This is a genomic window from candidate division KSB1 bacterium, from assembly GCA_034506255.1.
GTDB classification, from domain to species: Bacteria; Zhuqueibacterota; Zhuqueibacteria; order Zhuqueibacterales; family Zhuqueibacteraceae; genus Coneutiohabitans; species Coneutiohabitans thermophilus.
In genome coordinates this window covers 230,686-287,679 of the sequence record JAPDPX010000001.1, presented here as the reverse complement: position 1 = coordinate 287,679, position 56,994 = coordinate 230,686, and the positions used below count along the sequence as shown (strand labels likewise).

58 protein-coding genes (2 of these 58 cut by a window edge) are annotated in these 56,994 nt (G+C 58.4%); 26 read left to right on the top strand and 32 right to left on the bottom strand.

Annotation, left to right across the window (positions count from 1 at the left end; translation table 11 throughout):
- From ONB52_01155 to ONB52_01080, 16 genes are all read left to right on the top strand, one after another.
- Positions 1-817, top strand: the 3' portion of a protein-coding gene (locus ONB52_01155; GenBank protein ID MDZ7414748.1) for a hypothetical protein. The gene continues 107 nt to the left of window position 1, outside the view; the window shows 817 of its 924 coding nt (coding positions 108-924); its start codon lies off the left edge, out of view; it ends in the stop codon at positions 815-817.
- Complete coding sequence (gene mobB / locus ONB52_01150; GenBank protein ID MDZ7414747.1) at positions 814-1,443, top strand: molybdopterin-guanine dinucleotide biosynthesis protein B; 630 nt, start codon at positions 814-816, stop codon at positions 1,441-1,443. The genes ONB52_01155 and mobB overlap by 4 nt, the downstream gene beginning before the upstream one ends.
- A complete protein-coding gene (gene had / locus ONB52_01145; protein ID MDZ7414746.1) occupies positions 1,361-2,443 on the top strand; it encodes a 6-hydroxycyclohex-1-ene-1-carbonyl-CoA dehydrogenase in 1,083 nt (360 codons plus the stop codon). Before mobB ends, had begins: the two co-directional genes overlap by 83 nt.
- 151 nt (positions 2,444-2,594) lie before the next feature.
- Positions 2,595-3,686 (top strand): 6-oxocyclohex-1-ene-1-carbonyl-CoA hydratase, encoded by a 1,092-nt coding sequence (gene oah / locus ONB52_01140; GenBank protein ID MDZ7414745.1) that lies wholly within the window; start codon positions 2,595-2,597, stop codon positions 3,684-3,686.
- 300 nt (positions 3,687-3,986) lie between these two features.
- Positions 3,987-4,760, top strand: coding sequence for an enoyl-CoA hydratase-related protein (locus tag ONB52_01135; GenBank protein MDZ7414744.1), 774 nt, complete (start codon positions 3,987-3,989; stop codon positions 4,758-4,760).
- Between the two features lie 105 nt (positions 4,761-4,865).
- On the top strand, positions 4,866-5,561 hold the full coding sequence (locus tag ONB52_01130) for a hypothetical protein (protein MDZ7414743.1): 696 nt from the start codon (positions 4,866-4,868) through the stop codon (positions 5,559-5,561).
- Positions 5,562-5,614: 53 nt separating this feature from the next.
- A complete protein-coding gene (locus ONB52_01125) occupies positions 5,615-6,166 on the top strand; it encodes a cupin domain-containing protein (GenBank protein ID MDZ7414742.1) in 552 nt (183 codons plus the stop codon).
- A gap of 101 nt (positions 6,167-6,267) precedes the next feature.
- Complete coding sequence (locus ONB52_01120) at positions 6,268-6,990, top strand: SDR family oxidoreductase (protein ID MDZ7414741.1); 723 nt, start codon at positions 6,268-6,270, stop codon at positions 6,988-6,990.
- 391 nt (positions 6,991-7,381) lie between these two features.
- On the top strand, positions 7,382-8,554 hold the full coding sequence (locus ONB52_01115; protein ID MDZ7414740.1) for a 2-hydroxyacyl-CoA dehydratase family protein: 1,173 nt from the start codon (positions 7,382-7,384) through the stop codon (positions 8,552-8,554).
- Between the two features lie 294 nt (positions 8,555-8,848).
- A complete protein-coding gene (locus ONB52_01110; protein ID MDZ7414739.1) occupies positions 8,849-9,505 on the top strand; it encodes a hypothetical protein in 657 nt (218 codons plus the stop codon).
- A gap of 102 nt (positions 9,506-9,607) precedes the next feature.
- Positions 9,608-10,900 carry a 2-hydroxyacyl-CoA dehydratase family protein gene (locus ONB52_01105; protein ID MDZ7414738.1) on the top strand — a complete coding sequence of 431 codons (1,293 nt, stop codon included), beginning with the start codon at positions 9,608-9,610 and terminating at the stop codon, positions 10,898-10,900.
- A 99-nt stretch (positions 10,901-10,999) separates the two neighbouring features.
- Positions 11,000-11,800: an acyl-CoA dehydratase activase gene (locus tag ONB52_01100; protein ID MDZ7414737.1), complete on the top strand. Its 801-nt coding sequence runs from the start codon at positions 11,000-11,002 to the stop codon at positions 11,798-11,800.
- 105 nt (positions 11,801-11,905) lie between these two features.
- The gene (locus ONB52_01095; GenBank protein MDZ7414736.1) at positions 11,906-13,129 is read left to right on the top strand and encodes a radical SAM protein; all 1,224 of its coding nucleotides are present in this window, start codon (positions 11,906-11,908) and stop codon (positions 13,127-13,129) included.
- Between the two features lie 170 nt (positions 13,130-13,299).
- Positions 13,300-14,139 carry an acyl-CoA dehydratase activase gene (locus tag ONB52_01090; protein ID MDZ7414735.1) on the top strand — a complete coding sequence of 280 codons (840 nt, stop codon included), beginning with the start codon at positions 13,300-13,302 and terminating at the stop codon, positions 14,137-14,139.
- A 35-nt stretch (positions 14,140-14,174) separates the two neighbouring features.
- Entirely contained in the window at positions 14,175-14,456 is a 282-nt protein-coding gene (locus tag ONB52_01085; GenBank protein MDZ7414734.1) for a hypothetical protein, read from the top strand.
- The gene (locus tag ONB52_01080) at positions 14,453-14,896 is read left to right on the top strand and encodes a hemerythrin domain-containing protein (protein ID MDZ7414733.1); all 444 of its coding nucleotides are present in this window, start codon (positions 14,453-14,455) and stop codon (positions 14,894-14,896) included. The genes ONB52_01085 and ONB52_01080 overlap by 4 nt, the downstream gene beginning before the upstream one ends.
- Before the next feature lie 12 nt (positions 14,897-14,908).
- Here ONB52_01080 and ONB52_01075 read toward each other — a convergent pair whose 3' ends face one another.
- The 6 genes from ONB52_01075 to ONB52_01050 all read right to left on the bottom strand — a co-directional run bounded on the left by ONB52_01075 (position 14,909) and on the right by ONB52_01050 (position 20,633).
- Positions 14,909-16,189, bottom strand: coding sequence for a hypothetical protein (locus tag ONB52_01075; protein ID MDZ7414732.1), 1,281 nt, complete (start codon positions 16,187-16,189; stop codon positions 14,909-14,911).
- Positions 16,182-16,889 (bottom strand): ABC transporter ATP-binding protein, encoded by a 708-nt coding sequence (locus ONB52_01070; protein MDZ7414731.1) that lies wholly within the window; start codon positions 16,887-16,889, stop codon positions 16,182-16,184. The genes ONB52_01075 and ONB52_01070 overlap by 8 nt, the downstream gene beginning before the upstream one ends.
- A gap of 11 nt (positions 16,890-16,900) precedes the next feature.
- Complete coding sequence (locus ONB52_01065) at positions 16,901-18,148, bottom strand: FtsX-like permease family protein (protein MDZ7414730.1); 1,248 nt, start codon at positions 18,146-18,148, stop codon at positions 16,901-16,903.
- Between the two features lie 162 nt (positions 18,149-18,310).
- On the bottom strand, positions 18,311-19,528 hold the full coding sequence (locus ONB52_01060) for an ABC transporter permease (protein MDZ7414729.1): 1,218 nt from the start codon (positions 19,526-19,528) through the stop codon (positions 18,311-18,313).
- Positions 19,529-19,585: 57 nt separating this feature from the next.
- Complete coding sequence (locus ONB52_01055; protein MDZ7414728.1) at positions 19,586-20,338, bottom strand: outer membrane lipoprotein-sorting protein; 753 nt, start codon at positions 20,336-20,338, stop codon at positions 19,586-19,588.
- Positions 20,339-20,486: 148 nt separating this feature from the next.
- Positions 20,487-20,633 carry a hypothetical protein gene (locus tag ONB52_01050; GenBank protein MDZ7414727.1) on the bottom strand — a complete coding sequence of 49 codons (147 nt, stop codon included), beginning with the start codon at positions 20,631-20,633 and terminating at the stop codon, positions 20,487-20,489.
- Between the two features lie 176 nt (positions 20,634-20,809).
- On the opposite strand from ONB52_01050, the gene ONB52_01045 reads away from it, so the two are divergent.
- The 10 genes from ONB52_01045 (at position 20,810) to ONB52_01000 (ending at position 28,051) form a co-directional block, all read left to right on the top strand.
- Positions 20,810-21,073: a hypothetical protein gene (locus ONB52_01045; protein MDZ7414726.1), complete on the top strand. Its 264-nt coding sequence runs from the start codon at positions 20,810-20,812 to the stop codon at positions 21,071-21,073.
- Positions 21,074-21,305: 232 nt separating this feature from the next.
- Positions 21,306-21,851, top strand: coding sequence for a hypothetical protein (locus ONB52_01040; protein MDZ7414725.1), 546 nt, complete (start codon positions 21,306-21,308; stop codon positions 21,849-21,851).
- Between the two features lie 12 nt (positions 21,852-21,863).
- Positions 21,864-22,343 (top strand): Rrf2 family transcriptional regulator, encoded by a 480-nt coding sequence (locus tag ONB52_01035; GenBank protein MDZ7414724.1) that lies wholly within the window; start codon positions 21,864-21,866, stop codon positions 22,341-22,343.
- Between the two features lie 93 nt (positions 22,344-22,436).
- Positions 22,437-23,138, top strand: a complete 702-nt coding sequence (locus ONB52_01030) for a hypothetical protein (protein ID MDZ7414723.1) — start codon at positions 22,437-22,439, stop codon at positions 23,136-23,138.
- A gap of 44 nt (positions 23,139-23,182) precedes the next feature.
- Positions 23,183-24,076, top strand: a complete 894-nt coding sequence (locus ONB52_01025; protein ID MDZ7414722.1) for a type IV pili methyl-accepting chemotaxis transducer N-terminal domain-containing protein — start codon at positions 23,183-23,185, stop codon at positions 24,074-24,076.
- Positions 24,077-24,130: 54 nt separating this feature from the next.
- The gene (locus tag ONB52_01020; GenBank protein ID MDZ7414721.1) at positions 24,131-25,855 is read left to right on the top strand and encodes a cbb3-type cytochrome c oxidase subunit I; all 1,725 of its coding nucleotides are present in this window, start codon (positions 24,131-24,133) and stop codon (positions 25,853-25,855) included.
- A 134-nt stretch (positions 25,856-25,989) separates the two neighbouring features.
- The gene (locus tag ONB52_01015) at positions 25,990-26,592 is read left to right on the top strand and encodes a cytochrome c oxidase subunit 3 (GenBank protein ID MDZ7414720.1); all 603 of its coding nucleotides are present in this window, start codon (positions 25,990-25,992) and stop codon (positions 26,590-26,592) included.
- A gap of 62 nt (positions 26,593-26,654) precedes the next feature.
- A complete protein-coding gene (locus tag ONB52_01010) occupies positions 26,655-26,936 on the top strand; it encodes a cytochrome C oxidase subunit IV family protein (GenBank protein ID MDZ7414719.1) in 282 nt (93 codons plus the stop codon).
- Between the two features lie 32 nt (positions 26,937-26,968).
- Positions 26,969-27,598 carry a heme-copper oxidase subunit III gene (locus ONB52_01005; protein MDZ7414718.1) on the top strand — a complete coding sequence of 210 codons (630 nt, stop codon included), beginning with the start codon at positions 26,969-26,971 and terminating at the stop codon, positions 27,596-27,598.
- Positions 27,599-27,811: 213 nt separating this feature from the next.
- Positions 27,812-28,051 (top strand): hypothetical protein, encoded by a 240-nt coding sequence (locus tag ONB52_01000; GenBank protein MDZ7414717.1) that lies wholly within the window; start codon positions 27,812-27,814, stop codon positions 28,049-28,051.
- 105 nt (positions 28,052-28,156) lie between these two features.
- Here the strand turns inward: ONB52_01000 and ONB52_00995 are convergent, their stop codons facing one another.
- The 26 genes from ONB52_00995 to ONB52_00870 form a co-directional block, all read right to left on the bottom strand.
- Positions 28,157-28,390: a hypothetical protein gene (locus ONB52_00995; protein MDZ7414716.1), complete on the bottom strand. Its 234-nt coding sequence runs from the start codon at positions 28,388-28,390 to the stop codon at positions 28,157-28,159.
- A gap of 233 nt (positions 28,391-28,623) precedes the next feature.
- On the bottom strand, positions 28,624-29,352 hold the full coding sequence (locus tag ONB52_00990) for a DUF72 domain-containing protein (GenBank protein MDZ7414715.1): 729 nt from the start codon (positions 29,350-29,352) through the stop codon (positions 28,624-28,626).
- A gap of 176 nt (positions 29,353-29,528) precedes the next feature.
- Entirely contained in the window at positions 29,529-30,179 is a 651-nt protein-coding gene (locus ONB52_00985) for a hypothetical protein (protein MDZ7414714.1), read from the bottom strand.
- A 198-nt stretch (positions 30,180-30,377) separates the two neighbouring features.
- On the bottom strand, positions 30,378-30,761 hold the full coding sequence (locus tag ONB52_00980; protein MDZ7414713.1) for a hypothetical protein: 384 nt from the start codon (positions 30,759-30,761) through the stop codon (positions 30,378-30,380).
- 672 nt (positions 30,762-31,433) lie between these two features.
- Positions 31,434-31,784: a hypothetical protein gene (locus ONB52_00975; GenBank protein ID MDZ7414712.1), complete on the bottom strand. Its 351-nt coding sequence runs from the start codon at positions 31,782-31,784 to the stop codon at positions 31,434-31,436.
- 107 nt (positions 31,785-31,891) lie between these two features.
- Complete coding sequence (locus ONB52_00970; protein ID MDZ7414711.1) at positions 31,892-35,128, bottom strand: efflux RND transporter permease subunit; 3,237 nt, start codon at positions 35,126-35,128, stop codon at positions 31,892-31,894.
- A 14-nt stretch (positions 35,129-35,142) separates the two neighbouring features.
- Positions 35,143-35,286 (bottom strand): hypothetical protein, encoded by a 144-nt coding sequence (locus tag ONB52_00965; protein ID MDZ7414710.1) that lies wholly within the window; start codon positions 35,284-35,286, stop codon positions 35,143-35,145.
- Entirely contained in the window at positions 35,283-36,332 is a 1,050-nt protein-coding gene (locus tag ONB52_00960; GenBank protein MDZ7414709.1) for an efflux RND transporter periplasmic adaptor subunit, read from the bottom strand. Before ONB52_00960 ends, ONB52_00965 begins: the two co-directional genes overlap by 4 nt.
- Before the next feature lie 296 nt (positions 36,333-36,628).
- Entirely contained in the window at positions 36,629-39,088 is a 2,460-nt protein-coding gene (locus ONB52_00955; GenBank protein MDZ7414708.1) for an AAA family ATPase, read from the bottom strand.
- An 82-nt stretch (positions 39,089-39,170) separates the two neighbouring features.
- Positions 39,171-39,503: a cupin domain-containing protein gene (locus ONB52_00950; GenBank protein ID MDZ7414707.1), complete on the bottom strand. Its 333-nt coding sequence runs from the start codon at positions 39,501-39,503 to the stop codon at positions 39,171-39,173.
- A 117-nt stretch (positions 39,504-39,620) separates the two neighbouring features.
- Entirely contained in the window at positions 39,621-40,772 is a 1,152-nt protein-coding gene (locus ONB52_00945) for a response regulator (GenBank protein ID MDZ7414706.1), read from the bottom strand.
- A 45-nt stretch (positions 40,773-40,817) separates the two neighbouring features.
- Positions 40,818-42,383, bottom strand: coding sequence for an ATP-binding protein (locus ONB52_00940; protein ID MDZ7414705.1), 1,566 nt, complete (start codon positions 42,381-42,383; stop codon positions 40,818-40,820).
- A 12-nt stretch (positions 42,384-42,395) separates the two neighbouring features.
- Complete coding sequence (locus ONB52_00935; GenBank protein MDZ7414704.1) at positions 42,396-42,767, bottom strand: hypothetical protein; 372 nt, start codon at positions 42,765-42,767, stop codon at positions 42,396-42,398.
- Positions 42,768-42,961: 194 nt separating this feature from the next.
- Positions 42,962-43,309 (bottom strand): 4Fe-4S dicluster domain-containing protein, encoded by a 348-nt coding sequence (locus tag ONB52_00930; GenBank protein ID MDZ7414703.1) that lies wholly within the window; start codon positions 43,307-43,309, stop codon positions 42,962-42,964.
- A gap of 28 nt (positions 43,310-43,337) precedes the next feature.
- Positions 43,338-44,504, bottom strand: a complete 1,167-nt coding sequence (gene hybB, locus ONB52_00925) for a Ni/Fe-hydrogenase cytochrome b subunit (protein MDZ7414702.1) — start codon at positions 44,502-44,504, stop codon at positions 43,338-43,340.
- A 177-nt stretch (positions 44,505-44,681) separates the two neighbouring features.
- Entirely contained in the window at positions 44,682-45,443 is a 762-nt protein-coding gene (locus ONB52_00920) for a 4Fe-4S dicluster domain-containing protein (GenBank protein ID MDZ7414701.1), read from the bottom strand.
- 489 nt (positions 45,444-45,932) lie between these two features.
- Positions 45,933-47,306 (bottom strand): tryptophanase, encoded by a 1,374-nt coding sequence (locus ONB52_00915; GenBank protein ID MDZ7414700.1) that lies wholly within the window; start codon positions 47,304-47,306, stop codon positions 45,933-45,935.
- Between the two features lie 5 nt (positions 47,307-47,311).
- A complete protein-coding gene (locus ONB52_00910; protein MDZ7414699.1) occupies positions 47,312-48,337 on the bottom strand; it encodes a radical SAM protein in 1,026 nt (341 codons plus the stop codon).
- Between the two features lie 132 nt (positions 48,338-48,469).
- Positions 48,470-50,734 carry an NADP-dependent malic enzyme gene (locus ONB52_00905; GenBank protein ID MDZ7414698.1) on the bottom strand — a complete coding sequence of 755 codons (2,265 nt, stop codon included), beginning with the start codon at positions 50,732-50,734 and terminating at the stop codon, positions 48,470-48,472.
- A 490-nt stretch (positions 50,735-51,224) separates the two neighbouring features.
- Positions 51,225-52,223: an alanine dehydrogenase gene (locus tag ONB52_00900; protein MDZ7414697.1), complete on the bottom strand. Its 999-nt coding sequence runs from the start codon at positions 52,221-52,223 to the stop codon at positions 51,225-51,227.
- A 119-nt stretch (positions 52,224-52,342) separates the two neighbouring features.
- Positions 52,343-52,537 carry a hypothetical protein gene (locus ONB52_00895; protein MDZ7414696.1) on the bottom strand — a complete coding sequence of 65 codons (195 nt, stop codon included), beginning with the start codon at positions 52,535-52,537 and terminating at the stop codon, positions 52,343-52,345.
- A gap of 63 nt (positions 52,538-52,600) precedes the next feature.
- Positions 52,601-54,049, bottom strand: a complete 1,449-nt coding sequence (locus tag ONB52_00890; protein ID MDZ7414695.1) for a 2-oxoacid:acceptor oxidoreductase family protein — start codon at positions 54,047-54,049, stop codon at positions 52,601-52,603.
- Between the two features lie 83 nt (positions 54,050-54,132).
- The gene (locus ONB52_00885; GenBank protein MDZ7414694.1) at positions 54,133-54,321 is read right to left on the bottom strand and encodes a hypothetical protein; all 189 of its coding nucleotides are present in this window, start codon (positions 54,319-54,321) and stop codon (positions 54,133-54,135) included.
- Between the two features lie 265 nt (positions 54,322-54,586).
- Positions 54,587-55,648, bottom strand: coding sequence for a 3-methyl-2-oxobutanoate dehydrogenase subunit VorB (locus tag ONB52_00880; GenBank protein MDZ7414693.1), 1,062 nt, complete (start codon positions 55,646-55,648; stop codon positions 54,587-54,589).
- 80 nt (positions 55,649-55,728) lie between these two features.
- A complete protein-coding gene (locus ONB52_00875; protein ID MDZ7414692.1) occupies positions 55,729-55,992 on the bottom strand; it encodes a 4Fe-4S binding protein in 264 nt (87 codons plus the stop codon).
- 441 nt (positions 55,993-56,433) lie between these two features.
- Positions 56,434-56,994 carry the end of a bifunctional acetate--CoA ligase family protein/GNAT family N-acetyltransferase gene (locus ONB52_00870; GenBank protein ID MDZ7414691.1) on the bottom strand. It continues 2,187 nt past the right edge of the window, so 561 of the gene's 2,748 nt are visible here — the last part of the coding sequence; its start codon lies beyond the right edge, outside the window; it ends in the stop codon at positions 56,434-56,436.

The following is a 56,994-nucleotide window of genomic DNA, read 5'->3' as shown; positions in this document are numbered from 1 at the left end:
ACGGCTTTACGAAACTTCGGAGCGCGACAACTGCGAAACCGCCTTTCAAACACTTCACGCAAAGTGGTTTCACCGTTTGGGCCTTGCCAATCCGTTGCGGCAAATTTTGGCATTGTGGCCGATTCTGACGGAGGCCACCAGCCGCTGTCTTCTCCTAAAAGCCCGTTCACAGAAGAATCTTGGCGCTGAGCTGTACCTTTCACCGGAATCATCCGGTTCAAATGCGCGCGAGCGCCGTACCATCGTCGTGCAACTTACCCCTGAGCTGTTGGCGCAATCCGAAGCTTTTCTCCAATTTCTTCGCCACGAGTTTTTGCACGTCGTCGATATGCTCGATCCCCATTTCGGCTACGAGCCGAATTTCCCAAAGTCGGACGCGGGGCCGGCGTACGATCATTTTTTGCAAGGGCGATACGGTGTGTTGTGGGACATCACGGTCGATGGCCGTCTGTTTCAACGCGGCTGGCTGCCGCCTTCGGTGCGCGAGAAACATTTCACCAATTTCAAACGCGCGTTTCAAGGCGCGGAAGATAAACTGGCGAAAACGTTCGCGCATTTCTTTGATCAAAACTCACACACGCATCGCGAATTGGTCGAGTTTGCGCAGCATCCGGAGAAATGGCTGGCAGGAGAGGCGGTCGAAACTTCTTCCAAAGGCCGTTGCGCCATTTGCCATTTCCCGACCTTTCAGTTGATCGCTCCCGGCGTGCTGGATGTGGAGGTGATTGCAAAAATTCGCGAGCACTATCCTGACTGGAATACCGCGCAGCTCATTTGCCGCCAATGCGCGGATTTGTATGAGGCGCGCGTGTTGTGAAAATAAACAACCACTCGAAAAGACCGGTCATTCTTGAAGTGATCGGCTATTCCGGCACCGGCAAAACCACGCTGATCGAGAAGCTGATTCCGGCGCTGCGCAAACGCGGCATTCGGCTGGCCGTCATCAAGCACACCAGCCATCATCACGAGCTGGACAAGCCCGGCAAGGACAGCCATCGCCTGCGCGTGGCCGGCGCCGAGGCGGTGGTGGTCTCGTCGCCCAAAATGGTGGCGATGTTTCGTGAAGTCGAGCGCGAGTGGCCGATCGGCCGCCTGCTGTGCCACTTGCCGCGCAATGTCGATTTGGTCATCGCCGAAGGTTTCCGGAGTTCGGAATATCCGTGCATCGAAGTCTTCCGTCGCTGCTTCAGTCCGGATTTAAAATGCCGCTCGCCTCAAAATTTGTTGGCGGTGATCGGCGATGATCCCGGGGCGCTGACGGTGCCACGGTTTGATCGCGACGCCGTGCGTGCCCTCGCGGAGTTTTTATTGGAAAGCCTGTTTGCCCACCCGCCATTGTGCCAGAAAAAAAGGACACGCTATGCTTTCAATAAAAAGCTGGCAAATGACCGGCGTCAACCAACTGATGGTGCAAAAGGAAACCCCGGCACCGCGCTTGGCTGAAGATGATGTGTTGGTCCGTGTTGCCGGCTGCGGCGTCTGTCACACCGATTTGGTTTTTTTTTACGAAGGCATTCACACTGTCAAACCACCTCCCCTCACGCTTGGTCACGAAATCAGCGGCCTAGTAGAAGAGGCCGGCGCCACTTGCCACAGCCTAATCGGTAAGGCGGTTGTCGTTCCCGCTGTCCTGCCGTGCGGCGAATGCGAGCTTTGCCGCAAGGGCCGCCGCACCATTTGCCGCCGGCAAAAGATGCCGGGCAATCACATTGACGGCGGCTTTGCCGGTCACGTTATCGTGCCGGCGCGATTCTTGTGTGAAGTGCCCCTGTCCGACGAATCCTCACCTTTCGGCCAATCCGGCGTAACGTTGCGCGAGCTGGCCGTGGTCGCTGATGCCGTCACCACACCTTATCAAGCGATCAAAAATGCCGAGCTCGTTAAAGGTGATCTGGCAATCTTCATCGGCGTCGGCGGCATTGGCGGCTTCGGCGTGCAAATTGCCAAAGCGCTCGGTGCAATAGTGGTCGCGATTGACATCGATGACCGCAAGCTCACTCTCCTCTCGCAATACGGCGCTGATCTCACGTTGAATCCGAAAGCGCTGGACAAAAAAGCCCTCCGCCAATCTCTCCAAAATTTTGTCAAAGAAAAATCGCTTTCGCCGGTTGAATGGAAAATCTTTGAAACCTCGGGCACGAAGGCAGGCCAAGAGTTGGCGTTCAGTCTACTCACGCATGGCGCGACGTTGAGCGTAGTGGGCTTCACGATGGATACGCTCGAAGTGCGCTTGAGCAATCTGATGGCCTTCGACGCGCGCGCCATCGGCAATTGGGGCTGCGATCCCAAATATTATCCCGAAGTGTTGGCTCTCGTTCAGCAGGGAAAAATTCAATTGGCGCCGTTCGTGCAAACGTTTCCGTTGAGCGAGATCAACTCTGTTTTCGAACGTGTGCATCGGCGCGAGTTGGAAAAACGTCCGGTGCTGGTGCCGGATTTTTAGTGATCAAGGCCTATTTCCACTTCGTCCGGTTAGCCTTGAGCACACGAAAGGGCTTTTCGCGTCTTTTCGTGTAATTCGTGGGTAGAGAGTTCGAGTGCGTCCGAGCAGAATCACTGATCAGGGGTAATATTCTACCATAAAAGGATAAACCATGTCAACCTTCAAAGACCACAACCTCGTTCCCGATTTCAAATTCACCCAAGTCAATTATGAATTGCGTCCGTGCCTCGATCAACAAGGCAAACCGGTCGAAGACTTGTACAATGCGTGGATTATTCTGAATAATCCCGAACAACTCAATTCCTACACCACACAAATGGTGAAAGAAGTGATTCTGGCGTTTCGCACGGCTTCGAATGCGCGCAACGTGGTGGCCGTGGTTTTCACCGGCGTGGGACATCAGGCGTTTTGCACCGGCGGCAACACCAAAGAGTATGCGGAATATTACGGCGGCCAGCCTGAGGAATATCGCCAGTACATGCGGCTCTTCAACGACATGGTCACCGCGATTTTGCACTGTGATAAACCGGTGATTTGCCGGGTCAACGGCATGCGCATTGCCGGCGGACAGGAGATCGGCATGGCCTGCGATTTTTCGATTGCGAGCGATATGGCCATGTTCGGCCAAGCCGGCCCCAAACACGGTTCCGCGCCGGACGGCGGCTCGACCGACTTTCTCCCGCTTTTTGTGGGAATTGAAAATGCGATGTTGAGTTGCACGCTGTGCGAGCATTGGAGCGCGCACAAAGCTTATCGCCTCGGCCTGCTCACCGAAATCGTGCCGGTGTTGAAGAAAGACGGAAAATTCATTCCCAACCCGCTGGTCATCACCGATCGTTGGATCGACGAGACCGGCAAAATTATTTTTGGCGAATTGCGCATCGGCGAGGAAAAGCAGAAAGCAAAAGAGTTGATCAGCCAATGCGAGTATGATCTCTCGCTGCTCGATCAAGCCGTCAATCGGCTTTGCACCTCGCTCATGATGGCTGTGCCGGGATGCTTGACGAAGACGATTGAGTCCGTGCGCAAACATAAACTCGCGCATTGGGATCGCAACCGCGAGAGCAACCGCGCCTGGCTGGGCATGAACATGCTCACCGAAGGCCGCGCCGGTTTCAAGGCGTTCAATGAAGGTGCCAAAGGCCAGCGTGAAGTTAATTTCATCAAGCTGCGGCAATTGCTGGCGCAGGGCCAGCGGTGGAATGATGATTTGATCGAAGCGATCATGCCGCCGCGGAAATAGTTTTGTAGTGGCGTTTCGTAGTAGCTCCTTCAGGGGCGCGGATAAAGGATAAAGTTTTAACCTGAATTTTGCACTGTGATCGTTGACACCGCCGCTTGCGATTGAAATCGCAGGTTAAAAGTTGCAAGGCGACTGAAGTCGCCTGACCACCCAATAGGCGGCTTGCGCTTTTGAGCCTGAGAATTCATTCTCAGGCGAAGGCGGACGAAAAATTCATGCAAAATCAGCTTTAACAGTTGGGTTCTTCTATCAGTTGGAAATTGTCCTTTTAATTGCCGTTTGGCCGAATTAGGAGAATGTATGGCTCAATACCAAAAAATCAAATCTGACTTCTCTCACGAAAATCAAATTCTCACACTCACCCTCAACGCCCCCAAAGGCAACGTCCTCGATCGCGAGATGATGACGGAGCTGATGACAGCCATCACAGAGAACGGCAGCGCGCCCTCGCTCAAAGCACTCATGTTTCAAGGCGCAGGCGGGCACTTCTCGTTTGGCGCAAGCGTGCCGGAACATCAAAAGGAATTCGCGCCGTACATGCTGGCGACGTTTCATGATTTGTTTCGCACGCTCATCGCCGTCAATAAGCCGTGCATTGCTTTGGTGCGCGGCCAATGCCTCGGCGGCGGGTTTGAATTGGCGATGTTTTGCCATTGGATTTTCGCTTCCGAAGATGCCCAATTCGGCCAGCCGGAAATCAACCTCGCCGTTTTTCCGCCGGTCGCTTCTCTCATCTTGCCACATCTCATTGGGCAATCAGCCGCCGATGATTTAGTACTCAGCGGCCGCTCCCTCACGGCGCAGGAAGCGAAACAGATGAGATTGGTTTATTCTGTTTCCGCCAACCCACAAGTGGAGCTGGATGATTTTCTCGCCAAACACATTTTGCCGAAAAGCGCCATCGCGCTGCAATTTGCCGCGCGCGCCTCGCGTCACGAAATGCATCTTGCCTTTCTAAAAAATATTGATACACTGGAAAAAATGTACGTGCAGGAACTGATGGAAACCGCCGATGCCAACGAGGGCATCAAGGCATTCATGGAAAAACGCAAGCCGGCTTGGAAAAACCAGTAGACCCGAATGAAGCAAAACTAAAGTTTTGCACTCCGAAGCTCAATCGGCTAAATTTTTACAATCATCAGTAGTTTTTAACCACCTCAAAACTGAGGAGAAAGGAACATGAAAAAAGAATCTTCTTTTTTCAAAATGGCGGGATTCCTTGCCGTGCTCTCCTGTCCGGTGGCGCTGGCAAGCATCATGCTCATTTTCACCGCCTTCAATTGGGATTTTGAAACGGCTTTCGATCCGGTGAAAGCCATCGCCTTTCAACCCGATCCCTCGGCGACGCTGCGCTGGGGATGGATACTCGACATCTTCGGGTATTATCTGCCGGTCGTGCCTTTGGCGCTCGCGCTTCACCACTGGTTCTCATCCACCGCCAAGCTCCACAGCCAATTGTTCACGCTCTGCGGCCTCGGCTACATTCTCATCGGCGCTACCGGCGCGGCCATGCTTGCCGGCGCCACTGTGCCGTTGTACGCGGCCTACGCGGCCGGCGAGGTTGCGCAAAAAGCCGTGGTGACGCAGGTGTTCGCCAATCTCAACAACGAGGTGATGAGCGGCGTCTGGAATATTTTCACCATGACGCTGGCCGCGGTTTGGTTTCTGGGCACGAGCTGGCTGTTGCGCTCCGAATATCGCTGGCTGGGCATGTTCACTTTGCTGCTCGGCATTGCCAGTGTGGCGGACGTGTTGGGTTACATGCTGCAAAGCGCGGCGCTCTCCGGCGCGGGCCTGAACTTTTATCTTTTCCTCGCGCCAGTGTGGGCGGCTTGGCTGGGGCTGGTGTTGTGGAAAAAAGCGGCAACGTTGTGAGTGCGAAGCGAAAGAACATCCGTGTCATGAACGTTATTTTGAAGGACAAACACATGCCGTCATCAACGGCCTATCCCAGCATCGGCTGGGGAAAAGAAATCTTTCAGCCTCTCGTTTTATCAGAAAATGCCTGCGCATTCATGTGGACGATGCAGCCCGGCGGCGCAGTGCCGGAGCACCTGCACAAGGATTGCGACGAGCATTTCGAGGTGCTCGAAGGCGAGGTCACGCTCAAGCTCGCCGGCAAAACCATCACCGCGCGCGCGGGTGAGACCATCACGGTACCGCGCATGACGCCGCACAGCCCCGCCAACAAAAGCGCGACGGATTTGCGCTGCCGCGTTTGGTTCACGCCCGCGGCAGAGCAGGCGAAATTTTTTCAAATCATGCTGTTCCTCAAAAGCGAAAAGATCGAGGGCATGCCCGCGGTCTTCAAAGCTATGCACATCAGCAACGGTCTGGGCTACAAGGAATTCAGCACCGTGCGCGGCGGCATGAAGGCCGCGGAAAAGCTCATCATGGGATGGTTTAAACTGACGGCCCCGCTCATGGGATGGAACAAACTCATGAGGCGATTTGCGCAACCGGAAGCAAAGACTTCATAATTCTGCTCGAGCACATTTGATTTGGCCGCGAAACACACGAAAATACACGAACGGCTTTTTAGCGTATTTTGTGTGTTTCGTGGGTCACACAAGTTACTGCGATGCTGAAGCTGGATTTTACCAATCAAGTTGCCGTCATCACCGGCGGCAGCGGCGGTATTGGCCTGACAACTGCCAAACTCTTTGTTGAAGCCGGCGGCCGCGTTGTTTGTGTTGATATGCGGCCTCCAGAAGAAGCGCTTGCCAATTGCCGCTTCATCAAGGCCGACGTGTCTGATTTCAGCGCCGTGCGAGAGTGCATCAACAACATTCTCGCCGGAGAAAAAGCCGTTGATTGCCTGATCAACAACGCCGGCATCTCGCGCGATGCGCCGGTGTGGAAAATGGACGAAGCCGCATGGGATGCGGTGATCAATGTGAACTTGAAAGGCGCGTTCAATTTTATCCATTATCTTGCGCCGCATTTTCGCGAAAGGCAGCACGGGAAAATCGTGAATGTTTCTTCAATCAACGGCCTGCGCGGCAAATTCGGTTTGGCCAATTACGCCGCGTCGAAAGCGGGTTTGATTGGATTGACCAAAACTGTGGCAAAAGAATTGGGACGATACAACGTGAACGTCAATGCCGTGGCGCCGGGATATATTCTCACGACGCTCACGCAAAACCTGCCGCAACAAATTTTGGATCAAGCTCAATCCGAAACCGTGCTGGGGCGATTGGGTCAACCGGAAGACGTGGCCAGCACGATTCTGTTTCTCTGTTCGGAGTGGGCACGACATATTACAGGGGAGGTCATTAAGGTTGATGGCGGACAATACATTTGAGACCAATGAATCGGAGCGCAACAGTTCACTGTTGCAACACTGAAGCCCACGGCCGTAGGCATTGCACTCCGGTTTCAGATGAATCGCCCATGTCGAGATCGATACTCGATAATGATGAGAATGAATGTTTGTAGTGGCGCCTTCAGGCGTTCTCCCCTCATTGAGCGTCCGACGCCTAAAGGCGTTAGTATGAACCTATTTTCTTAGTAATTGCCCATGCCGGGTTCGACACCCGATAATGATGAAAATAAACGTTTGTCGTGTCGCCTTCAGGCGTTCAACTTGTGTCGGGAGCCCGACGCCTAAAGGCGAAACAACGAACTTGTTTTCAGAGGAATTACAAAAAGGCTTCTTGCCATAATGACGTAATATCTGTTGAAAGTGAACAGAAATGATGGAAAGAGAACCGGTTTTTACCGAATGGCAGGGCAAGCCACTCGAAGAAATTTTGCTGCTCTGCCGCGATTTGGTTGAAGAGCCCGAATATCCCACGGTGCGGCGCTGGCGCGAAAGCGGTGGGAAAGTCGTAGGGCATTTTCAAGTCTACTTTCCCGAAGAAATCGCGCATGCGGCCGGGCTGCTACCGGTCAAAATTTGCGGCGCGCAGGTCGAGGGCATGGAAGCGGAATCGCATTTCGGCTCGTATTTATGCTCGATCATCAAAACTTCGCTCGAGCTGGCGTTGACAAAGAAGATCGCGCTCGACATGTTCGTCACGCATCCCATCTGCGACGCGGCGCGCAATCTCGCGGCGATTTGGGGTCGCAACTTTCCCTACAAGTGCCAAATACTCTACCTGCCGCAAAATCCCAATTCGCACTACTCGATTAACTATCTTCGCGATGAGTATGAAAGACTGAAAGGCGACATCGAAACCATTGCAGGCCGCAAAGTTACAGATGTCGATTTATGCCGTTCACTCGCGGTTTATAATGAAAGTCGTGCGTTGATGCGTGAGTTGTACGCCATCAAACGCGGAACGCCGTGGCTGCTCGCCGCGGACGAAGCGTTTGTGCTGATCGCGCTCGCCGGATTTCTGCCGCGCGAAGAGTACAACGAATTTCTCCGCGCGGTTCTGCCGATGCTCAAAACGCGTCCGCTGAAGAAGCAGGACAAGATGCGCGTCGTGTTTGAAGGCGGATTCTGCGAGCTGCCGCCGGTCGATCTCCTGCAAACCATCGCGCAGTCGTGTTACGTCGTCGATGATGATCTGCTAATTGGATTGCGTTACCTTCTCGAAGAAGTTCCGTTGGATGGCGATCCCCTGTTCAATTTGGCGGAAGCGTACATTGAAAAATCCTCCTACAGTCCGGTGCAGCACGATCTGCGCAAACCGAAAGAGAAAATGCTGCTCGACCGTGTCAAGCAATCCAACGCCGAGGCTGTTATTCTTGCCGCCGCCAAAATGTGCGAGCCGGGTTTGGAGGAACAGGTGACTTACAGCAAGGCACTCGACGCCGAGCATATACCTTATTTCATCACGGAGTTTGAGGAAAATCAAACAACGTTTGAGCATCTTGGCATCCAACTCGAAACGTTCGTGGAAAATATTCTCTTTGATTGACCTACTAAATGCGCGAAACACATGAACAGATAAAATGAACTTGCAAATAACAAGTAAAAACTTCGTCTGTTACAAATGATGACTGTGCATAAAAACAAAGATTTTTTCCAACAGATAGAAAAACCCAACGGATAAAGCTTTAACAGGTGGGTTCTTCTATCTGTTGGAGATTTTCTTTTGGGTTGCGGCAAAACGATTCAGCTTCAGTGTAATTATTTTGCTTTAATTCATTTTCGCGTCTTTCTCTTGTGTTCGTGGGCAGATTAAAAGCTTCTAAAACAAAAAAAGCGTTGCATGAACAAAGAAAACGTTTTGACTTTCACCTGGATCAAGCTCGGCGCCATCGCCGGAGTCATCGCCTGTGTCGTTTATGCCATCATGGCCGCCGTCGATATGCCGAGAATCTTGACGGTTGCCTTTGCCGCGGCTTTCGGCCCGCTGCTGAGCCTGGCCAGCGTTGGCCTTTATCATCTGCTGAAGCTTCATCAAAAAAGCGTCTCCACCCAAATTGCCGCGGGCGCGAATGTCATCGCCGGCAGCATCGTAAACATGATGCTCATCGTGCAATTGGCGATTTCAATATCTATGCGCGATTACGTGGACAAAGCCGCTGACGCCGCCACGAAATCGACGCTCGAATTGATTTGGAAGGCGGTTGACAAAGTGCAACTGGGCTTGGATGTTTCCTGGGATGTTTTTATTGGGATCGGCACACTGCTGTTTGCGGTGAACATGCTCAAGCATCCGCGCTTTGGCAAAATACTCGGCGGCATCGGCGCGCTGCTTGCGGTTTTGCTGCTCGGTTTCAATCTGTATACTTTTCCCATACCGCCGGCCAACGCCGATCTCATCGACTTCGGGCCGTTTGTGGGTTTGTGGTATTTGATCATCAGCATTCAAATGCTGCGTTCGTTGACATGGGCAAAGAATGCGCTGGAAAATCAAGCTTGATGCTCAAAGGCTAAATTTTGAACGGATAGAAAAACCCAACGGATAATTTAAAATCAGTTGGGTTCTTCAATCCGTTGGCGAGTTCTTAAGGGAGAATGGACAATGCCAAATGATGACAACGGAATCGTCGGACGCGGCAATCGCGATGGCGCCAAACTCTTTCGCGAATGGTTCACGGAATTAAACGAATGCAGTGAGCGTGGCGAAGGCGCGGCGTATGTGTTCGTGATGGGCAGCTTGAATGAAATTCTCAAAACCTTCGATCTGCCCGTGGTCTTCCCAGAGATCAACTCGCTGCAAACTGCGGTGCGCAAGGTTGCCCCGGAGTTTCTCAACGCGGCGGAAGAATACGGCTACTCGCCGGATATTTGCGGCTACGTCAAAGCCGACGTGGCGGTGCAACTCAAAGGCGGGCAGCATCCGATGGGCAAGATTCCCAAGCCGCGACTCGCCGTGTTGACCAATGCTTGCAACACGTACATCAAATGGGCGGAGATTTGGGAGCGCATGTATCACGTTCCGATCTTCACCATCGATATTCCCGCCACCCGCGCCGCGGGCACGCAATCGTGGCCGGGCGATCCGGATTTTGAGCGCGATCGCCGCTACGTCGTGGAGCAGCTCAAAGAGCTGATTACGCTTTGCGAGCAAATAACTGGGAAGGAATTTGACATCGACAAATTTCGCGAGGTGTTGGGGTATGCCAATGACATGAGCCGCGACTGGAAGCAAACGCTTGAATTCAACCAAGCCTCTCCTGCCGTGTTCAATGCGCTCACCGATGGCACGATTTATCTCGGCGTGGCCAACGGCTTTCGCGGCACTGCGGCGGGCAGCGCGTTTTTTAAAGATCTTGTCGAGGAGATGGCGTACAAATCGCAGCACGGCATCGGCACTTTGGATGAAGAAAAATTTCGCCTCGTGTTTGTCGGCGTGCCGTGCTATCCCATCTTTCGTCGCTTCAACGAATTCTTCTCCAACTGGGGCGGCGTGTTTGTGCATTCAACATATTTGTGGTTCGCCGCGGGCGGCACCAATCTCGGTTTCGAATACGATTTGCGCGACCCTATTGAGAGCCTCGCCGCGGGCTTGTTAATCAGCGTGCGCGATGCGATGGACAGCATGTTTCATCAAGATCAAGCCATCCTGTCGATGACCGAACCTTTTCACATCGACGGCGTGGTTTATCATCCCATCAAAAGCTGCCGCACCGTGTCCACCGGCCTCGCCGACGGCCGTCGGTATTTGATGTCGAAAAAGGACCTTCCCACGCTGTTCATCGAATCCGATATGATGGATCAACGCGTGGTCTCGGAAGCGCAGATGAAGAATCGCATCGACGCGTTTTTTGAGGGATTGATTTCGCGCCGGCAGATGGCGGAAGCGATGGAATGATCGATTACTGGATTGTTGGATTAATTGGGGCAAGACCTGGCTAACCCAATCATCCATTACTCCAACTATCCCTCAACCCAAACTGGAAGGAGAGTGGCCATGTCTTACGCAGCCGGAGTCGATGTCGGCTCCACTCAAACCAAAGCGGTGATCATCAACGCCAAAAAAGAAATCGTCGCGCGGGCGCTGACGGATACGGGTGCCAACGTTACCGCCGCGGCGCAAAAGGCGTTTCAACAGGCGATGGAAGCCGCACAGATCGGTGAAGAGGAAGTCGAATACGTCATCGGCACCGGTTATGGCCGCTACAAAGTCACGTTCGGCAATAAGCAGGTGACGGAGATCAGTTGTCACGGCCGCGGCGCGGCGCACATGTTTCCGGCGACCCGCACGGTGATTGACATGGGCGGGCAGGACAGCAAAGCGATTCGCGTCAACGACAAAGGCGAGATTGTCGATTTCTGCATGAACGACAAATGCGCGGCGGGCACGGGACGTTTTCTCGGCGCAGCCGCGGTCGCGCTCGATATTCCGTTGGGAGAATTAGGCGCGACGGCATTACGCGCGGAGAAACCGGTGCGCATCAGCACGACTTGCACGGTGTTTGCCGAATCCGAAGTTCTCTCTTGGCTGGGCAAAGGCAAAAAGGTGGAAGATATTTTGTGGGGCGTGCATCAATCCATCGCCGCGCGTTCCATCGGGCTATTGCGCCGCGTTGGCATTGAGGAGGAAATCACTTTCACCGGCGGCGTGGCAAAAAACATCGGGATGATCCGCGCGTTGGAAGAGGGCTTGGGCAGGAAAGTGAATGTGAGCGAAGATTCGCATTTCATGGGCGCATTGGGCGCGGCATTGTTTGCCCTGGACCACGTTGTTGAGGCAAAGAAGATAAAAAGATGAAAAAGTAAAAATGATTGAATGGTGAGGGAGCGCGGACTTTCTTGTCCGCGATACGCCTGTGGACTGTAAAATCCACACTCCCGTCATTTAGAAGGAGACATGATTATGATGAGTCCAACCATCAACCATCGTCAACTATACCGCTTGCCGTGGTCGCTTCCGGACAATGCCATTTCCTGGCTGGAGCCGACTTCGGCTTGCAATCTGGCGTGTGACGGCTGCTATCGCGAGAACGTCGCCAAGAGCCACAAGCCTTTGGAGATGGTGAGGCAGGAAGTGGAAACCTTTCGCGAACTGCGCAATTCTGACGGCATCTCCATTGCCGGCGGTGATCCGCTTATGCACCCGAACATCGTCGAGATCGTGCGGATGATTGCAGAGATGGGATTCAAGCCGGTCATTAACACCAACGGCGGCATGCTGACGCCGGAACTCTTGCGCGAGCTGAAACGCGCCGGCGCGTTAGGGTTCACTTTTCATATCGACAGCAAGCAAGGCCGACCAAAATGGAAGAATAAAAACGAAATCGAGTTGAACGAGTTGCGGCTGCACTACGCCGAGATGCTGGCGGAAGTCGGCGGCTTGTCGTGCGCCTTCAACTCGACGGTTTATGAGGACACGCTGCAATACACGCCGGAGCTTGTGGATTGGGCTGCCAAGCACATCGACATCGTGCAAGTCATGGTGTTCATTCTCTTTCGCGCCGCGGTTCCCCAGCTTCCGTTTGACTGGTATGCGGGCGGAAGAAAAATTAATTTGGATGTGCTCGCCTATTCGGAAACGAAAGAGCGCAAGATTGATCTGAAGTCAACGGACGTGGTTGCCGAGATTCGCAAAAGATTTCCCGAGTTCACGCCGTGCGCCTATCTGAATGGGACGGAGAAACCAAACTCGTTCAAATGGCTGCTCACCGGCCGCCTCGGTTCGAAGGAAAAAATTTACGGCTACGTCGGCCCCAAATTCATGGAAACGATTCAGACGATGTATCATCTAACGCAGGGCCGTTATTTGGCGTATACCAAACCGGCGCACACCAATCTCGGCCGGTCGATGTTGTTGCTCTCGCTGATCGATCGCGGCGTACGCGGCGCTGCCGGCAGTTATCTCAGCGCGGTGCTCGCCAATCCGCTGCGGTTGTTCAAAGGGCTGCACTATCAATCGATCATGATCATTCAGCCGGTCGATTTTCTCCCGAACGGCTTGCAAAACATGTGTGACGGCTGTCCCGACATGACCTTGTGGAACGGCGAGCTGGTGTGGTCGTGCCGCATGGAAGAGCTGAAACACTTCGGTTGTTGGGTCAGGTCGGTGCCGCGGGCAAGCGCTTAGAAAAGAAGCCAAGTTGGTTCTACTTAGTCACATTCGAGCTCATTGCCCGCGAAACACACGAAAAGACGCGAAAAGCCTTTTTAGTGTCTTTCGTGTGTTTCGCGGGCCCGAGGGTAATCTGCCTAAATAGAATCAGGCAAGAACGGGAAAAATGAAAAGGAGAATTCATCATGGCGTACACTTTGGGCCTTGACGTCGGCTCCACCTACACTAAAGCCGTTATTCTGCGCAATGATCATAAAATCATCGCGCGCTATATGGAAGCCACTGGCTCGCGGCTGAAAGAAGTGGCGGAAAAAGTTCGCGACAAAGTGGTGAATGAAGCGGGGCTCAAATTGGAAGACATTGCGTATGTCATCACCACGGGCTACGGGCGCCATCAAGTGCCGTTTCGTGATCTGCAAGTCACCGATCTCACGGCGACGGCGCGTGGCGCGAGTTTTCTTTTTCCCAACACGCGCACGGTGCTCGACATCGGCGGGCAGACGATGAAAGCGAGTCGCATCGACGAACGAGCGAAGGTGCAAACTTTTCGCCTTAACGACAAGTGTGCTTCCGGCACCGGTGCGTTTCTCGAAAAAACGGCGCGCTACATGGGCTACACCACGGCGGACATCGGCCCGCTCTTGGGATTGTCGAAAGAGAAAGTGCCGATCTCCGGCGTGTGCGCCGTGTTCGCCGAATCCGAAGTCATCAGCCATCTTTCCGAAGGCGTGCCGCCGGAAGACATCATGTACGGCGCCATCATCTCGCTCACTGACCGCTCACTGCAATTGATGAAGCGCAATAAGCTCGAGCCGGAGTACACGCTCGTCGGCGGCATTTTACGCTGGGAAGTGATGGCGAATGTTTTGCGCGAAAGATTGGGAGAAAAGGTGAACGTGCCCGCAGGCGACATGCCGCAATTCACCGCGGCGCTGGGTTGCGCGATTTTGGGACAACTGCGGTTGCGAAAACTTTTTGCGCAGCGGGCAGAGAGCTTGGCGCAAAGTGCAGTGGGAATAGCGTGATGACGTCAAGTGTAAAATGTAAGGCGTAATACGGCATGAGCAATAATTGTCAAGTTGATCATAGCAATGTTCCAGGCTGTATGTCACCGCCTGATCCGGTATTGATTGCCGAGGGCTGGGAGCGGCGATTTGTTGCCGACGCCAAACGCGCGCAGGATGCTCTTGAAATGTATGAAGAACTTGGGCACGAGGTTCGCATCGAACCCATCGCGCTTGAAGTGCTCAAAGATGAATGCCACGGCTGTCTGGTGATTCTCAAACAACTCAAAGCTGTCTACACCAGGAAAAAACTAAAACTCGCGGAGAACAATTTATGAAAATCACCGATGCGTTGCTGGGAGAACACGCCGTTTTTTATGTACAATTTGATTATCTGGAAAAAAACATTCCGCCGGCCAAAGATTTGGCGCTGGTCAAAAGCCAGGGCACCATGCTGGCGGTGGCGCTCGAGACGCATGCCCACCTGGAGGATGAACTACTCTTTGTTGCCCTCGAGGCGCACCTGGATCCCAAATCGGGGCCGCTCGCGGTGATGCGATTGGAACACGAGGCGATCGCACAGAGCCTGCAGCTCATGCAGGGAACGCAGGAGATTGCCGAAGCGCGAAATCTCCTGCTGCACACCATTCAGACCGCGCGTGCCCATTTTGCGAAAGAAGAACAGATCATCTTTCGCATGGCGCAAAACATGCTGGAGGCGGAAACCTTGGCGCTGCTGGGCGCCCAGTGGGCCGCGCGCCGGAGCGTGCTGATTTGAAACGCTGACGATTCAAAAATAGATTCGGATGGCGGTGAAGTAAAGATCAGGATAGGTGCCGAATTCGGAATGCAGACGCAAGGTGGGAAAGACGGCGTCGTAGCTCGTGATCTCCGGCCGCTTGCCGCTGCTGAAAAACGCGCCCGCCGCCAGGTAAACATTCTGCGCCAAATTGTATTCCCACTGTGCCGCAAGGAACAACGAGGCATCATTCAGATTGCACAGCGCCTGCGTGCTCAAAGTGAGCAAAGGTGAGATTTGGAAAACCAGGCCGGGCGCGAGATAGTGCCGGCCCAGCAAATAGACCGCCCCTTCTTGAAAAGCCGGAGCGGTGAGACTGCGAAGGTAATGTTCGGCGTTGCCGGCGCCGGCCGTGCTGTAGTGATATTCCACGAAACCATAAGTCCCGCCGCTGAAGCTGTAGTCCAGGCCCGCCGTGCCGCGGAAATAATCGGGCGCCGCCTCCCCGGCAGATTCCTGCAGCCGGTCAGTAAACACCTGGGCCGCTTCCAGCCACAAGCCGGCGCCGCCCAGACTACGGGCGAGATCGATTCCAACCAGCAAATTCCCACGAAAACCCAACAGCAGCAGCGCGACATCGGTCTTGGCGCGATAAAATTTTGCCCGTGTGAAAAATGCGCTTTGCGTGAATGCAAAATTCTCACCGAAAACATAACCGGCATCAAACTCGGCGAGCGCACTCAGTGGCACGCGCACGCGCACAGCGTCGATCCCGACACGTTCCTCGGTGTCCAGTTCCTGAAAGACGAATGGCGTGAGCACATCCGTGGGATTGAGCACGCGGCTGCTGCCCCACGCGATCGGTTGCCGGCCAATGAGGATATCCGCCGGTGCGGTTTTCAACTCCACCAGCATACGGTCGAGATTCTGAAAAATGGCAAAGCTGCCGACCTCGCTGTCCCTGCCGGGATGGAGCCGTGCTCTGAGATCAACCGCGCGATATTTCGCGGGATCGATGCCGGTCGGCGTCAAACGATTCTCGAACAGCACGGGGTCCTGCACACGCGGCGAGAGATCATATGCGGCGTGCAGGACAAGCCAGTCAGAGTGTTGCCAGGACAGTTGGAGACGCAGCCGGTTGTAAACGGCACCCCAATCCGTCGGCAGCGGCAGAGCAGCCGGGCTGTCATAATCCGGCAGATGAAAGACGACGAAGAAGCTTTTGTACTGGCCTGCGCAGGCCACCGCCTGCCGGCCATGCGTCGGCAGGGGCAGCACGATCAGCACGCTGCCGAGCAGCAGCAGTGCGCATGCCGGTGCCTGGCTAGCCATCGCGCCTCTCCTCACCCGCAATCAATCCGTCTTTGATGGTAATGACGCGACGGGCGCGTTTCATGATCATCTCATCATGAGTGGAAAACACGAAAGTCATGCCGGTGCGCTCGTTGAGGCGGTGCATCATGTCCAGCAGGCCGGCGCCGGTGCTGGAATCGAGATTGGCGGTAGGCTCATCGGCGAGAATCAGCGAGGGTTTTGCGACCATGGCGCGCGCAATGGCAACGCGCTGTTGCTGGCCGCCGGAAAGCTGCGGCGGCAACCGGTGCGCCAGGTCTGCCAGTCCCACTTCCTGCAGGATGCGCAGCACGCGCCCCCGCCGCTCGCGTTTGGGCACTTTTTGCAGCAGCATGACATATTCGACGTTCTCCTCCACCGTCAAAACCGGGATGAGATTGTAGGCTTGAAAGATGAAACCGATGTGGTCGCGGCGGAAATCCGACAACTCGCGACCGCTCATGCGTGCCAGCGCTTTACCGTTCAGCCAGACTTCGCCGGCCGTGGGCGTGTCCAGTCCGGAAAGCAAATGCAGCAAGGTGGTCTTGCCGGAGCCGGAGGGACCGACGATGGCGGTGAATTCACCGGCGTGGATGGTCAAATCGATGCCGCGCACCGCCGGCACCGGCACGCCGTTGTCAGAGTAGGTTTTGGCAAGTTTTTCCGCCTGGATTACCACCCGGGAACCCTCACCCATCATTCCATCTCCCGTTACAGACTTCTGCGCATGGCTTCCGCCGGTTTGAGCCGCGCAGCGTGCAGCGCGGGATAACCGGCAACCAGCGCGGTGAAGACGAAGACCCAAAAGGGGTAGAACAGGTACTGCCTGACCGTCATCACGGGATAGAGCAGCTTGCGAAAAGTCACGCCGGCATACTCCACGCCGGTGTAATCGATGCCGCTCTTGCTGACGATGCCGGTGACCAGCAGGCTGAGCACGCAGCCCAGGCCGATGCTCAAGATCGCCAGAGCGCCGGCTTCGCAGATGATTAACGCGGCCATGCCACCGGGCCGGGTGCCGAGGGCGCGCAAGACGCCGAATTCGAACAGGCGCTCATACAGCGCCATGAACAGGGTGTTGATGATGCCCAGCGCCACCACGCCGAACAAAATCAAGCCGGTCAGGTAAATGCCGAAAGCGGAAAGTTCGAAGACGGCTTGCAATTGCGGCAACAGCACCGGCCAGCCCACTGCTTCGTTGCCGTCCTGTGAATACCTTTGCCAGAAGGGATGGCCTTGGTCGCGTGCCAGGCGCGCGTCGGTAAATTTGAGGGCGATCTCGTGCACGCCGCCGGCAAGCCCCAGCAGTTGCTGCGCCTGCTCCAGCCGCAGGAAAACCATGCCGGCGTCCAGCTCCCGAATGTTGAAATGAAAGATGCCGGCAATGCGGAACATTTCCTGGGCGAGATCGCCGCTCTGTGCCTCACGGCCGGCGGCGGGGGCGCGCGCCGCGGTCAACACCACGCGGTCGTCCAGGCCGACTTCGAGCAGCTCCGCGAGCTTGCTGCCGATGATGATCTCGCGACTGTGGCGGCCGCGGAAATAATCACCGGCAACCAGCGCCTCATCAATCTGCGACAGGGGAGGTTCGCGCAGCGGGTCGATGCCTGCAAAGGTGACGGCGCTCACGTTGGCCGGCGAGGTGATCATGCCGAAGGCCAGCACGCGCGGCGCCGCATGGGCCACGACGGCCTCCTGCTGCAGCCGCTGCAGCACCTCCCCGGCGTGATTGACCGTGAGCGCGACTTCCCGGGAGGTGCGGAAACCGGCACGATGAATCTGCCCTTCTCCCAAAAACGAGGCGGTGGCGGACTCGATCAAGTTGCGCTCCATGCCCAAAACCAGCGCATCCACGAAGATCAGTGCGGCGAGCCCCATGCCGATGGCCGTGCCGCTGAGCAGGGACCGGCGCCGGTTGCGAAAGAGATTGCGCCAGGCGAGTTTGAAATGGAAAAACATGACACCATCCGTTGCCGATCAATTATCCCGCCCTTCCGCCGCACCGGCCGGAAACAACATACCACCGCAAACTGTCCGGGAGTGCCCGGCAAGCTTTCTCGCGCCTGCCACTTTGCGGGCATCCCCGCGGGCCTCCTGTTCCGCCCCTTCTGCAGGCAAAGATCAGTGCAGCCGCATGGCACGCGCCGGCGCGACACGCGCGGCTTTCAGCGACGGAAACAGACTCGCGAGATTTGCGACAAGCAATACCGTGACCGCCGGAAGCAAAATGCTGCGCCAGTTGACGGTCGCGTACATCGTGGTGAACTCGACGCCGGCAAAGGTGAAGGATTGCGGCAGGGCAATGCCGTGGCGCGACAGCCAGGCATTCAGGATCAGGCTGAGCGCCGCGCCCGCCATGATGCCCGCCACCGCAATGACATTGATTTCAGAAATCACCAGTGTGAAAATTTGCGCCGGTCGCGTTCCCACCGCCTTCAGCAGACCGTATTCACGCGTACGCTCCAGCACCGACATCAAAACCGTGTTCAGCACACCGATGGCGACGATCAGCAGGATAATCGACAGGCTGATCCAGTTGCCGCGCTGATCCATTTGCATCGCCTCATAGAACGGTCTGGCGAACTCCTGCCAGGGTGCCACCGCCAGAGCGGGATCAGCGAGCGTCGCGGCGATTTCCTGCGCCAGTGGCCTCACCCGTTCGAGTTCAGACACGATGACGACGATTTCGTGCGCACGTCCGGGCAGCATCAGCAGCTCCTGCGCCACCGCCAGCGGCAGATAGAACGCCATGCGGTCGTTCAGCTCATCACCGCTGTCAATGATGCCCACCAGAGAGTAAAGCGCATTGGCAAGCGAGCCGTCGGCGGCCTGTGAAACCACCACAATTTCATCGCCCACCTTGGCCTGCAGAATTTGAGCAAGCCCCCTGCCCACCATCGCCTGCGGCGCGGTGTCCGCTGTAAAATTCCGGCCGGCGATGATCTTGCGGTGGAAGTGGGTGGCCATGACTTCGCGGCGGGGATCGATGCCGATGATTTGTGCGCCCGCGCTTTTCTCTCCCACGGCCACCAAGCCCGCTGAATAAAGCCGGGGGGCCCACCCTTCCACGCCGTCCACTTTTGCGATCAGCCCGCCCACCCTTTGAAAGTCGGCAATGGTTTTGAACAGTGTCGGATTGTCGAGATAGCCCGCGGCATGAACTTGAATGTGGCCAAGGCGGGTGCGTGTGAACAAATCGATGACGGTCGCATAGGTGCCGTCCGTCAAACCGATGGAAAGTGCGGAGAGCACCATGCCGCCCAGCAGGGTGAGTGCAGTGAGCACGGTCCGGCGCTTCTGCCGGAAGACATTGCGCAAGGCGATCGTGAACACCATCATGGCTGCTTCACATCCATGGCATGCCGGACGCTGCGGGTGTTGCAGCGCCCCGGCCGCTCAACGGGATTGCAGATGGCGCAGGCTGAAAATCCCGGGATCGAGCGCGACATCAAAAGCAATTGCGCGATAGCGAATCACGGTCTTGTGGCCGGGTTTGTTTTGCGGAATCAGCTCGAGCGTCGTGGGAAGGCGGCGCCCTCCCACCAGCTTCACGTCTTTGAAATGAATGACGCGCATCAACCTGCCCTTCTCGTCGAAGTACGCCTCCCACACCGGCAGATAGTCCTGCTTTTGCACCGCGGTGACGATTTTGCCCCACACGATGGGCAGGCCTTCGCGGGGAATGGCCTCGAGATAAAGCAGGCCGGGCTGCGCCGTGTCCGGTGTGATCAGGCGAAAATGAAAATCTTTGAGCAGGGTGAATTCGCTCACCAAATCGTCGTTGGTGAAATCCGAACCCATCCAGGAGCTCATCATCATGGAGGGCGGAATCTTGATGACCTTGTTGGTGTTGGGGAGATAGTTCCACATCTCACTGCCCCGGCGAAGGGTCGCCACGCCTTTTTCCCGGGCCGGCGCCAGGATGCGGATGAAGGTCTTGTCCATCCCTTCGGTCCAGATCTGCAGGCGCAGGGTGCGCTGCCAGTGCGGGGTGACGATCTCCATTTCCATCTCGCCGGTGCTGGAGGTGCTGCGATAAAGCGCGTCCATTTTACGCACGATGGCAACGGCTTCATCCCGTTGCTGAGCAAGCAGACCCCCCGGCCACAACAACAGGGCCGTCACACATTTCAAAAGCATATTGATCATCTGCTGGCTTTCCAATTCGCCGTTTTCCCATGTGAAAATGCTGTCGCGCAGACTTCCCGCCGGCCGGCAGACAGGAAATCTGCGCAAAGGATGACTATCACAGGCGGGGCGGGGCCGGGGAGAAATCATCTGCCCCGCCGCGTTTGGTTCAGGCACGTTTGAATTTCAGATGAACCTCTTCGCCTTCGATGGAAATGCCGGCGATCTCCCAACCCTTTGCCTGGTATTCGGCGATAATCTTGCGAATTTCCCTTTTAAGCGCTTCCGCGGCATGAAACGAGCGAATGCAAATCACCTCCTCCGGCGATTCGCCCTTTTCAGACCGGGGCTTTGAATTTGCCTGTCTCATCACGGTCCTCCGCTCCTGCATTGCAGGCGCCCACCGTCCTTTCACCCCGCCGCCCATCGGGCGTTGAACATTTTCTTTTCCCTTGACAGCAGTTGCTTTGCGAGAAACCGGAGCGACGCAACATGATCACCCCGCACAGCTTCCGACTTTGTGAGCAGCCGGTTCCGGCCGGCTCGCAATTTATCACGTCGGTCAACAGCAGCCATGAGTTGCCACAGCTCACGGCAGAGGCAGATCCGCAGAATCGCGATCCCCGCGAAAATGCCAGCCCGCCGGCAGACGCCTGGCGAAAGGTGGTGCAACATCAAGTCCTTTTGCGACCGCGCCGAATCATGAACGTCCGGGGAAAGCCGGGTTCACGCCAGCCAACGAATGGCTTTGCTTGAGAAAGGAGCCTTGCAGGGTTGCACATCAAAACGGCAAAATCAAGACGCCGTAGCATACACGCTGGACTGTTCAATTGCAACCTCTTTCTGACTGAAACCTGCAATCCGCTTCCCGCCAGAACAACTCATCAGCCCGGCCAGCAAGCAGACATGGCGAGCAGAGCCGGAGCGGAGGATTCTGCCACTGCAGCAGCAGGGGAAGTTTGCCATGCCCGTAGGGGCAATCATCAGGATGGAAATGCTGCGAAGACATCCTGCCTGCGGGTATATTCGTGGCATTTGCAGACCAACCACCGCCTTTCTTCTCCCACTAAAAATACACTCTCACAAGAAAGCTTTTATCGCGGGCCTTATTTTCATGGGCGAAGCATTTCTCACAAAAGGGCTCTTTCCGTGGGGCCTCATCTTCGTGGGAGGGTTTTGGGGTCTGCTCCCAACCCCACCATCACCTGCCGTGCCGCCGGGGCGGAAGTGGTTGCTCCCTCGCGTAATGCCTCAGTTACGTGTGGAGACTCACGCAGAAAGCATCATCGCAGAGATCACCTTGCCTGCCGGCAGGCTGGAAGCCTGCGCTACGGCCAAGGTATTTTCGTGTCAATTTTTATCAAAATTAGGAATTTTTTATCTTGTTTTATCAAAAATGAGAAAACAAACCGGCTCCACCGCCAAAAGCTGTCGCCTTTTGTTTAAAAAAAACAGGCGGACGATTGGCTGCCTGAAGTGGGCACAAAATTTGATTCTCTCAACGACACCCCAAATAAGACAAAAATCATCCTAATTTACGGTCGTCATGCTCCATCTCACCATGACCGGCGAGTACGCGGTGCGCGCCATGCTGCATCTGGCGTCACAGCCGCTCGGCGCTGTAATCCCGATCCGGGAAATCTCGAGAGCATGGGACATTCCCGGAACGTTCCTGCGCAAGATCGTGCAACTCTTGACGAAAGCCGGCTTGCTGCTCTCCCAGCGGGGTATCAGCGGTGGCGTGTCTCTGGCAAAACCCGCGGAACAGATTTCACTGCTGGAGGTGATCGAGGCCGCCGAGGGCAGGATGGTGTTGAACACCTGCCTGCTTCAGCCCGGCGCCTGTCCGCGCGATCGGTGGTGTGCGGTGCATCTGGTCTGGCAGGAAGCGCAGCGCAGCGTTGAAAAGGTCCTGCGTGCGTATTCGCTCGCCGGGCTGGCGGAACTCAGCCTGGCAAAACGGCAGCAGCGCGGCTTCCCCATCCTGTCTGTGGGGCGAAGAACACCAGCCGAGATCGTAATGTAAGCCCGGTCTTGCGCAAGCTGTCAGCAGTCCATCACACAGTTTAGGGAAGTCTTTCAGGCAATCACCCATTCATCACCTGAGGAGGGCAATTTCATGTTCGACTGGTTCCCGCGCCACATTTCCACCTATGGCAATGATCTCGATGCGGTGTTTTGGCTGATATTCTATCTCACCGCTGCCGGCTTCCTCGCCAGCGAAGCGATCATTATTTACGCCATCATTCGCCACCGCCGGCGGCAGGGGCATACTGCCGCCGGATTCAGTGGGGAAAAAATGTCGGAGTTTGCCTGGATTCTGGTGCCGACCGGCATCGTGCTGCTGCTGGATTTGGGTATCGACTTTGCCGGCAGCGCGGCCTGGGGCAAGGTCAAGGGCGAGATGCCACCCTGCGAAGTCCAGGTGCAGGTAACCGGCAAGCAGTTCAACTGGAATTTCACGTATCCCGGCCCCGACGGCCGCTTTGGCACGGATGATGATCTGACCCTGGAAAACGAGTTGCACGTACCGGTCAACAAAAAAGTCGCGTTGACGCTGGGCGCCGCCGATGTGATTCACAGTTTCTTCGTGCCGGTGCTGCGGTTGAAACAGGATTGTTTGCCGGGCCGGCAAATTCCGGCATGGTTCGAGGCGGTGGCCACCGGCGAATATGAAATCGCCTGCGCCGAGCTGTGCGGCTATGCACATTACACCATGCGCGGTTTTCTGTTCGTGCATGACGAGGCCGGCTATGCCAACTGGCTGCAAACACACTGGCCGGCACCCGGCGCCGACTCCACGCAGGCGGCCGCTTTGTAAAAGCCGGACACTGCACGGCACAGGGCGCGAAACGGATACAGCCCATGGAAAAAGCCTTTCTGCGGGGAATGACGCGCCGCTATCTTTTCGCCCTTGGCGTACTGGCCATCGTGGCCCTGTTGTCGGATCATTTTCTGCAAAAGAGAATCGCAGCAGAGCGCGGACGCGCAGCGCTGATCAACCTCAGCGGCCGGCAGCGTTTGCTCTCGCAGCATCTCACCCTGCATGCGCTGCGACTGATCCACAGCCGGACGCCGGCGGAGAGAAGACACTGGCGGCGGGAGATGCAGCACATCATGGAGGAGATGGCGGATGGCATGCATGACTTGTTGCACGGTGACACCGGACGATCTCCGTCCGGCCGGCCCTCCGCGGCGATTCATGCGTTGTGCTTTTACCCGCCGCATAATTTGCATCAGCGCCTGCAGGTGTATCTGTCCGCCGGCCGCTGGCTGGCGCAGGCGGATGACCGGACGTTGACGCCACGCCATCCGCAGTGGCAGTATCTTGCCGCCGCTTCGCCGGCGCTGCTGCAGTCACTCGATGAGCTGGTGAATCAGCAGCAGCGGGAGGGCGAGGCCGCCATCGCGGAGCTGCATCTGCTGGAGCGCAGTGTCGTGCTCATCACCATGGTGGTGCTGGCGCTGATGGCGCTCTTCATTTTCCGGCCGATGGTGCAGCGGCTGCGCGAGTTTTTTGCAGAGCGCGCCCGCGCCGCCGCCGAGCGGGAAAAGTTGATTGCGGAATTGCAAACCGCCCTGGCCAACGTCAAAACCCTGCGCGGCCTGATCCCCATCTGCGCCAGCTGCAAAAAAATTCGCGACGATCATGGCTACTGGAACAAACTGGAAGATTATATTCAGCAGCATTCCGACGCTGATTTCACTCACGGCCTGTGCCCGGAATGCCAGAACAATTTCGAATTGAGTGAGGGATGAGCTTGCTGGACATCCCCCCACACTTTTCCTGAGACCATCTCCGAGGAGGAAAGCATGGCGGTTGATCCACACACCCACGCGGGCCCGCACCTGAGCTTTTGGCGGCGCTACATTTTTTCCACGGATCACAAAGTGATCGGCAAGCAGTACCTGTTTCTTTCCCTCTTCATGGCGCTGGTGGGCGGGTTGCTGGCCTACATGATGCGCTGGCAGCTTGCCTGGCCGGAGACGGCCATACCCGGCGCCGGCTGGATTCCCGAGCCGACCGCCTTCGATGGCGTCATTCCGCCGGAGTTTTACAATGCCCTGGTCACCATGCACGGCACCATCATGGTGTTCTTCGTCGCCATGCCCCTGCTGCTCGGTGGCTTGGGCAATTTTCTCATTCCCCTGATGGTGGGCGCCTCGGACATGGCCTTCCCCCGCCTCAACATGATGTCCTTCTGGACCTTCTTCACCGCCTCGATGGTCTTGCTCGCGTCCTTTTTTGTTCCCGGCGGGGCGGCTGCGGCAGGCTGGACCGGCTATCCCCCGCTCTCTGCCGACCCCACCTACACTGGCGTCGACTGGGGCATCACGCTCTGGTTGCTGGCACTGGCACTGGAATTCGCCTCCTTTCTGATGGGTGGCATCAATTTCCTCACCACCGCCATCAGCATGCGCGCCCCCGGCCTGAGCATGATGCGTCTGCCGCTGATGGTCTGGATGCAGATGTCCGCGGCCGTGGTGTTCATGCTCTCCGTCGGCCCGTTGATTGCCGGCGCGGTGTTGTTGCTGCTCGATCGCACCGCCGGCACCAGCTTTTTCGTGGCGACGCGCGGCGGCGATCCCCTGTTGTGGCAGCATCTCTTCTGGTTTTTCGGGCACCCCGAGGTCTACGTCATCCTGCTGCCCGGCCTCGGCGCCATTTTGGAGGTGTTGCCGGTGTTTTCCCGCAAGCCGGTGTTTGGCTACCGCCCGATCGTTTATGCCGCCATCGCGGCCAGCGTGCTCAGCTTCATCGTCTGGGCGCATCACATGTTCGTCAGCGGCATGAACTTCAAGCTGGTCATGCCCTTCAGCATCACCACCATCCTGATCTCGGTGCCGTTCACCCTCATCGTGCTGGCCATGATCGCCACCATCTGGCGCGGCGCCCTGCGCTTCACCACGCCGATGCTGTTCGCGCTCGGCACCCTGGGCGTTTTCATCGTCGGCGGCCTGACCGGCATTTTCCTGGGCTCGGCGCCGGCGGACATTTTCCTGCATGACACCGCCTTCGTGGTGGCACATTTCCACTACACCCTTTTTTCCGCCGTGATCTTCGGCGGTTTTGCCGGCATCTATTACTGGTTTCCCAAAATGTTTGGCCGGCTGATGAACGAGTTGCTCGGCAAGATTCACTTCGCTTTCACCTTTATCGGCTTCAATCTCGTCTTCGGCCCGATGTTTCTGCTGGGCATCGGCGGCCAGATGCGGCGCATCTACAATCCGATGCAATATGATTTCCTCAAGCCGCAGCAGCCGCTCAACGAATTCATCACCATCGCCGCCATCATTCTGTTGCTCGGCCAGCTTCCCTTCATCATCAATTTTTTCTGGAGCATGTTCCGGGGCAATCTCGCCGGCCGCAATCCCTGGCAGGCCAACACTCTGGAATGGGCTGCCCCCTCTCCCCCGCCCCACGGCAATTTCGAAACCCCGCCGCGCGTCTATCACAGCCCGTATGGCTACAGTCAGCCCGGCACCAGTGAAGATTGGCTGCCGCAGTATCAACCGCTCGAGAAAAGCACCGCGTAAGCGCAGGCAACCGCGCCGCACGCCCGGTGATCAAGCCGGCGTGCCCGGCGACGCAAGTCACCGCATCAAAAAGTCAATGAGTCAGTGTGTCCTGCAACCCCAAACCCGCAACCCCAAATAAGGAGAAAGAAGCGATGAGCACTGTGGTCACCGCTGAAATCCGTGCCGAGTCACCGCCGGCGGGCGTGATGGCGATCGGCAAAATGGGAATTTGGTGGTTCCTCGCCTCCGAAATCATGGTCTTCGGCGGGCTGATCGGCAGCTACGTTCTCTATCGCCTGGCCAGTGCCGGCGCCTGGTCCGAGATGGCCCATCATGTCAGCACGGGTATCGGCGCGACCAACACCCTGGTGCTGCTCACCAGCAGCCTGACCATGGTGCTGGCGCATGCCGCCATTGAAGATGAAAAACGCGGCCGCGCGACACTTTATCTCGGCTTGACGGTGCTGGGCGGTCTGTTGTTTTTGGGATTCAAAGCCATCGAGTACACCACCGAGATCAGCAACGGCTTCACCCCGCTGGCCGGCACATTTTGGTCATTCTATTTCACGATGACCGGCCTGCACGGCCTGCACGTGCTGGCAGGAATCATCTGGATCTTTGCGCTTTTTTTGATGGCGGCGCGCGGCACCCTGTGGCCGCACACCCAGCAACGCGTCGAATATGCCGGCCTCTACTGGCACTTCGTCGATATCGTGTGGATCTTCCTGTTCCCGCTGTTGTATCTCTCTTACTGAAACGGCAGCCCTTTGCCACATGCTGTGAGTGAAAACTCATTCCCTCATACGAGGAGAGGCGCATGGCTAACACGCCACATAACCGTCCCAATTATATTGCTGTCTGGGCCTGGCTGGTATTGCTGCTAGGGCTCAGTCTGGCGGCGGTATTTCTGCCTTTTTCACAGGCGGTCACCGTCACCCTCATCTTTGTCATTGCCGCCGTCAAGGCGTTTCTGGTGGCGGTCAACTTCATGCATCTGAAATTCGAGCAGCGGCTGGTGCGCCTGATTGCGATCGTACCGCTGGCTTTGTTCATCATCATGACGCTCACCTTGCTCCCGGATATTGCTTATCATCATTGAATCCCCATGCTGCAGAGCGCGAGAGGACTCTAATGAATTCCCTCCCGGTTGAATCTTCGCTGGCGGGCGGCCAGGCCACTCTCGCCGCCCGCTCCCATCATTCTCCCGAAACGTCCCTGAACAAGGCGATGCTCGGCCTGCTGATCTTTCTCGGCACCGAAGCGATGTTTTTTGCCGGATTGATCAGCACTTTTTTGATCCTGCGTGCCGCCGGCGGGATATGGCCACCGGTCGACCAGCCGCGCCTGCCGGTGGATGTCACTGCGATCAATTCCCTCTTTCTACTCGCCAGCGCCCTGACGATGCACCGGGCGGTGGCCGCGGCCCGCGAAGACCGGCAAAAAGCTCTGGTCTCGTGGTTGGGAGCAACCGGCGGCCTGGGGCTGATCTTCCTCGCCCTGCAGGGCAGGGAGTGGATTCAGTTGATTCGGCACGGCTTGACGCTGACGTCGAGCAACTACGGCGCGACTTTTTACACGCTCATCGGTTGTCATGGTCTGCACGTTTTCGCCGCCGTTGTCGTGCTGACGGTGGTCTTTGCGCGTGCCCGGCAGCGCCGCTATCGCCCGGATCATCTCCAGGGGCTGGAGCTTTGTCGGGTGTATTGGTTCTTTGTGGTGGCGCTCTGGCCGGTGTTGTATGGGTTGGTTTATTTGGGGTGAACGCAGCGCGGGCGCGCCGCATTTCCCGGCAGGCAGGGTGCGAAACAAATGAATTTCAGGGTTGGGGGTGCCACGCCACCAAGCGCATGATTGGCGCGACAACGGCAGCGGGGCGTGGCATTGTTAACAGGAAGTGGAACAGCCAGAACGGAAGTTTGCGGTGGCGGTGAAATTCCCGGGAACTATGCGAAACAGGCAAAGGCAGGCAAGACCATGAGGAAACGATTTTGGCCTGTTGGGCGAATGCTGGCGGGGATGATTTTGTTGCCGGTTGCCGCCGGTGCCTGCCCGCGCTGTTACGCGGCTGCCAGCAGTGATGTCCGGCACGCCTATTTCTTGAGCCTTCTCCTGCTGTCCTTTCTGCCGCTCATTTGCATCACTCTGTTGCTGGTGTGGATTCTGCGCCAGCGGCGGCGGATGCTGCCGCGCCTGCCGCGGGAAGTCCGCCAGTGAGGCCGGGCAGCGGGGACGATGGAATGCCTCCCTTACGTGTGGGAACGTGGAGCAGAAATCTTGTCTGCGACAGAGAGGCCTGCACGGCTCCGCACGACTGAGGGATTACGGGACGGCGCCTCCCCCTGGCGGCCTGGTGACATGACGCGGGCCGCCACGCAACAACCGGGCCGGCAGCAGGATAATTGCCCGCAGCAACTCCAGCACGCCATCCACCACCACTCCCACCAGCCGAAAAGGCAGAAGCAACAACCAGACGACAGGATAGAGAAGCAACGCCAGCAGTGCCAGCGGCCAGCACAAGACCAGCAACAGACACCAAAGCAGAAATTTGAGCATCATTAACCTCGCCTCCTGTATTCGTGACTGCCTGCGCCGTCCGGGAAAATTGGGGGAAATCCAGGTTGCATCATGGCGGTGCGGGATCTCTTCGGCGCCGTCAGTCTGCCCGCCTGATCGCAGTCATGCCCGTTGCCGCCAGTGACCGGACACAATCGCGTGCAACCACATCCTGAAATGAGATCACACCATTTTCTCCCTCCGCGGGCGCCGGACAACCATGAGAGGGCAAATCACCGCAACATCGTCTGCAGGGCCAACGCATTTTGCGCCGCATAGCCATGCACAGAATTGTTGAAAAAAATGTAGACCGTGCCGGCGCCGCTTTCCACCAATCTTCCCGCCAGCGCCGCAATCTCGCGCAGTTCCCCGGTTGAGTAATCGTAGTTGTACCAGCGCTGGCGGCCATGCAAACGGATATAAGCCACTTCGGCGGTCACCCAGTCCACCGGTCTGCTCTTCGGAGAATCGACGGCGCAAAAAATCGCGCCCGTCTCTTTGAGCACGTCTTTGACTTCACCGGTCAGCCAGCGATGGTCGCGAAATTCCACGGCGACTTTTCCCGCATCGCCGAAAGTCAGAAGTGCGGTTTTGAGGCGCTCCGGGTCATACGTCATGCCGGGGGCAAGCTGCAACAGCAGCAAACCCAGTTTGTCCTCGAGCAATGAGGCCGATCGCCAAAAATTTTTGATTTCCGCCTCGACTTCTTTCAGGCGTTTGCGATGCGTAACCACGCGCGGCACTTTCAGCACATAGCGGAATGCTGCCGGCGCCTGTTCCCGCCACTTGTGATAGGTCTGATCCTTGAAGGTTCGATAAAATGTCGCATTCACCTCCACGGCGGCAAATTTCCCGGCATAATATTCGAACCAGCGTCGCTTCGGCCAGTCTTCGGGATAGAAGACTCCCTGCCACTCCGGGTAGGTCCAGCCGGAAGTGCCAACCAGAAATTGGGCTTTCATGACATGTTCGCGCTTGATTGCTTACCCCTCAGGTGCCCGTTCCGAATCGTGAACCACGGCATGCACCCGGCCACGAATGAATTTTCTGAACACTGGCTGACACAAATTCAAGCTTTTTTATCTGCGGCAATCAATGCAAATCTGTATGCCGAAGTTGCGCGTTTCGAAAAGTTTTTTCAGGGAGACACATCCGGCCCGGTGGTTTTCCTCACGCGATAGCGAAGGATTGTGACATACTTCCCGGGGTCACCTTTGGAAAACATGGTCGGGCCTTTGAGATATTCTTCCTCATGCGCGCCGGCAACCTCATAGCCTTGCGCTTTGATGAACTCCATCAATCGCGCAACGGTGGGCTGCCCCCTGCCATAAGGCCCCCGAGGCAGAATCTCGGCGACTTCGCCGTATTCCCAGGTTGTCAGCGAAACTTTTAATTCCGGCGGCGCTTCATAATCCGGCAGTTCCGTGGTGCTTTCAGGAACGGGCGTGGCATATAAACCCAGCCACTCGGTCTGCGGTACCTCCCCGCGCAGCGGCCAGCGCGCACGCGGTGCCGGCATGCCAGGCCCTTTGATTGTACCCTGCGTCTTGAAGTATACTTGAAACAAAGTGGCGAGTGCCCTGCCTGCGATCACATTGGGATCGCCCCTGGCCTCAACCACGATCATCTTCTGATCGGGCAGGGTCGAAATTTGCGGGACTTTGAGATGCTGGTAGTTGGACAAATCCGGGCCTTGTGTCATGTAATAAATCGTCACCGTGATGAGCGCACCAATCGCCAGCACCAGGGCCACGGCAACCCCAAGCAATATTTTCACGACTTTTTTCATGGCTGCTCCTAATTCTGAGGCAAGCAGGTCCGTCCAAAATCACTGACCCGCAAGGAATTGTCCCTGCAAGGCTCGGCCGTTGTCCGAAACACCCTGGACTTTTCACGCGCCTCGCTGTTTCGGACACCCCCGCTCAGCCGGGGGTGGGAATATTTGAGATGCGCGTTCCGCCCAATTGCCCCGTGCTTTTCGCTTCCTTCACCGCAACTTGTAAAACACCCAGGGCGCAATTGTCACCCAAATCAAAACCAGCGGCCACACGCGGCCGGCAAAAATATTGTAATCCTGCAGCAGTCTGTGCCAAGGATGGCCGGCGACAAAATGGCCAAACAGAAACTCAAATGCAATCGTCAGGCTCAACCAGAGAAAGCCCGCCGTCCAGGCCTGTTTGGTCGAGGCCAGCGGCCAGATCCGGCTCAAGGCCCAAACGATCACGCCGAACAAGACAATGCCGGTGAGGGTGGAGAGCTGATGTGCGTGCAAATCGCCGAGGCGGTTTTTGTAAACGGCCTCGCGAATGGCGCCGTTGCCGATGGCGGCGATCATCAAAAGAAACCAGGCGAGAGTGTAGCGGAGCAGCATTGTGTTTCTCCTCGTAAAAGCGGGCGGGAAAGGACGGACAATGTTCGGCGGAGGCGGGTGTCACGGCGGGTCTTTCGCATTCGTCGTTCAACTGTGTGCCGCCTGTTTGTTGTCTGCCTTCATGGTTCCTGCGGGGCGCGCCCCAACACATCAGCAATATGCAAAGGGCCCACCATGATGGGCGCACTATGGCACTTTCCTGGCAAAACCATCACAATCGCGAGGATTTTTTAACCGCTTTTTGCACTGCCAGGAGCGTAACGCACGTCAAGCGAATGGCATCGCCGGCTTCACGCGTCGGGTCGCCCTGCCGGCAGTGTTATGCTTAAAAACTGCGCGAGCGCGGTTTGCGAGTGGCTTGCGAGGTATCGCCACCGCTTCTATATGACGGCCGGCAGATTGACACCGGCTGCCGCATTGACAGGCTCATCGAAGTTGTATCCAAAACTGCTGCCAATACACGCGGCCAAACTACTGACCTGCTTGCAATGACGCGACTGCCGGCCCGGGTTCTTATTGAACTGGAACGCCAAACCAGTGAAAGAAGGCAAACTGCGAATGGTGAATAAATCGCAACGCATGCTTGAACGCCACAGCATGAGCAACAAAAAGAGATTCTGCGCGCTCCTTGCGGCTTCGCGGTTGACCAATTTGGTTGCGGCTATGATCGCGCTATGTCATCACCCTGTAAATGACAAGCATGACTCCCGCGAGCCCAATCGTGCCAAAAATGATCTTGTTGTGCCTGGCCAGCCAGTTGGGCAGGAAAATATCAAAGTTGTCATCCCGGTTTGCGGTATATTTCGCGGCCATGAGAGTCAAGGGACAATGCCCGCTATTGCGCAGTAATACAACACCCTCCAAAATGATCAAGCCGATGGCAATCCAAACCCAAATGTCGAGCTCATTAAAAATTCCGGCATACAAAATGTAGCCAATGACCACCACGAAAAATGCCCAAATCACCGTATGGGCGGTCTTGATGAAGGTGAGCTTGCGGACAGCCTCTGGTTTTGCGCGCACGGGTTTTCCTCGCGAAGGTTGCGGCGATTTGCAATGCCGCGATTGTTCACCGGTTGCCCAAACCCCGGCCGCCCGTCACCCCGCACACTGCCGGGCACCGGCGAATATCATCTGCTCTTTTCCCTTGCCACGGAATCATCATCACGGGTGACGATTCTGCGCGCCAACGCAGCGAGGCCCTGCGACCAGCTTTCGAGCAGTGCATAGAAAGTCGGCACGATCACCAATGTCAGAAAAGTCGCGATGGTCAGGCCAAAGATAATCGCCACGCCGAGCGGGCCCCAGAACGCCGCGCTTTCCGCGCCGATGACGAAATGCAGCTCGTGCCAGTCGAAATCGATGCCGGTCGCCAGCGGCAGCACACCCAGCACGGTGGCGGCGGCGGTGAGCAGCACCGGACGCAAACGCACGCGGCCGGCTTCCAGCAGGGCCTGCTCCAGAGGCAGACCCTGGTGCAGCTTTTGTTTGGCGAAATCGAGCAGCACGATGCCGTTGCGCACCACAATGCCGGCGAGCGCAATCACGCCCACGCCGGTCATGATCACGCTGAAGGGCAGGCGTGTCACCATCAGGCCGATCAGCACACCGATCAGCGACAGCAGCACCGACAGCATGATCACGAACGGCACACGGATCGAGTTGAACTCCGCAACCAGGATCAGGAAGACCAGCAGCAGGGTGATGACGAAGGCATCCTTGAGAAAGGCCTCGGCTTTCTTTTGTTCCTCATCTTTGCCGGTGAATTTGAGCTCGTAGCCCGCCGGCAGATCGAAATCGGCGAGACGGGCTTTGACGTCGTTGAGCACTTCGGAGGCCAGACGGCCCTCGACTTCACCGGTGATGGTGATCACCCGCTTCATGTCCTTGCGGCGGATGTCGGTGATGGCGGAAGTGCGGCGAATCTCGGCGACAGCGTTGAGCGGGAAGGAATAGCGCCGGCCTTCCATGTTCATGAAGGTGATGTGAACGTTTTCCAAATCCTCGGGGTTGCGGCGCTGCGCGGCAAGCGCGCGCACGCGAATCTTGTATTCGTCCTCACCGACGCGAAACTTCGAGGCTTCCACACCGTTGATGGCGGCGCGCACCGTGGCCGCGACCTGGCGCGTGCTCGACCAGAGGCGTCCGGCCTTCTCGCGATCGACGAGCACCAGCACCTCCGGCTTGCCGAGGTCGTAGTCATCCTTCAAATCAACCAAATTGGGCACGGATTTGATTTTTTCCCTGATGCGGCGGCTGAGGCCGGCGAGTTGGGCATAATCCTCGCCGGAAATCTCGACACTCACCGGTGCACCCACCGGCGGCCCCATCTCCTGCCGGGTAACACGAATTTCCGCGCCGGCGATGCCCGTGGTGCTGCGCCGAATTTCCTCGAGCGTGACAAAACTGCTTTGCCGGCGTTGCAGTTTTTCGTGGAAATTGATGGCGATCTGCGCTTTGTTGGGCGTGCCCTGGCCGCCGAAATCAAACGGGTCTTCCGAAGTGCCGGTGGTCGCCACGACAAACTCGATGTCCTTCCTGCCGGGAATCTGCGCCAGCCGTTCTTCGAGAGATTGCGCAATGCCATTGGTCACGTCCAGCGAGGTGCCGGCGGGACATTCCACCACGACCCGCACGAGCGAGGGTTCGACGTTCGGAAAAAACTCGACGCCGGTGTTGAACACGATGAACAACAGCACCACGGCCAACAGAAAAGCCACGGACACGGCGATGGTCAGCCCCCTGCGTTGCAGCGTCCAATGCAGCGTTTTGACATACTGCCGCTGCAGGAAGGGGAAAAACTGCTCGTCGACCTTGTGGTAAAGCAGCGTGAACGGGTTGTATTTTTTGTACCAGCGCGGATGTTCGAGATTCGCCCGCGCCCGGCGGATTTCCTTCTGGTAGTCGATCCACTGCGCGCCCTGCACCGGGCTGATGATGAAAGCCACCAGCAGCGAGGCGCCGAGCGTGACGATGAGCGTGACCGGCAAGTACCACATGAAGTCGCCCACCACCCCGGACCAAAACAGCAGCGGAATGAAGCCTGACACGGTGGTCACCGTCGAGGTGATCACCGGCAGCGCCACTTCCGCGGTGGCCGCCTGCGCGGCCGTCACCGGCTTCTGGCGGTATTCCTGCTGATGGCGATAAATGTTCTCGATCACCACGATGGCATCATCCACCAAAATGCCCAGCACCAGCACCAGCGTGAACAACACCACGAAATTGAGCGTGATGTGAAACGCCGCCAGCACGGTGAAGCCGATCAACATCGAAAATGGAATGGCGGTGGCGATCAGCAAAGAGTTCTTGAAGCCGAAAAACATGAAGAGGGTGAGCACGACGAGAAACATGCCGGTAAAAATGCTGTTTTCCAGCTCGCGCACCAGCCGTCTCACGTTGCGGGACTGATCATTGGAAATCTCCAGCGTCACGCCCGCCGGCAGCCGGGCCTGCCCGGCCGCGACGATTTGTTTCACCTGATCGGCAATGCGAATGAGATTTTCCCCGGCACGTTTGCGCACACCCAACGTCACCACTTCGCTGCCGTTGAGGCGGGAATAGGTGAGCCGGTCTTCAAAAGAATAATCCACCGTGGCAACATCACGCAAATAGATGGGCCGGCCCTGGCGCACCTTGACGACGATGTCTTCCAGCGGCCGCACCTCTTTGAATTCGCCGGGTATGCGCACGGTGAAATTCCGCTCTTTGGTGTCGATCGCGCCGCCCGGCAGGGAGAAGTTTTCCGCACGCACGGCATTGGCAACATCGTCGAAACTGATTTCATAGGCGGCGAGGCGGTAGAGATCGCAGTTTACCTGCACCTCCGGTTCCAGGCCGCCGTTGAGGTCGGCACGCAGCACCCCGGGGATGGCTTCGATCTTGTCCTGCAAATCCTCGGCAATCTCTTTGAGGCGGACCAGGCCGACGTTGCCGCCGACATTGACGTACAGGATCGGAAACTCGCTAATGTTGATTTCCGAAATGATGGGATCGAGGATGTCATCAGGCAGCTCGGGCCGGGTGGAATTGACTTCATCGCGCACACGGCGCAGGGCGTCGTCGATGTCGATGCCGGTGTTGAATTCGACACGAATCGTGGCGAGCCCCTCTTTCGAGGCCGACGTGATCTGCCTGACGTCTTTGAGCGATTTGAGATTGCGTTCCAGCGGCTGCGTCACCAACCCTTCGACATCCGTCGGGGAGGCGCCGAGGTACGGCACGGATACGATGACCAGCGGGATGGTGATGTCCGGTGCCGCCTCGCGCGGCAGCGAGGTGTAGGCATTCCAGCCGAGCAGGATGATGATCGCCATCAACACATAAACGGCGACACGGTTTTTCACGGCAAGATTCGACAACCACATGGACGCCTCGCGCACTACCGGAAGACAAAGTTGGCAACCGCACGCAGCAGTGCCATGGCCACACCCGCCGCCCGGCAGCCCACCGCCACCGGCCGCAAAAAATCGCAGCGTCCCGGCGGCGGCGGGTCATGCTTGCAGGGCGGCGGTCTTGCAATCATTCACTGATCATCACCGGGCAACCATTCACCAGGCGTTGAAATCCCGAAACAATCACCCGCTCACCGGGTGCCAAACCGGAAACGATCTCCACCAGATTGCCCTGCCGCCCGCCCAGCGTCACCATGCGTTCCTGCGCGGTGCCGGCGTTCTCGACATAAACGATGAGCCGGTCACGATCCACCTGCAGAACGGCATGCTCGCTCACCAGCAGGGCATCGTCCTTCGCGGCAAGCACGACCCGCACCTTGGCCACCATCTCGGGTTTGAGCCGGCCCTGACGGTTGTCGAGATAAATTTCGACCGGCAGCGCGCGATTGGTGGGTGACACGGTTTGGCCGACGAAAGCGATCACTCCGCTGAGCGTGTCACCGGGCACGGCATCGAGTGTCACCACAACCGGCGAACCGGGGGCGACGCTGCCCGCGTGCCTTTCGGGAAGCTCGGCCAGAATTTTGACCCGCCGGGTGTTGACGATGTGGGCGATCGGGGTGGCCGGCGGCGCGAACTCGCCCTCATCGACCAGGCGGTCATCCAGCACGCCGTTGATGGGACTTTTGATTTGCGTGCGCTGCCAGCGTGCCTTCATCAACTCAGCCTGGGCTTTGGCCGCGTCGCGCGTATATTGCGCGGTCTTGTATTGTATTTCGCTGATCGACTGGTCGCTGAAGATTTTTTCCTGTTTCTCAAAATTCAACTCGGCCAGCTTGTATTGCGCCTCGGCCGCGGCATAACTGGCGCGCAGCACCTCGTCACCGAGCACGGCAATGATTTCACCCTTTTTGACGTCTTGCCCCTTGTGCACCCGCCATTCCTGCACCACCCCGCCCTCTTCGGGGCTGAGATAGACGTCCTCAAATGCCTTGACAACACCGGCGACTTGCAGCGTGACGTCGAAGTGCACCGGCTCGAGCTTCTGCACGCGCACGGGCACCGGCTCCATTTCGCTGCGATGATTGCTGGCAGGGCTCTGCTTCATGCCGTTGTGACGGCAGGCGGCAAGCTGAAAGCACACGAGCAGAATCAGGAAATGGATCACTCTGACCATGGGTCGCATTCCACAACGTTTGGGGCTGTATTGTCCGAATTCCGGGGCAGGCGCGGCAAAGCATGCGCGTCCGACGATTGCAATGAGAGGAAAGGCAGGGCGTGCTGCCGATCGCGCCGGAGTTCAAGCTTCGGAGGGCCCGCGGCGGAATTTTCGCCACCGCAATTTCGACCATGACTCACCGACCGCCGCACCGTCAAACCGACTTTTGCAGGGCGGTGTCGTGCCGGCCCGCCGGCACCGACTGCCGCATGCCGGGCAATCGCCGGCGGTTTGCCGAGGCATGCTCCCGCCCGTCATTTTCTCCGCCGGCTGCGTGGTCGGGCGCGCGTTTTTTGCCTGCCGGATTTGCGGCGGCCCTTCTTCTCCCTGCCCAGTTTGCGCAGGCGCTCGGCAAATTCCTGCAAACGTTTTTCCACGCGCTGATAGACCGTACCGACGGGGAATTTGCCGTTCGCTCCGCGCTCGCCGGCCGGCACGCCGGTGAGAATCTCGATGCCTTCCGTCACGGTGGACACCGCCCAAAGCGAGAACTTGTTGTCGGCCACGGCCTGCACCACCTCTTCCCGCAGCATCAGATTGCGCACATTGCTTTGCGGGATGATCACGCCCTGCCGGCCGGTCAGGCCCTTCGCTTGGCATACCTCAAAGAAACCTTCGATTTTCTGATTGACGCCGCCGATGGCCTGCATCTCACCGGCCTGGTTCACCGAGCCGGTAACGGCAATGCCCTGCTTGATCGGGATGCCGGACAACGCGGACAGCAGGGCAAAAAGCTCGGCCGAGGAGGCACTGTCGCCTTCGATGCCCTCGTAGCTCTGTTCGAACACCAGGCGTGCCGAGAGTGTCAGCGGCGAAGTTGCGGCGAATTGCCGGGTGAGATAGCCGCTCAGAATCAAAACACCTTTGCTGTGAATCGGGCCGCCGAGATGGACTTCCCGCTCGAGGTCGATGACACCATCGCGGCCCGGCCCGACGCTGGCGGTGATGCGGCTGGGCCGGCCAAACTGATAGTCCCCCACACTGATCACCGACAGCCCATTGACCTGGCCGACGCGCTCGCCCTCCGTATCGATGAGCAGGGTGCCGTTGGTGATCATCTCCTGCAGACGGTCTTGCAGCAGGTTGGAGCGATAGACTTTGGCGTCCAGCGCCTGCTGCACGTGCGCCGCGCTGATGCGGGCGGCCTCCGCCTGCTGCGCCCAGAAATTGGCCTCGCGGATGATGTCCGCCAGCACGCCGAAATGCGTCGAGAGTTTCTCCTGGTCTTCGGCCAACCGGGCACTGTGCTCCAGCAGTTTGGCCACGGCCGTGGCATCGAGATGCCGGAGTTTTTCCTTGTTGCAGAAGGTGGGCAGGAACGCAAGAAAGTCGCGGAGGTTTTGTGCGTTGCTGTCCATGCGCGTGTCGAAGTCCGCCTTGACTTTGAACAGCTCGGGAAACTCTTCATCGAGCGCATGCAGGAGATAGTACAGCAGCGGCCGGCCGACCAGCACGACTTTGATGTTGATGGGAATCGGCTGCGGCCGCAGGCTCTTGGTGGCAACAAATCCCAGCCGCTCGCTGATTTCCTCGATTTCGACCACGCCGCTGCGCAACGCCCGCTTGGTGCCGTCCCAGCTCAGCAAATTTTGCAGCAGATCCTCCGCCGGCATCACCAGGTAACCGCCGTTGGCGCGGTGAAACGAACCGGCCTTGATCATGGTGAAATCGGTATACAGCGCGCCGAACTGCACTTCCTTTTCGACGCGGCCGAACAAATTGTTGTAGCTGGGATTGAGCTCGAGCACCACCGGCGCGCCCTTTTGCTCGCGATTGTCCACCAGCACGTTGACTTGATATTTGCGGAAAGGCAGCTCGCGCAACCAGGGCGAGCCGGCCGCCGCGGCCTCCGCCGCCGGATTGGTGGCCACGCCGGTCTTGAAAGTCTCGAGATGTTCGAGCATGTCCTTCTGCATGTCCTGCAGATGTTCGACCACCGCGGGCAGATCGCGGTATTTTTCATGCAACTCTTCCATCAGCCCGCCGATCACATAGAGCGCCACTTGCTGATCGAGCGCCTGCAACTTTTCCTGCACCGCCCGTTCGAGTTCGCGCAGGTGTTTCATCGCGGCCTTGAGCTCCTCCTTGAGCACCTCATGGCGCTGTTGAAACTCTTCGCGCATCTGTGCCGGCAGCGCCTGAAAATCGGCGTCGCTGAGTGGCTGGCCCTTGTGGGTGGGAATGGTGGCGAGGCCCAAAGGGGTGGCTTGCAGCATGAATCCCGCCTGGCTGGCTTGCAGACTCAGCTTCTCCATCGCCTGCGCCCGCTGCTGCTCCAGCGATTTGACAATCTCATCGCGGCGGTTGCTGTATTCCTCGCTCTCGAAGGCGCGGGGTATTTCGCGGCGCAGATGCTCGACCAGCGCCTTCACATCCTGCTGCAATTCATGCCCGCGACCGGCCGGCAGCCGGCAGCTTTTGGGCTGGTAGGAATCTTCGAAGTTGTTGAGGTAGCACCAGTCCGGCGGCGTTTCTTTGCGGCGCGCCAGTTCCATCAGGAAGGATTGCACCGCCGTCATTTTGCCGATGCCCGGCGGACCGGCAACATAGATGTTGAAGCCGTTCTCACGAATCTCCAGACCGAACTGCAGCGCCGAAACCGCCCGCTGCTGGCCGATGATGTTCTCCTGTGTCTCGAGCTCGGCGGTGGTTGCCACGCCCAGGGCGGCCGGATCATAGCTGCGACGCAGTTGTTGGGGCAATAATTTTGGCATGCACTCCACCCGCTGTCGTCCTTTTTGCCCTGCCGGCAGTATGGCAAAAGCGCGCTGCCGCAACCCCGCGCAGGGCATCGCTTCACGCGCGCTCACGAATCATGGTCAGCAGCATCTTAAAGGGCGTGACGGCCTGCAGCGCGTGCGGCTGTTGCGCCGGCATGATGACCATCTCCCCGGCCTGCAGGCGCTGGCTGGCACCGCTGATCATGACTTCGGCTTCACCCTCCAAAATCTGAACCAGCGCGTCGAAGGGCGCGGTGTGTTCGCTCAAGCCCTGGCCGGCATCGAACGCGAACAACGTCACCGTGCCAGCCTTGCGCGCCAAAAGCGTGCGGCTGACCACCGCCGCCGGCTGATAAGCCACCAACTCGGTCAATTTCGCCTTCGTCGCATTCGCGACCGGTTGTGTCATTTCTCATCCTTTCGTTCCGACAGACCACTGCGGCAGGTTGCGTGACGACAGGGACGCAGCCGCGCAAAGTTCAAAACGCGACGGCAACCGCTGTCAGATCAGCGCGCGGCCGGGTTTTTACAGGAACGATTCGGCAAATTTCTTCCAGGTGTTGTCATCAGTCTCTTCAAGCTGCCCTTCGACCAGCCGCGCCATTTCCGGCAGGATGGCAGGATGACCGTTGCCGCCGGCGGGCATGAGCAGCTCGCGCACCCGTTTGATTTCCTGTTGATACCAGGCCGCGGCCTTCTCGCCGATGCGCAACTGTTCGATTTCAGCGGAAAGCTGGTCGGGTTTGATCGAGCAGATCCAGCCCTTTTCATAGGGTTGCTTTTCCAGCCAGCTCAGGTTTTGCGCCAGCTCGGTATTGACCAGATGCACTGTCCCGGAAATCGGTGCTTTGAACGCCGCCCTGCGCCCGCCCTGCTGCACGTAAAACAACGGTTCGCCCTTTTTGACGCGCCGGCCTTTGGCGGGCAGTTCAATGGCATCGATGCGGCCGATCATCTTGCGCACGAAGTCGTCCATGCCGACGCGCACCAGTCCGGGCACGGTGACATTGGCCCACACGTGGCCTTCGGAGATGAACACCCCGCCGGGCAGCAGAAATTCGTGCTCGGGCGGCCGCCCGGTGGTCACCACGTGCACCACCGGCTTGATTTGCTTTTCCAAACGGTCCTGCCGGCGAATCAGGCATTTCCTGGTGAATTCGACCAGCTCGTCTTCAGTGAAGGGTTTCTGCACGTAATCCAGCGCGCCGAACTTCATGGCATTCACCGCGGATTCGATGGTGGCATAGCCGGTGATGACCACCACGTCGGTTTCCGGGCTGAAATGTTTGACGCCTTTCACCACATCCAGGCCGTCCATTTCCGGCATTTTCAAATCGGTGAAAACGAAATCATACTTGTACTTTTGCACCAGGCCGAGCGCCTCGCGTCCGCTTTCCACCGTGTCGACCGCGTAGCCGGCGACCACCAGAATTTTGCGAAAACTGTCCAGCACCACCGGTTCATCATCCACGGCGAGAATGCGGGCCAGCGGGTGGGGAACATCCACGCGGCGGAGCGTTTTGGCTTCGTGGGTAAAATCGAGACGCAGGCCGATATCCAGGGCGGCGAGCCGCTCCTTGCGCGCTTTCGCCTCCTGCAGACGGCGGGCGATCATGCGAACCAAAACGTCAATGACGATGAACGCGAGGATCATCGCCACGACTAAAATGGCAACCATTCCAACCTCCTTTCGGGCACGGCCAGCGGGGCGCAGGTGGTTCCCTCACACGGGCGACGCTGCCGGCAGCGCCACGTCATACCGGGGTTTTGCATCGACTTTATTCTGCAGCGGCAGGAAAACTGTGAAGGTCGTGCCCTTGCCGACTTCACTCTGCACGGTGATCCGGCCGTTATGCTTCTCGACGATGCCCCACACGATGGCCAGCCCCAGGCCGTTGCCTTTCTGCCCCTTGGTGGAAAAGAAGGGTTCAAAGATTTTCTGCAAATGTTCCGGCGGGATGCCGCAGCCGGTGTCGCTCACCTGAATTTGCACGTACTGCTGCGCATCCGGCGCCGCGGGCTGATCCGCGAGCGTGGCCCGGGAAGTGATGATCGTGAGCGTGCCGCCTTTTTCCGCCATGGCATCATTGGCATTGAGCAGCAGGTTCACCAGCACCTGCTGAATCTGATCCACATCCATCGACACCAGCGGCAGGCTGTCATCGAGATGCGGTTCGACCCGGACGTGATGGCGGGCAAACTGGTTTTGCAGAATGCGCACCGAACGTTTCACGACTTCATTGATGTCGCTCGCGCGCTTTTCCGGCCGCGACTGGCGGGCAAAATCCAGCAGCCCCCGGACGATCTCGCGGCAGCGCATGGTCTCGCGCACGATCACTTCGAGGTCTTCTTTGATTTCGGGATGGGTGTCGGCGCGCTTGAGCAGAAAGGTGCTGTAGGTCAGCACGCCGGTGAGCGGGTTGTTGATCTCATGCGCCACCCCCGCCGCCAAGCGCCCCACCGACGCCAGCTTGTCGGATTGATAGAGCTGGCGCTGGGTTTCCGCCAGCCGGCGCGTCATGTCATTGAACGATTTGGCGAGCAGGCCGATCTCATCCGGCTTGTCGAGTGCTATGGTGTAGTTCAAGTCGCCGGCGGCAACGTGTTTGGTGGCCGCCACGATTTCATTCACCGGCTGGAGCACGATGCGGTTCACCAGCAGATAAATGATCAGGCTCACCGCGGTGATCGCCACAACGGCAAAAAGCAGCAGCCGCATCTTGCTGGCGCGCAGGCCGGCTTCGACTTCGGCCAGCGACATGGTAATGTCGAGCACGCCCAGCACCTTCTGCGTCTCGCTGTGCGCATGGCAGTCCGCCTGCCAGCAGCTCGCTTCGTTGTAAATCGGATTGATGATGCCCAGCGTCGCACCCCGGCCGGCGGATTGGAACACGCGCGTGCGCTCGGAAATCGGCAGCCGTTCGAGCGGCTGGTCCGCCAGGTGGCAGCGGTAACAGGCCTCGGTTTTTTTGTCGACCATCCGGCCGCTTTCCAGGGAATCGGTGGAGTAGATGATCACGCCGTCCTTGTTGAAGATGCGGACCTTCTCGATGCCCTCCTGCTGCCCGATGGTGTTGATGATGCGATGCACCGATTCGCGCTGGTTCAACAGCATGTCGTAGCGCGTACTGCTTTTCACGGTTTCGCTGAGCTGGTGCGCGCTGCGCTCCAGCTCGGCCACGAGCTGGCGTTCATGCGCCTGCAGCAGCAGGTAGGAAAAAATGCTGATGATGGCAATGGCGACACCGGCCACCGCCAGGATCAATTTGTTGCTGACGCGTGTGATCATGGCGCTTTGTCATCAGGGGATGCCGGCGGTTTCTTCCTGTGCCTGCCGGCGGGTTTTGACTTCGTCGATGGCCTCGATCACCAGCGCGAGGTAGCGATCCAGGGCGCAATCGGCCTGCAGCCGCAACACACAAGTGCCGCCTCCGGCGTTGGCACACACCGCGCACACACGCTCGCGCAAAGCGTGAACGTAATCTTCCAAGAGCCAGCTATCAACGGATTCGACCACCTCGATCACGCGGGGCAGATAGAGATCCACCGGGCAGCGGCGGTCGGCGGGCAGCCCACAGCGCACAAAAAGGTCACGCTGCATCACCGCATCCAGGCAGACACTGCACACCCGGCTGCGGATGGCGTCGGCATATTCTTGCAGGAGTTCGGCCATAAGCACCTCGCAGATTGGCGCGGGAACAGCGCGCCTCCTCGCGCCGGTCTGCTGTGAGCGATGGCCGCTGTCAGGCCCTGCACCACAGACGGGCGGGGACAAAGGTTGCGCGGCCGGGGAGGTGGCGCGTTACCGCAGGAATGGCGGCCCGCATCCGCCGGCGCGCGGTGCGGACGCTTTCAAACAAGCCGGCCTCAATTGCCATGCAGCTTCATTTTTTTGGCCAGCAACATCTCCTTGCTCTCCTCATGATCGGGATCCTTCACGCAGCAATCCACCGGGCAAACGGAAGCGCATTGCGGCTCGTCATGGAAGCCTTCGCATTCCGTGCATTTTTCCGGCACGATGAAATAGAGATCGTCGGACAGGGGGTCGAGTTTGCGCGTCGCTTCCACCATTGCGCCCTTGTATTCGATCTGCCCGGTGAGCGCCGTGCCCTCGGCAAACGACCAGGGCGTGCCGCCGGCATAAATCGCCGTGTTCGGGCATTCCGGCTCGCAGGCGCCGCAGTTGATGCACTCGGCAGTGATCATCAATGCCATGAGACTTCTCCTTTCACGATGCAAAGTGTCATTCCGCCCATGCCAGGTGCGGGCTTTCCGTCATTGTCGTTTTTTCCTCCCGCGCCGTCGGGGAAAACACCGGCAGATGGCGCGCCGCCAGGGCAAAAGCGGTGATGCCCAGCGCGACGATCATCATCGTCACGGCAATCTCCATCCAGGAGGGAAAATAACCGGCCCGCGCCCAGGCCTCCATGCCGGTGATGCTCACGTTCATGCGATTCAGGACGAAACCGAGCACCACCAGCAGCGCCGAGCAAAACAAGCCGGTGGGATGCCGCCGCACGTGCGGCCGCGCCAGCAGAATCATCGGCAGCAGCACGCCCAGCCCCATCTCCGCCCAGTACAGCATCGCCTCCAGCGTGGGCGTGACAACGTGAACCCAGGCACGGCGGTCGGCCAGATCCTGCAGCTTCATGACGGTGTAGATCATCAGGATCACCACCAACACCCGCCCGAGCTGTGCCAGCTGCGGCATCTCGATCTCGCGCTTGAAGGCGCGGCTGCTCATGAACGACTCGAAGATCACCATCGCGCAACCCGCGCCGATGGCCGAGACGAAGAAGAACACCGGCAGCAGCGAAGAGTACCACAGCGGATGCAGTTTCTCCGGCACGATCAAATAGAGCGAGCCGAGGGAGGATTGATGCAGGGTGGAGAGCAGCACACCGACGATGACCAGCGGCACGGTGATGGCGCGCACGATGCGCAGCGGCCGCTCCCAGCCCAGCTTTTCGAAAAGGATCGGGCTGAACTCCAGCGCCAGCACGGTGGTGTAGAGCATCACGCACCAGGCAACCTCGAACATCACTGAACTCGGATTCCACATGACAATCGCATGCCAGATGCGCTCGGGCCGGCCGAGATCGTAAAGCAGCGCGAAGATCACGAGCAGGTAGCCCAGAAACGCGGTCAACACCGCCGGGCGAATGACGGCCTTATAGGCCTGGATGTTGAAGATGTAAACGATGGCACACAGGGTGAAGCCGCCTGCCGCCAGCCCCACCCCGCAAAGAATGTCGAAACCGATCCACAAGCCCCAGGGGAACTGGTCACTGAGATTGGTGGCCGCGCCCAGGCCTTGCGTGAAGCGCACGTAAGTGGCATAAAGCCCCAGGCCGAGCAGCATGACGAGTACGGCGCGCCAGAAAGTCAACTGTCCAAGCAGCTTTTTCATAACGAGCATGCTTCCTTCGATCAGCAAGATGCGGAATCACGAATCATGCCGTGGGATTTGAATACGGGATTTGCTTACAAAGACATCCTGCCGCGACCCGCGAACAACCGGGACGGATCCTCTCTCCCGCACCGGATCTTTCCTTCTTGCCGGCCCGCCGGCGAATTGCCTCTGCGGTTATTCTTTTCTGTCCTCCATCTCCTTCAACTTCGCGTGCAGCCTGCCCACTTCATCGCGGCGGTTGATGATCCACCACAAGCCATAAAGCGCAGTGCCACCCACCGCCACGATGTCCGGAATCTTCGAGAGCGCGTTCCAGGTCAGCAGGGGCAGGGGATGTTTCGGCAAATTGCCCGGGAAACCCAGTTGCTCGAATGGAATGGCCGAGAGAAAGAAAACCGAACTGCCGCCGGCCTCGGTGAGGCCATAAATGTGATCGACGTATTTCTCCGGCTCCTCGCGCAGACGGCGCTGTGCTTCCGCGATCAACTCTTCCCGATCACCGAAGATGGTGGCGCCGGTCGGGCAGGCCTCGGCACAGGCTGTCGGCAGCCCCTGCGCCAGCCGCGAATGGCAGAAGATGCACTTGCGCACGCGCGGCTCTGTTTGATCCCAGGTGTAAGTGGGCACTTGATAGGGGCACGCCTGCATGCAGTAGCGACAGCCGATGCACTTGGACTCCTCATACAGCACCGGGCCGTCCGCCGTCTTGGTGAAGGCACCCACCGGGCACACCGAGACACAGGTCGGCACCTCACAATGCATGCACAGCCGCCGCACGTAGACATCATGGCCGTAATCCTGCACCACGGTGTAGGCATTGGCGTTGAGTTTGGTTTCTTCGCCGGCGGGCAGCCCGTTTTGTTCCTTGCAGGCATCGCGGCACAGGCCACACCCGATACAGCGGGTGATATCAATCAACATTGCCTTGCGCGCCATAATCTTTCCCTGGGATGAGTGAGTGATCCGCGCTGATGTGGACGTTCTTGCACAAAGGTTTGACTCCTCTTTGGTCTCCGTCCGAGATCACTGACTTTTCAACGGCTGGATCTGCCATGGCCTGGCTTTGCATGATCTCCGGGAGTTTTCACAACACCCGGTGTGTTGGAAACCTCGACCCAACCGAGTGTGGAACGTTTTCCGAGCAACATGCTCACAGGACACGCTCCAGTTAATTTTTCAAGGCAAGGAACATGCCTGGCAGCCTTGCTTTTGTTTTGCTGTTTTATTTGCACTTAAGCTGCAGGCACCCAGTGATGATTTCCGAAATTGGGAATCACGCGCAGAGCTTTTGCAATGTTGCAAATGCAAGCCATCCCGGCAGCACGCTCTGTCTGGCAGTGCACCGGGCATTCTCGCAAGCGGGGTTGGCCGCAGCGAGGCGGGGCATCAAAAACAAAGGGGCGGGCGTGCCCGCCGCCGTGAGCTTCAGGCAAGTGGTTCAAAATGGCAGGTAAAATGCCGGAGGAAGCGGGGCTGATAGGTGATGCGATAGCCCGGTATCTTGTCGCGCTGCCCCCAGACCGATTCCAGCACTTCGATGACGTAATCAAAATGGCTTTGTGTATAAACGCGGCGTGGAAAGGCAAGGCGCACCAGTTCCAGCGGTGCCGGCAGCTCGCGTCCGGACTTGTCGAAGCGGCCGAACATCACGCTGCCGATCTCCACCCCGCGCACCCCGCCTTCGAGATACAACGCATTCACCAGACCGATGCCGGGATATTGCAGCGGTGGGATGTGCGGCAGCATGGCTTTGGCATCAAGGAAGACCGCGTGGCCGCCAACCGGACGCACATGGGGAATGCCGAGCTTTTGCAAGCGCCGGCCGAGGTATTCAACCGTGGCATGCCGGTAGACTTGATAGTCATAATCGAGTGCCTCCATCAGGCCCACCGCGATCACTTCCAAATCCCGGCCGGCAAGGCCGCCGTAGGTTGGAAACCCTTCGCGCAGGATCAGGGCGTTGCGGAAATCCTCGGCCCATTGATCATCCTGGCAGGCCAGAAAGCCGCCAATGTTGGCGAGGCCGTCTTTTTTGGCGCTCATGGTGGCGGCATCGGCATAAGAGAACATCTCCCGGGCGATTTCCAGCAGGCTCTTGCCGCGATAGCCCGGCTCGCGTTCGTGGATGAAGTAGGCATTCTCCGCGAAACGGCAGGCATCGATCACCAGCGGCACGCCGTGTTTTTGCAGCAGCCGTTTCACCGCACGAATGTTGGCGAGCGACACCGGCTGGCCGCCGCCGGTGTTGTTGGTCACCGTGATCATGCAGAAGGGAATTTTTTCACGGCCGTACTGCTCGAGAAATTGCTCCAGCCGGGCCAAATCCATATCGCCTTTGAAGGGCGCTTCCAGGGTAATGTCGAGGCCCTCCGGGCAGGGCAAATCCACCGCCTGCGCCTGCACGAATTCGATATTGGCGCGGGTGGTGTCGAAATGGCTGTTGTTGGGAACGAGGTCACCGGGCTTGAGACGGGTTTGCGCCAGAATGCCCTCCGCCGCGCGGCCCTGGTGTGTGGGAAACACATGCTTCATGCCGGTGATCTGCCGGACGGTGACCTCGAATCGTTTCCACGATTTGCTGCCGGCATAGCTTTCATCACCCAGCATCAAGGCGGCCCATTGCTCAGTGGACATGGCGCCGGTGCCGCTGTCGGTCAGCAGGTCGATGGGGCAATCCGCGGCATCCAACAGGAAAACGTTGTAGTGCGCCGCCGCCAGTTTCGCCACGCGCTCCTCAGGTGACGGCAGGTGAATCGGCTCGGTCATTTTGATGCGAAAAGGCTCGATAATGGTTCGCATGGCAGTCACCCCTGGTGTAATTGGGACCCGAGATTTTCGCCGGCCAGTTTCGCCCCGCCGGCGGGCATACGCCGGGAGCGGGCCTTCTCCGCCGTGAGCGCGATATAAAACACCCGACCGCGATGGGTGCGCGCCTCCACCTCACCGGTCTCGGTCAATCCCTTCAGCATCAACGCAATGATCTCCGGCTTGCAATTCATGTAGTGGGCAATTTCCTCAAGCGTCATGGGATGGCGGGCAATGAGATTGACCGCCTCGGAGATCAGGTGGTTGTCGAGTGAGGTGCGCGGTGCGGTCGGGCGCTCCGCCATCACTTCGGCCGGCGGGCCGATCATGGCCTGCACCGCACGCAATTCCTCCTCGGAGAGTGGCTGGGCCTCGTCCTCCGCTGGCGGCCGCACCACGGTGTTGAGATGCACCTTGTCCGGCCGGATCTCGGCGATGGCGCGGCGCAGCAGCGCGATCTCCTCGGCACCATCATTGACGCCCTTGACCAGCATGATCTCCAGCCAGATTTTGCCGGAATATTCCGCGCGAAACTGGCGCAGGCCGTGAATGATCTCCGCGAGATACAAACGGCCATGCGGCCGGTTGATCGCATAAAACGTGCGGGGCGAGGCGGCATCGAGCGAGGGCAAAACCACATCCGCCTGTGCCAGCTCCTGCCGCACTTGCGCATCGTACATCAGCGCGCTGCAGGTGAGCACGGCCACCGGAATGCTGCTCAGGCGCTTGGCGCGCCCGATCATCTCGCCGAGCCTGCGATGCAGCGTCGGCTCGCCCGAACCGGAAAAAGTCAGATAATCGGCGCGGCCGTCATGTTGCAGAAAATCCGCCAGCTCGGTCAGCACCTCATTGGCCGGCACATATTCCTCCCGCTGCACGGTTTGCTGCGTGGTCCGGCCGAGCTGGCAATAAACGCAGTTGAACGTGCAAGTCTTGCCCGGCACGATATCGATACCAAGCGAGAGGCCCAGGCGCCGGGAACGCACCGGGCCAAAAAGATAGCGGTATTTCTGCTCGAGGGTCATGACTCACTCCGGAGCAAGACGCACAACGGACCGCACCGGCTGCGGGATTGCCCTTGCGATTTCATCTTTCCGCCTTTTCGCCAACCCACTTTCGCTCCGCCCTCTGTCGGCGACAGACATGCCGGAGCCGCTTCAGCTTTCCTTGCCGAGCATCTGAGCATCGACCACCGCAATCGCGGTCATGTTCACCACGTCCATCTCGCTCATACTGCCGATTTGCAGAACATGCACCGGCTTCCTCATGCCCATGAGCACCGGGCCAATGGCTTCTGCATGGCCGAGACGCTGCAGCAGCTTGTAGGCCACGTTGCCGCTGGTCAAATCCGGAAAGATGAGCACATTGGCGCCGCCTTTGATGCGGCAGAAAGGATAGAACTCGTCAACGATTTCCGGCACCACCGCGGTGTCCGCCTGCATCTCACCATCCACCACGAAATCCACGGCCCGGTGTCGCAAAATGGCGAGCGCCTCCTGCACCTTTTGCGACAGCGGATGGCGCACGCTGCCGAAGTTGGAAAAGGAGAGCAGGGCGACGCGCGGCTCGATGTTGAAACGCCGCACCTCCCGGGCGGCCAGCATGGCGATCTCGGCGAGGTCCTCGGCGCTCGGGTCGATGTTGACGGTGGCATCTGCGATGAAATAGACGCCCTCTTTGAAGACCATGGCGTACAAACCGGCGACTTTGGAGACACCGTCCCGCAGCCTGATGATTTGCAGCGCCGGCCGCAGGGTTTCAGGATAGTGTTTGGTGATACCGGCGACCAGGCCGTCCGCCTCCCCGAGATGGACCATCATCGGGCCGAAATAGTTGCGATGCCGCATCAGCTCTTCGGCTTCGCGCCGGGTGATGCCCTTGCGTTTGCGCAGCTCATAGAAGCGGTCGACATAGGGTACCAGCTTCGGCGAAGTAAGCGGGTTGACAATTTCCACGCCGCCGCGCAGATGCAGGCGCATTTCCTCGATGCGATGCTGAATCACCTGCTCATCGCCCAGCAGGATGGGATGGGCGATGCCCTCGTCGAGAATGATTTCGCAGGCCTTCAAAATCGCGGGGAAATCGCCCTCGGGATAGACGATGCGCTTGGGCGCGGCCTTGGCCTTGTTGATCATCACCCGCATGAACTTGCGCGAGAAACCCAGCCGGCCTTCCAGCTCTTCGCGGTATTTGTCCAGATCGATCTTTTTTTGCGCCACCCCGCTCGCCATGGCCGCCTGTGCCACTGCGGGCGCCACCCACAACAGCACGCGCGGATCGAAGGGCTTGGGGATGATATAGTCACGGCCGAATTTGAGATTGCTCAGGCGATAGGCTTTGATGACGGCGTAGGGCACGGGTTCCTTTGCCAGCGCGGCGAGGGCGCGGGTGGCGGCATGCTTCATCTCTTCGTTGATGGCTGTCGCGCGCACATCCAGCGCCCCGCGGAAGATGAAAGGGAAGCCCAGCACGTTGTTGACCTGGTTGGGATAATCCGAGCGGCCGGTGGCCATGATGAGATCGCTGCGCACCGAGGTGGCCTCCTCGTAAGTGATCTCCGGATCCGGGTTGGCCATGGCAAAAATCACCGGGTCTTTCGCCATTGACCTCACCATCTCCCTGGTCACCATGTTGGGGCCGGAGAGGCCGACAAAAACATCGGCGCCTTCCATCGCCTCGGCGAGCGTGCGGGCCCTGGTTTCCGCCGCCAGTTTCGCCTTGTAGGGATTCATGTTCTCCTTGCGGCCGGCGTAGACCACACCCTTGGTGTCGCACAAAATCAGGTTCTGCCGCGAGACCCCGAGACTGAGATAGTAATTCGCACACGCGATGCCGGAGGCGCCGGCGCCGTTGAACACCACCTTCACCTGGCTGATATCCTTGCCCACCAGCTCCAGCGCGTTGAGCAGCGCCGCGCCCGAGATGATGGCGGTGCCGTGCTGGTCATCATGGAACACCGGAATCTTCATGATCTGCTTGAGCGTTTCCTCGATGACAAAACACTCCGGCGCCTTGATGTCTTCGAGATTGATGCCGCCGAAGGTCGGTTCCATGAGCTTGAGCGCCTTGATGATCTCCTGCGGATCGTGGGTGTCCAGCTCGATGTCAAAGACGTCGATATCTGCAAAACGCTTGAACAACACCCCCTTGCCTTCCATCACCGGTTTGCCGGCGGCGGCGCCGATATCGCCCAGGCCGAGCACGGCCGTGCCATTGGAGACCACGGCCACCAGATTGCCGCGCGCCGTGTATTCCCACACCAAATTGCCGTCCCGCTGGATTTCACGGCAGGGTTCGGCAACACCCGGTGTGTAAGCCAGGGACAAATCGGTTTGTGTGACGCAGGGCTTGGTCGGAGTCACCTCGATCTTGCCCTTGCGGCCTTCGCGGTGATAGCGAAGGGCTGCTTCTTTCGTTACCATTTGTGCTTCCCTCGACCACGGCGGCGGTGAATGGGATGCGGGCCATAGCCGGCAGCCGGCCGCAACCGTGCGCCAATTTTTAAGATGATCACGAACAGGGACTGGAGCCTTTGCAAGGCGGCCACCATCAATGCCATTCTGTCACGAGGGTGTCTCCTCCCGCCCCAAAATAATTCATTTTCATTCCGCTTTCAATCCTTGATTGTGGATTGCTGCGATTAAGGAGAAGCCGCGCGCCGTACGATTTCACTCTCGCTCAAAGGGATCCTTCATCAATCATGCACAATGACACACAAGACGCCGGCGGCTGGCCGGCGCGAGCTTTTACTTTTGCACCGTTCAAACATGCTGCGGCATGATACTCCGCCTGATGCCGCCATGCCTCACGCTGTCTCCCGGCAGGAGACCCGCCGGGTCGAACTTTTGGCTGTGGTTGGAGACAATTGCGAACGGCGGGCCGGTGGAGGTCCTCTCCCCGCGCACACCGCTCTCAGGCCTGCGCCGGATGCGACAGCAGCTCGGTGATCGGCACATGCGGCCAGCCGAGCATGTATGCCACTCCCGGCTGGGTGCATTGCCCCTGAAAGAGATACACCCCCCGCTGCAACAGGCGGGATTCCGCCATCGCTGCCGGCCCCTGCTCCGCCAGTCGCAGCACAAGGGGCAAAATGGTGTTGTTGAGCGCATGCGCGGCGGAACGCGCCACCAATGCCGGAATGTTCGGCACGGCATAATGAATGATGCCGTGGCGGATGAAGGTGGGGTCGGAATGCGTCGTCGGCCGGCTGGTCTCCACACAGCCGCCCTGATCGATGGAAATGTCCATGATCACGCTGCCCGGGCGCATGCGCCTGACCATGTCCTCCGTCACCACGTGCGGTGATTGCTGGCCGTGAATCATCACGGCACCCACCAGCACATCCACCGTGCCGAGATTGCGCTCGATGTTGTAGGGCGTGGCGATCGCGCTGTTGAGTTGATGAGCGGGAATGCCCGCCACGCCACCCAACAGGATGCCGCGGCCGCCCGCCGGCGTGGTGAGCAACTGTCCGGCAATTTGGGGCAACAGCATGCCGGCGATTTCACTCATGGTGGTCAACACCGGCAGGTTGCCGTGACGGTCCTCGATCAGGTTGTAGCCGATGGCGGTGCAGCGCGTTTCGCTCAGCAGGGCCATGAGCCGGGGGTTCATGGTGCTGAAGTTGAAAAAGCTCAGCAGGGTTTTCCCCGGCGCCATTGCGGTCACTTCTTCCAGCGAGGGTGGCATGACCTTGACGATCATGTCGGCGCGGCCGAGGACTTCACCGGCACTGAACGCAAGATGGGCGCCCGCTTCATCATAGATTTGATCGGTAAAGCCGCAGCCTGCTCCGGCGCCGGACTGCACCACGACTTTGTGTCCGGCCTTGACCAGCGCATAGACGCCCGCGGGAGACAATGCCACACGCTGTTCGTCCCGCCAGGTTTCCACGGGAATGCCAATGACCATGGCGCGCCTCTGTTCGTCATTGCTTGCCGGATGACTGGCCGGGCCTCTTGCCCGCCTTCACCCGTCCGGTTTGGCACAAAGAGCGCGGCTGGTGCCATGCCAGCCTCGCCACTCACGGTTCAGGCGGTGGCTGCTGCTCGCACGGCAGTTGCGATTTTATTCAGCATCGCTTCGATCTGTGCCTTCTCGACTTTCAAATCATCTTTGAACAGCGAGGAGTCAGTGTGATAAATCTCCTCGCGCAGGTTCATGAAGTACTGCTGCACAATACGCTGCAGCAGCTCCAGCTCTTTGACAGACAGCTCGAGTGTCATGGCGCACCTCCGCCAAAATGCAGATGAGGTTTTGCCGCACACGCAAGGCCAGGTGCTCTCCGCTCAGGCGTGGTGCGGCAGAACACCAGTGCGGGCGAAATTCTGTCCCGCGGCCAATGCCCTGGCATTCAGCTCCGCCAGCGCCGGCCGGGATTTGGCCTTCTGGTTGAGCACGGCCAGCACCACCTCCTCGGGCAACAGCTTCGACAACTCGAGGTAGGCACCCAGCATTACCACGTTGGCAACTTTGGTGTTACCGAGCGCATCGGCAATTTCGGTGGCGGGAACCGCCACAACTTGCACCTCGTCACGCAGCGTCACGCCGGCGATCAGCGAGCGATTGTACAGCACCAGCCCCCCCGGCCGGACCTCCGCCTGAAATTTCTCCAGCGACGGCCGGTTCATCGCGATCAGCACGTCGCTTTCGGAAACCAGCGGCGAGCCAATTTTCTCGTTAGAGATGATGACGTGGCAGTTGGCCGTGCCGCCGCGCATTTCCGGGCCGTAACTCGGCAGCCAGCTCACGTGACGACCAATGCGCATGCCGGCTTCCGCAAGCGTCACGCCGGCGAACAAAATCCCCTGCCCGCCAAAACCCGCAATCTTCATGCGCGGACTCAGCTCCCGGCCGGTCGCCGGCGCCTGCCAGACGGTCTCGTTCTCCTGCGGAATATCGAGCAACGCGCGGAGATCCGCGGCGGGTTTCCATTCGCCGTTACTGGGCGGCGGCGTGGCCGGCTTTTCCTTCTTGTCGCGAAACACCCCCAGTGGAAACACCGGCAGCATGTTTTCCACCAGCCATTTTTTGGCGGCGGAGGGTGTGAGATTCCAGCCGGTGGGGCAAATCGCGAGCAGCTCGACAAGCGAGAAGCCACGGCCCTCGATTTGATACTGAATCGCCTTGCGAATGGCACGCCGCGCGGACATCACGTTTTTGGCGTCGGTCACCGCCACCCGTTCGAGGTAGGCCGGGGCTTCCAGAGAGGACAACAGTTCGCAGACCCGCAGGGGAAAACCCTCATTGCCGGCCGAACGGCCATAGGGCGTGGTGGTGGTTTTCATGCCGAGCAGCGTGGTGGGCGCCATCTGGCCGCCGGTCATGCCGTAGATGGCATTGTTCACGAAAATCACCGTGATGTTTTCGCCGCGGTTGGCCGCATGCAAAATTTCGTTGCCGCCGATCGCGGCCAGATCGCCGTCGCCTTGATAGCTGATGACGATGCTGTCGGGCAAGGCCCGCCGCACGCCGGTCGCGGCCGCCGGTGCGCGGCCATGTGCCACCTGGATGTTGCCGCATTTCATGTAGTAATAGGCAAACACCGCGCAGCCCACCGGAGAGATGAACACGGTGCGGTCGGCAATCCCGAAATCATCCATGGCCTCGGCAATCAACTTGTGGATGGTGCCGTGACCGCAACCGGGGCAGTAGTGGGTGGAGGTTTTCTCCGCGCCGGGCTTGCGGTTGAAAACTTCATAAAACGAGGCCGGCCGGCGCAAAACAGTGGCTTCCATGATTCTCTCTCCCAAGATCGCAGGGTTTTCATGCATGTTCAGTCTTTGCCTTCACCACCCGGCAAAACGGCGGCGGGCCAAACTCACTCCTGGAATTCCACCGGCTCCGGCTGGGTCGGCAACCCACTCTGCACCATCCGCCAGCAACGGACGCAGTACATCTTCTCTGTCGCTTTGTCGAAAAGCAGATCGTGGGCGGCACCGCAGCGCACACAGTGGAAATCCAGTTCCCATTCATAACCGGGCTGCAATTCCTTGTCTTCGGTAATCATGGTACTTCCTCACGAAAAGAGAGCATCCCCACATGACTTTGAGCTGGTACTGCACAAGCTTGCCCTGTTTTACCCTTCCTGTCCGCAAACCTGACGAGGAGCATCTGATGGTTCGACATTCTTTTCAGGCACCAGCCGGGCTTGCCGGGCATTGCAGGACATGCTCCATCATTCAAATCACCCCGGCCTCGAAACAGATGCTCCTCGCCTTTTTATTTTGCCTGCGAAAAGGTGGTTGCCGTCATGCGCACAATCACGGGCCGCTTCAAGCGTCACCCACATCCAACTCTTTCCAAAAGCGCTCGATCTGTTGCAGCAGCTCTTCGGCCGTCGGCACCATGCCGCCGGAACGACCGTAGAACTGCACCGGCACCCAGCCATTTACCGCCAGGCGGACATCCTCCACCATTTGGCCCATGCTCAGTTCACACACCAGAAAGCCGTAAGTGTGATCGGTCAACTCCTCGATCTTGTTTTTGGGAAAGGGCCAGAGCGTGATCGGTCGCAGCAAGCCGACCGGGATGCCGCGGCGGCGCGCCATGTCCACCGCCGTGCGCAGCAGTCGCGCCACGATGCCATAGCCCACGGTCACGATCTCGGCGTTCTCCAGGCGGTAGGCCTCATAGCGCTGCTCTTCCCGGGCAACGATCTCATACTTTTCATAGAGGTGACGCACATGGGCTTCCAATTCTTCCGGCACCAGCTCGATGGAGGTGATGAGATTGTCGCGCGTCGCGGCGGTGCCCGCCACCGCCCAGGGTTTGGGCGGCAACTGCGTGACGGCGGGAGGAAAATTCACCGGTTCCATCATCTGGCCAATAAAACCGTCCGCCAGCACGACCACGGGATTGCGATAGCGATCCGCCAGCTCGAACGCCAGGATGGTGAGATCACACATTTCCTGCGCACTGTTGGGCGCCAGCACGATGACGTGATAATTGCCGTGCCCTCCGCCTTTGACAACCTGAAAATAGTCCCCCTGTTCGGGTGCGATGTTGCCCAAGCCCGGACCGCCGCGCATGATGTCCACGATAACCACGGGCAGCTCGGCACCCGCTGCATAGGAGATGCCCTCCTGCATCAGCGAGATGCCGGGACTGGAGGAGGCGGTCATGGCGCGCACGCCGGTGGCGGCGGCGCCAAACAGCATGTTGATTGAAGCCACCTCACTCTCGGCCTGCAAAAAGACCCCGCCGGCTTTGGGAAAGTAGAGCGCGGCGCTTTCCGCGATCTCGCTCGCCGGCGTGATGGGGTAGCCAAAGTAGGCGCGGCACCCGGCGAGCAACGCCGCTTTGACCACCGCCTCATTGCCTTTGATGAGTTGCATATGCGACCCTGATTTCACGATTCCGGTTTTTGCCTGCTGCTGCGAAGAGTAACTGTGTGCCTCTGGAGTGGTGCGGCTCATTATTCGGCAACCGGGGCTTTGGCACTCACCCGTTTATAAACGGTAATGGCACCCGGCTCCGGACAGACATAGAAGCAGACGCCGCAACCAGTGCATTCCACGCCGAGGTATTCCGCCGGATGATAGCCCATGCGATTCAGGGCCTCGGAAATCTTCAACACGGAGGGCGGGCAGACCTCCACGCATAAGCCGCAGCCCTTGCATTCCTCCGCATTGATGACAACCATGCCACGCGCGTGACCTTCTTTGCGAATCTCTGCCATGGTGAACTCTTTTTGTTTGATGGTTGATGTGCCGTCCCCTCCTGCGGATTTCACAGAAGCCACGCCGCCATTTGCTTTCTTTCAAACGCCATGCCGAAAAAACATGGTGTGTGCCTGCCGCGCTGCAAGCCTTAACTGATTTGATTTGTGAGAGATGCTTTGCCGGGCTGAGGCACGATATGGTCAGGCCGTCGACCGGGATTCCCAACCCTGCAAAAGCCTGTTGTTGCCATTCTCACAATTGGGAATTGCTTCTTGATAATTCAAAAGTTGGCATCTGCGTGTCACTGCCGGAGGGAGATTGCAAGACTTGAGAAGTGAAGAGAAAGTTAGAGGCTTTTCATGCCCACGGCCAGGCCGTGGCAGACCGTTACAGGTTCATGGCGAAGCAGTTGCGGGGCATCTTTTCGAGTGTTCGCGATTGGGAGCGGACGCGCATTCTCATTTCTCCACCGGCAGGTCGATCCAGGTCTTGACCACGTGCTCCTCATGATCAAACCGCAGTTGCATGCCGAGTTTTCTGCAAACGCGCTGCATGTCATCGTTATCCGGCAGAATGTCGGCGGAGACACGGCGGATCTTTTCCGCGGCCGCAATCTGCAGCAGCCGGCGCAACAATTCGGTGCCCAGGCCCTGGCCTTGATATGCATCACTCACCAGCACGGCAAACTCCGCCTCGTTGACGCGGCGGGACCGGCTCAGCCGCCCCACGGCAATGATTTCGCGGCCCTCGCCGTCATCGCTGCGGCGTTCGACCACCAGCGCCATCTCGCGATCATAATCAATGAAACAGATGCGGGTCAGGCGTTCATGCGCGATGCGCTGCGTCAGCGTGATCAAATGGAAATAGCGCAAATAAACCGTGCGCGCGGAGAGCTGCTGGTGAAAAGCCACCATCAGCGGCTCGTCCTCCGGCCGAATCGGCCGGATCAGCACCGGCGTGCCGTTCTTCAAGTGCCAGGAGCTCTGGTATTGCCGCGGATAGGGCCGAATGGCCGGCCT

Bases quoted from the DNA above. Each gene is read 5' to 3' on its own strand.
- had (MDZ7414746.1), top strand. From the start codon at position 1,361: ATGCTTTCAATAAAAAGCTGGCAAATGACCGGCGTCAACCAACTGATG.
- oah (MDZ7414745.1), top strand. From the start codon at position 2,595: ATGTCAACCTTCAAAGACCACAACCTCGTTCCCGATTTCAAATTCACC.
- ONB52_01135 (MDZ7414744.1), top strand. From the start codon at position 3,987: ATGGCTCAATACCAAAAAATCAAATCTGACTTCTCTCACGAAAATCAA.
- ONB52_01130 (MDZ7414743.1), top strand. From the start codon at position 4,866: ATGAAAAAAGAATCTTCTTTTTTCAAAATGGCGGGATTCCTTGCCGTG.
- ONB52_01125 (MDZ7414742.1), top strand. From the start codon at position 5,615: ATGCCGTCATCAACGGCCTATCCCAGCATCGGCTGGGGAAAAGAAATC.
- ONB52_01120 (MDZ7414741.1), top strand. From the start codon at position 6,268: ATGCTGAAGCTGGATTTTACCAATCAAGTTGCCGTCATCACCGGCGGC.
- ONB52_01115 (MDZ7414740.1), top strand. From the start codon at position 7,382: ATGATGGAAAGAGAACCGGTTTTTACCGAATGGCAGGGCAAGCCACTC.
- ONB52_01110 (MDZ7414739.1), top strand. From the start codon at position 8,849: ATGAACAAAGAAAACGTTTTGACTTTCACCTGGATCAAGCTCGGCGCC.
- ONB52_01105 (MDZ7414738.1), top strand. From the start codon at position 9,608: ATGCCAAATGATGACAACGGAATCGTCGGACGCGGCAATCGCGATGGC.
- ONB52_01100 (MDZ7414737.1), top strand. From the start codon at position 11,000: ATGTCTTACGCAGCCGGAGTCGATGTCGGCTCCACTCAAACCAAAGCG.
- ONB52_01095 (MDZ7414736.1), top strand. From the start codon at position 11,906: ATGATGAGTCCAACCATCAACCATCGTCAACTATACCGCTTGCCGTGG.
- ONB52_01090 (MDZ7414735.1), top strand. From the start codon at position 13,300: ATGGCGTACACTTTGGGCCTTGACGTCGGCTCCACCTACACTAAAGCC.
- ONB52_01085 (MDZ7414734.1), top strand. From the start codon at position 14,175: ATGAGCAATAATTGTCAAGTTGATCATAGCAATGTTCCAGGCTGTATG.
- ONB52_01080 (MDZ7414733.1), top strand. From the start codon at position 14,453: ATGAAAATCACCGATGCGTTGCTGGGAGAACACGCCGTTTTTTATGTA.
- ONB52_01075 (MDZ7414732.1), bottom strand. From the start codon at position 16,189: ATGGCTAGCCAGGCACCGGCATGCGCACTGCTGCTGCTCGGCAGCGTG.
- ONB52_01070 (MDZ7414731.1), bottom strand. From the start codon at position 16,889: ATGATGGGTGAGGGTTCCCGGGTGGTAATCCAGGCGGAAAAACTTGCC.
- ONB52_01065 (MDZ7414730.1), bottom strand. From the start codon at position 18,148: ATGTTTTTCCATTTCAAACTCGCCTGGCGCAATCTCTTTCGCAACCGG.
- ONB52_01060 (MDZ7414729.1), bottom strand. From the start codon at position 19,528: ATGATGGTGTTCACGATCGCCTTGCGCAATGTCTTCCGGCAGAAGCGC.
- ONB52_01055 (MDZ7414728.1), bottom strand. From the start codon at position 20,338: ATGATCAATATGCTTTTGAAATGTGTGACGGCCCTGTTGTTGTGGCCG.
- ONB52_01045 (MDZ7414726.1), top strand. From the start codon at position 20,810: ATGATCACCCCGCACAGCTTCCGACTTTGTGAGCAGCCGGTTCCGGCC.
- ONB52_01040 (MDZ7414725.1), top strand. From the start codon at position 21,306: ATGGAAATGCTGCGAAGACATCCTGCCTGCGGGTATATTCGTGGCATT.
- ONB52_01035 (MDZ7414724.1), top strand. From the start codon at position 21,864: ATGCTCCATCTCACCATGACCGGCGAGTACGCGGTGCGCGCCATGCTG.
- ONB52_01030 (MDZ7414723.1), top strand. From the start codon at position 22,437: ATGTTCGACTGGTTCCCGCGCCACATTTCCACCTATGGCAATGATCTC.
- ONB52_01025 (MDZ7414722.1), top strand. From the start codon at position 23,183: ATGGAAAAAGCCTTTCTGCGGGGAATGACGCGCCGCTATCTTTTCGCC.
- ONB52_01020 (MDZ7414721.1), top strand. From the start codon at position 24,131: ATGGCGGTTGATCCACACACCCACGCGGGCCCGCACCTGAGCTTTTGG.
- ONB52_01015 (MDZ7414720.1), top strand. From the start codon at position 25,990: ATGAGCACTGTGGTCACCGCTGAAATCCGTGCCGAGTCACCGCCGGCG.
- ONB52_01010 (MDZ7414719.1), top strand. From the start codon at position 26,655: ATGGCTAACACGCCACATAACCGTCCCAATTATATTGCTGTCTGGGCC.
- ONB52_01005 (MDZ7414718.1), top strand. From the start codon at position 26,969: ATGAATTCCCTCCCGGTTGAATCTTCGCTGGCGGGCGGCCAGGCCACT.
- ONB52_01000 (MDZ7414717.1), top strand. From the start codon at position 27,812: ATGAGGAAACGATTTTGGCCTGTTGGGCGAATGCTGGCGGGGATGATT.
- ONB52_00995 (MDZ7414716.1), bottom strand. From the start codon at position 28,390: ATGCTCAAATTTCTGCTTTGGTGTCTGTTGCTGGTCTTGTGCTGGCCG.
- ONB52_00990 (MDZ7414715.1), bottom strand. From the start codon at position 29,352: ATGAAAGCCCAATTTCTGGTTGGCACTTCCGGCTGGACCTACCCGGAG.
- ONB52_00985 (MDZ7414714.1), bottom strand. From the start codon at position 30,179: ATGAAAAAAGTCGTGAAAATATTGCTTGGGGTTGCCGTGGCCCTGGTG.
- ONB52_00980 (MDZ7414713.1), bottom strand. From the start codon at position 30,761: ATGCTGCTCCGCTACACTCTCGCCTGGTTTCTTTTGATGATCGCCGCC.
- ONB52_00970 (MDZ7414711.1), bottom strand. From the start codon at position 35,128: ATGTGGTTGTCGAATCTTGCCGTGAAAAACCGTGTCGCCGTTTATGTG.
- ONB52_00965 (MDZ7414710.1), bottom strand. From the start codon at position 35,286: ATGATTGCAAGACCGCCGCCCTGCAAGCATGACCCGCCGCCGCCGGGA.
- ONB52_00960 (MDZ7414709.1), bottom strand. From the start codon at position 36,332: ATGGTCAGAGTGATCCATTTCCTGATTCTGCTCGTGTGCTTTCAGCTT.
- ONB52_00955 (MDZ7414708.1), bottom strand. From the start codon at position 39,088: ATGCCAAAATTATTGCCCCAACAACTGCGTCGCAGCTATGATCCGGCC.
- ONB52_00950 (MDZ7414707.1), bottom strand. From the start codon at position 39,503: ATGACACAACCGGTCGCGAATGCGACGAAGGCGAAATTGACCGAGTTG.
- ONB52_00945 (MDZ7414706.1), bottom strand. From the start codon at position 40,772: ATGGTTGCCATTTTAGTCGTGGCGATGATCCTCGCGTTCATCGTCATT.
- ONB52_00940 (MDZ7414705.1), bottom strand. From the start codon at position 42,383: ATGATCACACGCGTCAGCAACAAATTGATCCTGGCGGTGGCCGGTGTC.
- ONB52_00935 (MDZ7414704.1), bottom strand. From the start codon at position 42,767: ATGGCCGAACTCCTGCAAGAATATGCCGACGCCATCCGCAGCCGGGTG.
- ONB52_00930 (MDZ7414703.1), bottom strand. From the start codon at position 43,309: ATGGCATTGATGATCACTGCCGAGTGCATCAACTGCGGCGCCTGCGAG.
- hybB (MDZ7414702.1), bottom strand. From the start codon at position 44,504: ATGAAAAAGCTGCTTGGACAGTTGACTTTCTGGCGCGCCGTACTCGTC.
- ONB52_00920 (MDZ7414701.1), bottom strand. From the start codon at position 45,443: ATGGCGCGCAAGGCAATGTTGATTGATATCACCCGCTGTATCGGGTGT.
- ONB52_00915 (MDZ7414700.1), bottom strand. From the start codon at position 47,306: ATGCGAACCATTATCGAGCCTTTTCGCATCAAAATGACCGAGCCGATT.
- ONB52_00910 (MDZ7414699.1), bottom strand. From the start codon at position 48,337: ATGACCCTCGAGCAGAAATACCGCTATCTTTTTGGCCCGGTGCGTTCC.
- ONB52_00905 (MDZ7414698.1), bottom strand. From the start codon at position 50,734: ATGGTAACGAAAGAAGCAGCCCTTCGCTATCACCGCGAAGGCCGCAAG.
- ONB52_00900 (MDZ7414697.1), bottom strand. From the start codon at position 52,223: ATGGTCATTGGCATTCCCGTGGAAACCTGGCGGGACGAACAGCGTGTG.
- ONB52_00895 (MDZ7414696.1), bottom strand. From the start codon at position 52,537: ATGACACTCGAGCTGTCTGTCAAAGAGCTGGAGCTGCTGCAGCGTATT.
- ONB52_00890 (MDZ7414695.1), bottom strand. From the start codon at position 54,049: ATGGAAGCCACTGTTTTGCGCCGGCCGGCCTCGTTTTATGAAGTTTTC.
- ONB52_00885 (MDZ7414694.1), bottom strand. From the start codon at position 54,321: ATGATTACCGAAGACAAGGAATTGCAGCCCGGTTATGAATGGGAACTG.
- ONB52_00880 (MDZ7414693.1), bottom strand. From the start codon at position 55,648: ATGCAACTCATCAAAGGCAATGAGGCGGTGGTCAAAGCGGCGTTGCTC.
- ONB52_00875 (MDZ7414692.1), bottom strand. From the start codon at position 55,992: ATGGCAGAGATTCGCAAAGAAGGTCACGCGCGTGGCATGGTTGTCATC.